The sequence below is a fragment of the Pseudoalteromonas sp. genome (assembly GCF_036960685.1).
Classification (GTDB): Bacteria; Pseudomonadota; Gammaproteobacteria; order Enterobacterales; family Alteromonadaceae; genus Pseudoalteromonas.
On the sequence record NZ_JBALXK010000002.1, the window covers coordinates 57,672 to 115,342 of the forward strand.

Below are 57,671 nucleotides of genomic sequence, written 5' to 3' on the forward strand. Positions count from 1 at the left end.
TCACCTAAAGGCATGGTATCGCGGCCAACGGCAAACGATCCCACGTTAAATTCACGGTCAAAATCAGCTTTAGATAATTCATGGTATTCAAGTTCTAAATCTCGAACACGTTCACGCTGCCAAATGCCTAATGGATCTAAGTTAGCATTTTGGTGACCACGGAAACGGAAAGCATTAATAAGCTGCAGTACTTTGACCTGTTTAGGATCGCCGCTACCACTGCCCTCTGCTACCACTACTTCTCTATGCTTGTTTTTCGCAAGCGCCGCAAACTGTGCACGAACTTCTGAATGCTTTACTTCAACATCCACACCATCTACTTTTGGTAATTGTTCGAACACTTCTCGCCATTCTTCTGGCACAGAAGTCGCATTGTCTAAATACGCTTCATAAAGCTCTTCTATATAAGCAACGTTTCCGCCGTTTAAATGTGAAGATTCTAGCCATGCCTTCATCACACCTTCGTGCATTTATAAGCCCTTTTCTTTAGCGCAGAAATTAATTGTTATAACAAGATGGCTAATTTACATTAGCCATCTTACATTTATCAATATTATTAAACTGAACGGTTTATTAACATTGATTTGATTTGTCCGATTGCCTTAGTTGGATTAAGACCTTTAGGACAAACGCTAACACAGTTCATGATACTGTGACAACGGAACACGCTGAATGCATCGTCTAAGTCAGCTAAACGCTCTTCTGTTGCTGTATCTCGGCTATCTGCCAAGAAACGGTAAGCATGAAGAAGACCAGCTGGACCGATGAACTTGTCTGGATTCCACCAGAACGAAGGACACGATGTTGAACAACATGCACATAGAATACACTCATACAAGCCATCTAACTTGTCACGTTCTTCAATTGATTGAAGACGCTCACCTGCAGCAGGTGTATCGTTAATTAGATAAGGCTTTACTTTTTCGTATTGAGTGTAGAACTGACTCATGTCAATAACAAGGTCACGTACCACTGGTAAACCTGGTAATGGACGAATTACGATTTTACCTTTGCCACCTTTTTGTAGCGTTGATAAAGGAGTAATACATGCTAAACCATTTTTACCATTCATGTTAACACCGTCAGAGCCACACACACCTTCACGGCATGAACGACGAAATGATAACGTTGGATCTTGCTCTTTTAATAATAAAAGTGCATCCAATACCATCATGTCGTGGCCTTCTTCCGTTTGCAAAGTATATTCTTGCATACGGGGGGCGTTATCAACATCTGGATTGTAACGATAAACAGAAAATTGTACTTGTGCCATCGTCTCGCTCCTAGTAGGTACGTGCTTTAGGTGGAAATGCTTCGCGCAGTTTCGGCGCATAGTTTACATCACGCTTGCTCATTTCATCCGTTACCGGATTGAATACTGAGTGACATAACCAGTTTTCGTCATCACGATCTGGGAAGTCAAAGCGAGAGTGTGCACCACGGCTTTCTGTACGGAAGTTTGCAGCAACTGCTGTTGAGTATGCTGTTTCCATCATGTTATCTAACTCTAGACATTCGATACGTGCAGTGTTGAAGTCTGATGATTTATCATCAAGACGCGCATGCTGCAGACGTTCACGAATTTCTTTAAGCTCTTTTAGACCGGCTGCCATTGACTCACCTTCACGGAATACCGAGAAGTTAAGTTGCATACACTGCTGTAGGTCTTTCTTGATTTGTACTGGATCTTCGCCTTGACCAACTGTTGAGTTCTCCCAACGATTGAAACGAGCGAGTGCAGCGTCTAAATCTGATTCTGAGGCATCTTTTGATACTTCAACGTCATTTAAGTAAGTGCCAAGGAAGTTACCTGCAGCACGCCCAAATACAACTAAATCAAGTAATGAGTTACCACCTAGGCGGTTTGCACCGTGTACAGATACACAGGCAATTTCACCAACAGCAAATAAACCTTCAACTACTTTTTCGTTGCCGTTAGCATCGATTTGTAGCGCTTGACCATTTACGTTAGTAGGAACACCACCCATCATATAGTGACAAGTAGGGATTACTGGAATTGGCTCTTTTGCAGGGTCAACGTGAGCAAATGTTTTAGCAAGATCACATACACCTGGAAGACGTAGGTTAAGCGTTTCTTCACCTAAGTGATCAAGTTTAAGCTTAATGTGTGGACCCCAAGGACCATCACAACCACGACCTTCACGAATTTCTGTCATCATTGAACGGGCAACAACATCGCGTGACGCTAAGTCTTTCGCATTCGGTGCATAACGTTCCATGAAGCGTTCGCCATCTTTATTTAAAAGATAACCACCTTCACCACGACAACCTTCCGTTACCAGTGTACCCGCACCAGCAATACCGGTTGGGTGAAACTGCCACATTTCCATGTCTTGCATAGAAATGCCAGCACGTGTCGCCATACCAACACCGTCACCGGTGTTAATGTGAGCATTAGTGGTTGAAGCGAAGATACGACCCGCACCACCTGTTGCTAGTACCACAGCTTTTGATTTGAAATAAACAACTTCGCCTGTTTCAATATCAATAGCAGTACAACCAACTACATTACCATCATCGTTTTTAACTAAATCTAATGCATACCACTCAGAGAATACATTGGTTTTGTTTTTAACGTTTTGTTGATAAAGAAGGTGCAATAACGCATGACCTGTACGGTCAGCCGCAGCAGCGGTACGTGCTGCTTGCTCGCCACCAAAGTTTTTCGATTGACCACCGAAAGGACGTTGGTAAACACGGCCATTTTCAAAACGAGAAAACGGTAGACCCATGTTTTCTAATTCAGTAATTGCTTCTGGGCCAGTTTTACACATATATTCGATAGCGTCTTGGTCACCGATGAAATCGGAACCTTTAACGGTATCGTACATGTGCCATTCCCAGTTATCTTCATGTGAGTTACCCAGCGCAACCGTAATACCACCTTGTGCAGACACAGTGTGTGAACGCGTTGGGAAAACTTTAGAGATAAGTGCACAGGTTTTACCTGATTCAGTGATTGCAAGTGCCGCGCGCATACCCGCACCACCTGCGCCAATCACGACGGCATCAAATTCACGAACAGAATATTTCACTTAAACACCCCATAGAACGATTAGACCAATTGCTACGTATGCAGCGGCCATTAGGTTCAAAACAAAACCTAAAACAGCACGCAATTTTGCGCATTTAACGTAGTCAGTCAGTACTTGCCAAAGGCCAATACGGGTATGAACCATAATGCAAACAAGGGTAATTAGTGTGAACCCTTTCATTGCTAGGTTTGAAAACAGGCCTTGCCATGCTTCGAAAGTGACTTCTGGTGTACATAAGAAGTAGCCAATAATAAAAATCGCATACGCGGTAATTACTAGTGCCGTGGTACGTAACGAGACATAATCTTGTATGCCGTCACGTTTTAGAGTTGCTTGATTTAAAACCATATCCACACCCCTGCTAATACAGAAGCCACAACGCCAAGTGCCATTGCAATTTTAGCGCTAAGGTTACCTGATTCAAGTTCTTCCCAATGTCCCATATCCATAATGATATGACGGATACCACCAATAAGGTGATACGCCAATACAGAAATGGTGCCCCAAGCTATAAATTTGGCAATGAATCCGCTAAACAGACCCTTGACGAATTCAAAACCTTCAGCTGAAGAAAGAGACTCTGACCAAGCCCAAATGACAAACGTTAAAGCAAAAAATAATGCAACACCGGTGACGCGGTGAAAAATTGATGCTTTAGCCGCTGCCGGCATAGATATAGTTGTTAGATCTAGATTTACAGGTCTTTGCTTTTTCACAGTTACTTGCCCATCTTGCCCACTAGGAGCTCATCTACTTGTTTTTCTTAACCCATCAAAAACGATTTTTCTGATGGAACTATCTAAGCAAAGCTCTTTTTAGCAACAAAGTTCACATTTATGCAAAAATTAGCTGCAAAAATTACATTTACCTACAGACAATACGGTATAAAACCTTCGATAGTATATATAGCCAAAGGTCTTTTTACAATTCTTGTTTAGTTAGAGACGTTTGCGAATTAGCCAATGGTATAATATTTAATCCTGTCAGAATATTTATTATACATTTGTGCATAATGTTTATAAAAATTGACTTTAACCCCCTCTTTCACGTTAAAATGAAAAGAATGTGCTTAAACAGATTCAGAACATAACAATCAGAGTTGTTATCTTAATAGGAGATAAATAGATGGCGGATAAGAAAGCCACGGTCCATATTGATGGTCTAGATCCAATCGAACTTCCAATTTACCAAGGCACTGCCGGTCAAGATGTTATTGACGTACGTACGTTAGGTGCTCACGGCCACTTTACCTATGATCCAGGTTTTATGTCGACTGGTTCTTGTGAATCTTCAATAACTTACATTGATGGTGGTAAAGGTATCCTACTGCATCGCGGTTACCCGATAGAGCAGTTAGCAGAAGACTCAGATTACGTTGAGCTATGCTATTTACTACTAAATGGTGAGTTACCAACTAAAGAGCAATACACTGATTTTGCATCAGAAATCACACATAGCACTATGCTAGATGAAAAGATTGCAAACTTTTTTCAAGGCTTCCGTTTTGATGCTCACCCAATGGCAATGCTATGTGGTGTAGTAGGTGCGTTATCGTCTTTCTATCATGAAGACCTTGATATTACCGATGCAACACAGCGTAAAACCAGTGCCATTAAATTAGTTGCTAAGTTACCAACTATCGCAGCTATGGCGTATAAATATAACGTAGGTCAACCGTTCGTTTACCCACGTAATGATTTAAGCTACGCAGAAAACTTCCTGCACATGATGTTCTCTGTTCCAGCTGAAGAATACAAAGTGAACCCGGTTACAGCTAAAGCAATGGATAAAATCTTTATGCTTCATGCTGACCACGAACAAAATGCATCAACGTCTACTGTACGTCTTGCTGGTTCTTCAGGCGCTAACCCATATGCATGTATTGCAGCGGGTATTGCATCACTTTGGGGCCCTGCTCACGGCGGCGCTAACGAAGCATGCCTTAACATGCTAGAAGAAATTGGTTCAGTTGACCGTATTGATGAATACGTTGCTAAAGCAAAAGATAAAGCGGACCCGTTCCGTCTTATGGGCTTTGGTCACCGTGTTTACAAAAACTTTGACCCACGCGCAACAGTGATGCGTCAAACGTGTCACGAAGTGTTAGCTGAGCTTAACATTCAAGATCCATTGCTTGATATTGCAATGAAGCTTGAACAAATCGCCCTTGAAGACCCATACTTTGTTGAGAAGAAACTTTACCCTAACGTAGATTTCTACTCTGGTATTATCTTAAAAGCAATCGGTATCCCTACTAGCATGTTCACTGTGATCTTCGCAATGGCGCGTACTGTAGGTTGGATCACTCACTGGGATGAGATGCTTTCTCAACCTGGTCATAAGATCAGCCGTCCACGTCAGCTTTATACTGGTCACACTCACCGTGATTACGTAGCAACTGACAAGCGTTAAGCATTATTTAATGCTAAAAAGGCCGCATTTGCGGCCTTTTTTGTGTGCAGCCCTTGAGAAAAATCATAAAGTGATTACAATTCTCGCTCACTTTTAAATTTGGCTTGTTATGTTAGATGTTGAAACGTTATGTTTGATGTAGAAAAAATCCGTGCGGACTTCCCTGCTCTGGCGCAACTTATCAACGAGCAACCTCTGGTCTACCTTGATTCTGCAGCAACCACACAAAAGCCATTAGCAGTAATAACGGCTACTGAGCAATTTTATGCTCGCACTAATGCCAATGTGCATCGCGGCCGCCATACCTTAAGCGAACAAGCCACTCACGCTTATGAACAGGCAAGAGCGACTACCGCTGATTTCTTTAATATTGCAATCAATGAGTTAGTTTGGACCAAAGGGGCTACAGAGGCGATAAATCTCGTTGCGAACGGCCTAACTGAGCAACTCAATTCAGACTCTACCATTGTGATTTCTGCCTTAGAACATCACGCCAATATCGTACCTTGGCAACAACTTGCAAAACGTACAGGGGCAACACTGCTGGCTTTGCCTGTGCAACCAAATGGCCGTTTTAACACTCGCCAATGTATTGAATTCATTAAGCAACACAAACCTAATGTGCTGGCAATAACGCACGCATCAAACGCACTGGGTAATATCACTCCACTTGAAGCTATTTTACACGCAGCAAAACAACAAAATACCATCACTCTAGTTGATGGCGCTCAGGCAGCCCTGCATCTACAACCTGATTTGCAACAACTGGATTGCGATTTTTATGTTTTTTCAGCACATAAAATGCTCGGTCCAACGGGTCTCGGCGGTTTATATGGACGTTATGAGCAATTAAATAATCTTAGTGTGTATCAAACCGGTGGAGAAATGATCGAATCAGTCACATTAACAGAAACAACTTTTCGCCAAGCACCGGCAAAATTTGAATCTGGTACGCCAAATATTGCTGCGGTGATTGCTTTTGCCCACGCCATTAAATATTTGAAAGCGTTAGATACGACTAATGTATATGCTCATGAACAAGCTATTTTTAATTATGCCGCAGAAAAACTGCAATCCATCGATGGGATCACCCTCTATAGCGACCTAAACAACAATATTGGCACGCTAAGTTTTACTTACAAAGACGAACATCCTTACGATATTGCCACTTTATTGGACGGATATGGCATTGCTGTGCGCAGTGGTCATCATTGTGCTCAACCCCTGATGCAACATTTAGGTATTAATGGCACTGTTCGAGCCAGTTTTGCATTTTATAATAACCATCAAGACGTTGATTTATTCATCGCTGCGCTGCAAGAATGCATCGCGTTATTAGACTAAATTCGGATAAGACATGATTAAAACGTTTAAAGAGATTGCGCTAACCTTAGAAAATGCGCCGCCATGGCAACAAAAATACCGCGAAATAATGCTGTTAGGCAAGCAATTACCCCCTATGCCTGAAGTCTTAAAAACAGATGATGCCCTCGTGCCGGGCTGCGAAAGTAAGGTGTGGATGTATTTAGATTTTGATCTAGAAGAGAATACTCTCGTCATTGTTGGCGACTCTGATACTCGGATAGTAAAAGGCTTACTGGCCATTGTGTTAGCCTTGTATAATGGCTTAACCCCAGAGCAAGTGATCCACACCAATGCCTTTGCTGAATTTGAACGATTGGGGCTAATACAGCATTTAAGTCCTTCTCGCGGTAATGGTATCAAGGCCATGGTCGAGCGAATTCAAACCATGGCTGCTGATAAATCGCTTTAAGCCTTTGCTAAACGTTGTTTTTTGTCTAGGTATTTTCGTACCGCTTTAGCGGCTACAAAAAAGCCAAAACTGCCCGTGATCATAGTCACAGAGCCAAAACCATTATTGCAATCCATATTCATTGAGCCATCAGCATTTTGCTTGGCATGACAGACACTGCCATCAGTACCAGGGTAAACTAATTGCTCAGTTGAGTAGACACAATCTATATTAAACTTACGTTTGGGATTGCTACTAAAATTGTACTGCTTACGAAGAATATAGCGCACTTTAGCAAGTAACGGATCTTGGGTAGATTTTGCCACATCGCCAAAAGTAATTTGGCTCGGATCGGTTTGCCCACCAGCGCCACCGGTGGTGATCACCGGTATTTTATTGCGCTTACAATGAGCGATGAGAGCCGCTTTTTCTTTTACTGCATCGATACAATCAATCACGTAATCAAAACCTTGGATATGCTCGCGAATATTATCCAAAGTAATAAAATCATCAATGATTTCAATTTCGCACTTAGGATTAATTAGCTCGCAGCGGGTTTTCATTGCCTCTACTTTTGCTTCACCCACAGTACCTGTTAAGGCATGTATTTGGCGGTTTACGTTAGTTGCACAAATATCATCAAGATCAATAAGCGTGAGTTTACCAACCCCCGTTCGTGCTAGTGCTTCAGCGGCCCAAGAGCCCACACCGCCAATGCCAATGACACAAAAATGTGCACTTTGCAGCCATGCAAATTGTTGTTGTCCATATAAGCGTTTTATCCCGCCAAAACGAATATCGGTTACCGAGTCTGTCATTTACCAATCCAATTGCCATGGCTGTTGCCAGGTGTGAAAATTTTCGTGTTCAGTTAATTGTCCAAACAGTGATGTACATTCAGGTTTACACACATACTGGTACTGCTGATTTTGCCAACTAAAACTAAGTGCATAAGCATGCAAATAGGTACGCTCTGCAGAAGTTCCACCATACAGTGAATCACCTAAAATAGGCGCCGCTAAACTTTTTAAAGCAACCCGTAATTGATGAGTTTTCCCTGAATACGGCTTTAAAATAAAAGCACGTAAATTAGCCGCAACACTGAGCGAATAAAAACGAGTAATTGCCGGGTTATCAATACTTTTTAACAGCTTGAAGCTACTACGGCGAGATTTAGCCATATCACCTTTCACCCAACCTTGTTTTTTCTTCGGTTTGTTATCTGATAATGCGAGATAAAATTTATCAATTTCATGCGCAGTAAATAAGCGGGTAAACTCAGCCGCTGAGGCACTGCTGCGCGCTAAGATAATCAAACCTGATGTCACTTTATCTAAACGATGAACCGCATAAAGCTTTTCATTTAGCTGTTGCTCAGCAAGTACCACAAAACCGGGGCCACCTTCGCTGTGAAAGTTAAGGCCCGCTGGTTTTTCTATAACATAAAAGTCTGCATGCTGCGCATGGATCATTAAATTAGGTTTATTCACTCGCAGCATTACTTTGTAAATAGCTTATCACACGCGCTAAATCTTCAGGCGTATCCACTCCTGCATGAGGCGCTATTTGCGCTTGCTCAATTTTTATCTGGTGACCGTGGTAAAGCACGCGTAATTGCTCTAATGATTCTAATTGCTCAAGAGGCGAAGGTGTCAGCTTAATGTATTGTTTGATAAACCCAGCTCTATACGCGTAAATTCCAACATGACGTTGATAGTTTGCGCAATTGAGCTGATGATTATTTGCAGCGTCCATCATGTTAGTACGATCAAAAGGGATGCTGGCACGGGAAAAATACAAGGCATTTTTATTAATATCACTGACCACTTTGACAGCATTAGGGTTGAGTACTTCTGCGATGTCATCAATGGCAACACTTAAAGTCGCCATCGGCGCAGACGAGTCTGCAAGCAATGCAGCAACTTGCGCTACATTTTCACAGGCAAGCAATGGTTCATCACCTTGTACATTAACAACAATTGTATCGTCAGCCAATGCGAGTAAATCCATCACTTGGGCAAGGCGTTCAGTGCCCGATTGATGATCTTCACTGGTCATTAATACATCTTTTGTAAATAAACTAACTGCGTCGAAAACTTTTTGGTGATCGGTTGCAATAACTACTTTGCTCGCACCTGCTGCCATGGCTTTTTCGTACACGTGTTGGATCATTGGCTTGCCACAAATATCCGCTAAAGGCTTACCCGGTAACCGACTAGACGCGTAACGCGCGGGAATAACAACTACGAATTCCACGTTTCAATCTCTTGTTGTGATAACTCACGCGCTTCATTTTCAAGCAATACAGGAATATCATCACGAATTGGATACGCAAGCTTTGCTGCTGTGCTGATCAATTCATTGTTTTCTTTGTCTAAACGTAATTTGCCTTTACATACTGGGCAGGCAATTATTTCAAGTAACTTTGTATCAAAGGCCATCGAGGATCCCTTTTTCTTTTAGTAATAAATTTAGTTTAGTAACCACCGCTGCAGAAGGCTCTGCATTAACAGGTAGAAAATACCACGTTGGCTTTGCAAATGGTTGACATTTTACCGCATCTTTTTCTGTCATAAACACTATTTCATCATTAAATTGCGTAAAATCAGCTGCGCTGTATGCATAGTGATCACGATAATGATGACAACTTAATAGAGATATCCCCTGCTCACGTAAACTATCCTCAAAGCGTTGTGGGTTGCCTATTGCACTCACAGCATGACCTTCAAGTAAGGGGGTTTGTGCTGCTGTTGCATTAGCAACGGTCAATAGTTCACCACTATTTAATTGATAGTTAAATGGGTTATCCCCGCCATTTTCAATCACTAAATCAACTGACTTTAAACGCGATTGGGTTTCTCTAAGTGGCCCTGCAGGCATAATAAAACCATTACCAAAACGACGTTGACTATCGACGATGCAGCACTCAATAGCTCTGGCCATTTTATAATGTTGCATACCATCATCTGAGACAATTACATCAAGTTGGTGCTCGGCAAGTAACTGCTTAATATTAGCTTCTCGGTTTGGACCTACCACTACAGGACACCCTAGTCTACGCTGTATTAACACCGGTTCATCACCAGCCTTAGCCGCGCTGGTGCTAGCAGTCACGATCAGCGGGTAATTATCACTGTTACCACCATAACCACGGCTGATCACCCCAACCTTTAAATTACGCTGTTGTAAGTGGCTAACCAGCCAAATCACAAAAGGTGTTTTACCATTGCCGCCAACACTAATATTGCCAACCACAATCACAGGCACTGGACTTATGTACGCTTTACATAACCCAAGTTTAAACGCCTCACGGCGTAACATGCTGAGCAGCCAGAAAAGTAAACTCAAAGGCAGTAACAATATGGTGATCAAGCTCGTTCCTTGATACCAACTTTGCTCTATTTTACTCACCCTTGCTCACCAAACTGCATTTTACACAAAGCGGAATAGGTGCCGTCTTTTTCGATTAAAGATTGATGGTCGCCGCTTTCAATCACTTGACCATTATCAATAACGTAAATTCGGTCACTGTTTTCAATCGTCGATAAACGGTGAGCAATGACAATCGACGTTTTATTCTTCATCAAATTTTCAAGCGCTTGCTGTATCAGTTTTTCAGACTCAGTGTCCAATGCCGATGTTGCTTCATCTAAAATCAAAATTGGCGCATCTTTTAAGATTGCCCGTGCAATCGCTATACGCTGACGTTGCCCGCCAGATAACATCACCCCATTTTCACCAACCATGGTATCTAAACCATCGGGTAAATCTTTAACAAACTCCCAAACGTGTGCTTGCTTGGCAACGTTGAATAACTCATCTTCAGTTAATTCACGACTTATTCCATAACCTATATTGTTAGCTATGGTGTCGTTAAACAGCACCACTTGTTGCGATACCAAGGCAAATTGCTTACGTAAATCAGTCAATTTATAATCACTGAGTGCGATGCCATCTAGCAATATTTCACTCGGTGCTTGTAAGTCATAATAACGGGGTAATAAATTAGAGATGGTTGATTTTCCAGACCCTGAACGCCCCACTAAAGCAATGCTCTCACCCGCTTTAATGGTCAGTGATAAATCCTTTAATACCGGCTCATCTTTAGTGGGATAGCTAAATGTGACGTGTTTAACTTCAATATGCCCTTGTACTTTATCAACACTGACTGTGCCAGTATCTTTTTCCACCTCTTCATCGAGTACTAAAAAGATACTTTGTGCTGCTGAAATACCGCGTTGTAAGTCACTATTAACATTAGCAAGTTGTTTAAGGGGGCGTAATAACATCATCATCGAAGAGATAAGTACCACAAAATCACCTGAACTAATGGTATCGATCATCGATGGCATTGCCACCACCCATAAAATAACCGCCATTGCACTGGCCGCTAATATTTGGATCACCGATACACTCAGGGCTTTCGTTGCATCCATTTTTATCCGCTGTTGACGGTTATGATTATTGATTTTCGCAAACTGAGTTTGTTCTTGCTGTTGACCGCCAAAGCCATGAATGACTTTGTGGCCACTGAGCATTTGCTCTGAGCTGCGAGTCACTTGACCCATCGCAGATTGAATATTTTTAGAAATATGACGAAATCGTTTTGAAACAACAGAAACAATCACTGCCACTAATGGAATGATAACTAGGAAAATTAATGACAACTTCCAGCTGGTGTAAAACATTACCGCCAATAAAAACACCACAAAAGCACCTTCACGCACAACAACTAGCATTGCTTTAGTGATAGCTTGTTGGACTTGTTCGGTATCGAAAGTAATTTTTGAAATTAAATCGCCCGTTGAATTTTGATCATGAAAGGCAACCGGTAAATGTAAGATATGTTCAAACAATTGTTGACGTAATGCGCGCACAACTTGTGAGCCAACATAACTTAAGCAATAAGACGACATATAATTAAAAATGCCACGGCCTATCACTAATGCTATGACGATTAATGGCGCATATTTTAACACATCGGCGTTGCGCTGATTTAAACCCTCATCTATAAATGGTTTCATTAATTGGATAAATAAAGCATCCATCGCTGAGTAACCAATCATGCCGACCACTGCTAAAATAGCAACGCTCTTATAATCACCCACATACGTCAATAAACGCTTATAAATTTGTGATGTAGTTTGATCCATAACACTCTCTTATTCATAGTCTGTGGCTATTGTAGCCTCCAGTAACACAAAACTAAACTCAATCTTTTAGAAACCAATAACTTTCATCATTGCGAGCAAGGTTAATTGTGTATTGATGTGGATAAAATGCTATTTTTACCTGACCGTGTGCGGCTGTTGCGTATTGCTTCACATTATGATCAGCGTAGCGTGCAACAACCTGTCTGTGAGGTAATTGCCACTGCCCTTTATAGGCCGTTGAATGAATAACGAGCTCAGGGGCAACTGCGCTGATAAACACCTCACTTGATGATGTATTACTGCCATGATGAGGGCTTAGCAGCACAGTACTGTTAAGTACGCTTTGTTGTGCAATTAACTGACTTTCTCTTGCTGCTGAAATATCTCCTGGTAATAAAACACTAAACTGACCATCACTAATATGCACAACGCAGGATTTATCGTTGTCTGTGGTTAAACCCTCAGCGGGCTTGCTAACCGTTATCGTTAAATCATAAAAATCATAACGGCCTGCTATACAGACCTGCTCAGGCCCATTAGGTTGAAGTAAACTAAAGGTATGCTGATAACCATGCTGCAACCAATGAGTAAGTCCGCCTACATGATCTGTGTCCATATGGCTTATTAAGGTCACTTCAACATCAACTCCATTACTAATTAAATAAGGAACTAAAGTGCTATTAACTCGCGTATATGTATTAAAATACACGGGGCCTAAATCATAAATAAAACCTTTGCCTTGGTTACTGACTAGCACCATAGTGCCGTGCCCTACGTCAAACACATCTAGTTGCCAAACTGGTTTTGGCAGTAAGTATTGATCGAGAAAGGCAATTATAATTGGTAAACAAGCCATTAGCCGCCACGGTAAAAAGCACGCGATTAAAAGCGCCGAGTAACAACTGATAAGCCAATGCATACTAAATTTTGCGGTATCCAACCAGCGATAATCAACGGGGATCAAGAGCAAGCTCTGATACGTGTGCTGCAATAAATAATCAAACACAGCAATTAAGCCACTCATATCAACGACTAGGCTCAACCCTGAAAGCAACACTAAGCTTGGCATGATTATAAAACCAAGTATTGGTATTGCCACTAAATTAACGACTAAGCCAATCACACTGAACCCGTTAAAATAATAAACAGATAAAGGTAATAAGCCTATAAATAGCGCTATTTGTAAGACAATAAGTGTTTTTATGAATGACAGCACACCTACCTTGGGTATAGATATAACACTGAATACCCAAAAAATAACTATCACCGCCGTAAATGAAAAATAAAGCCCAGGGTTAAGTAAGCTAAATGGGTCAATTAACAAAACAACCACTAATGCAAACAATATACTGCGCCAACGCAATGCTTGCTTAGCATAATAGTAAATAACCAAATAGCAGCCTAACATGAGTAAAGCCCGTGTAGCTGAAACGATAAAACCGCTTAAATAAACATAACTAAAAGCCAATAAAAAACCGCCAATACTATAGATAAGCGATAAATTTAACTGCTGACTCATTGGTTTAATCATAAAGCTCAGATAACTTATGAGACTGCGTGTTATGAAAAAACCAATACTAAACATTAAACCAATATGTAAGCCTGAGATTGCTAATAAGTGGCTAATACCAAATTGCTGCAATTCCTCCTTCTGTGAAAAGCTCATCATACTTCGATCACCGGTTAACAAGGGATAGTACAACCAACTTAAGGCACTACTTTCATAAGTATTTTTGATAAATAGCCGATATGATTGAATTAGGTCTGCGTTACTGTTTTTAGATATTTCAATATAACTGCCAATTTGTTTCCCCTTAAAAAAGATCCGTTCGCTAAATGCATAACGCTCTTTATCAAACACATCATAGTTTTTTTGGCTGCGATATTTAGTTAAATACAGCCAAATTGTAATATCGTCGCCAACCTCAAGTAATTGCTCGCTTTTTAACGTCAGCAGTGCCAATGGAGGTTTAATAATTGATTGAGGTTGTTGGTTTATCTTATTCAGCTGAGCTTTTAAATAATAATGATCGCGCTGAGAAATAATCTCAACAACGGTAATGTGACTGTAATGTGGTTGATTTTCATGCAAAACGGCCGGTGGAATTGTATAGAAGCTAGAGAAATGTCCCCATACACAGCAAATTCCACAAATAAAACCTAACATTACAATGGAAAACGGCTTAAAATAAGCGCTCGCGATTAATAGAGATATAGCGAAAACTGTAAATACAAGGGTCTGATAATAAAAAACGGTTATAATACAACCAACAACAAACCCAACGCTTAACCAAACAGATGTAAATGGTTGCTTTAAATGGCTAAGAAAACGATCCAACGGTTTTTACCCGATCACAATAAAGTTAAACATCATAAATCTTTAAAAATTTTTGGTCGTTTACTCCACGATGCCAATTTATGGCATTTAAATCGTCGTTCAGCTCGGGGAGCTTTTTCCGTCGGTTTATTTTTCGCTTTCATCCCTGTTCCTTTTCAAATGGTGCTTGCTGCAGCACTGGCTATACCATTAAGAGTTAATCTACCTATTTCAGTCGCCGTAGTGTGGATCACCAATCCCCTCACCATGCCACCAATTTTTTATTGCTGCTATCTGGTAGGTACAATTGCACTTGGCCAGCCAGAGCAACATTTTGCATTTGAACCAAGTTGGCAATGGTTTATAGAAAGTTTGACAACGATCGGCCCTGCATTTTTAGTTGGCTCACTGATCTGCGCGACTCTCGCCTCCGCAATTGGCTATTTTGGTGTTGATTTTTTATGGCGTCGTTCAGTACGTAAAGCCTGGTTAAATCGCCACAAATAGCAACCGTTCCTAATTTAGTTAAAGTATAGACAAAAAAAACCCTGCTGAGTAAAGCAGGGTTTTTTATTTATTTTATTAATTAGTTTACTTATTACGAAACGCGCGACGTAAGCCAAGTAACGGTAATAATAACAATGTATACCAAGGGAAACTAGCTGACTGACGTTCATAAGTATCTGTTTCAGGATCTGTACATCTCTCAACTTCGCCATCAATAGGCGTTAATTTTACTGGTACGGCGATACTTTCGTATTCGATTTCGCCGTTAATATCTCGTACTACACCACCTAAAGAATCCGTTTTTTCAACTGTTTTGGTCGCAACACCAAAGATTTCATTGTTGTTGTTGATTACTTTTGCTTCTGAGACGACATATTTATAGCGCGTTTCACCGTCAGCTTCGTAACAGGGTAATAAGTCATTAACGTTAGTGATTGAATCTTCACCAATCTGGTATAAAAAGCCTTCACGACGACGTGAGCCAACATTAAATACATCGGTTTCACCTTCACCTACGATATAACCATTATCATTAATATCATTGGCGATTGAAGCAGAACTATTAAAGAAATCAGTTGGGAATACTGTGCTGTTGCTTGCTATGTCATGATAGAAAAACTTAAGTCGGTTTGCACCTTCAATTGCTCTGATACCATAACCTACAATGACGTCATTTTCATTAATCGCTAATGCTTTGCCCCCTGTCCAGTCATCTTCTTGGTTAAGCATTTCAACAACTTTGCCGTCTTTATAATAAACAGGTAAAGTACGAATTAACGAAGAGCTATTGTTATCACGAATATCAGAAGCACCGGCCACAATACCATTACTATTAACAGCAAGTGCATTACTTGTAAACGCAAAGTCATCGTCATCTTCGGGTGTTAAACCTAGACCTAATATCTCAGTATTGGTAATATTTAAGTTGCTGTCTAAACTCCACTTAACAGCACGGGTATCAAATAAACGCGATGAAGTACTTCTTTGTAAACCTTCAATACACACAGATATGGGCTGGTCTTCACCATCGCAATTATCATCGATATTTTCTTGTCGATCAGCTGGGATACCCGTGGAAACTTGCCCTACCACCGTATAACCTGAGTTTGTTTTGACAATATCACTGGCGATACTGATACCACCATATTCATCAAACTCAGGGACTAATGGCACACTTAATAAACCGTCAGGTGAGACAATAATACCGCGAGAGATAAAATCACGAACAAAACGGGTTTCTTCTTCAGTTTCACCATCTGGGGTAAAAACTGTTTTATCGTAGGGCGCACTGCCCCAACCTACTGCGATACCGTCTTCTGCTACGGCATTATAAAAGTTGCTAACCGAGCGTGTTAAGCCATCATAATCAACCGATGCAATGTCAAACAGTACTTGCTCGTGAGCTTCACCATTTAAAACATTGTAACCAACAATATTCGCCAGTTTTTGATATTCAGGATTCGTTGCTTGTGCTGTTAGAAAACTCAGCATAAAACTGTGCGCGTCAGGATTGGTAGCCGCCGCATTATTGTTTTCAATATCATCTAGCGTAAAGGTAATTTGCTTATCAATTAACTCGAAATAGTCTTCTTGCTGATCGTAGGCTCGTTCGATTAAGCTATCTGTAAAATCGATATAACTTACATCAATAGGTAAATTGTAAATACCGTTAGCAAGACCAAGAATATGGCCGCTTTCACTGACATCTTTAACGTAGTTATGCTTAGCGCCATCCAATGTACTCAGCTCGGTTAACTGATACGTTGCGCTAAGTGCCGATGTACTCATAGTAGCTAAAATACTAGCAGCGAGTAATTTATATTTCATTTTAGTCCTTACTACTGATTCTTTAAATCTTCAAGTTCTTCCCAGCGCTCCAAAGCGGCTTCAAGGTCAGACTCAAGTTGTGCTAAATGGTTCAATTCTTTGCTGGTTACACTGGCATCTTGTTTAAAGAAATCAGCATCATTAACCACAACTTGTTGCGCTTCTAGCGCTTGTTCAAGTTGCTCCAGCTTACTGGGTAATTGTTCTAATTCAAGTTTTAATTTGTAAGAGAGTTTATTCGCTTTATTCTCTGTTTTAGCAACTGGCGTTGGGGCGACTGTAATTTCTTTTTTAGCGGGCGTGCTTAGCTGTTTTTTTTGCTCTTGCGCTAAATAATTAACATACGCTTCATAATCGCTATAACCACCCACAATATCAGTGATCACACCATTTCCTTCAAACGCCCAGACACTGGTACAGGTATTATCAATAAACTCTCGGTCATGGCTAACAATCAGCACAGTGCCTTGATATTGGTTAATAATATCTTCTAACAATTCTAGTGTCTCAATATCCAAATCATTGGTTGGCTCATCCAGCACTAAAATATTTGACGGTTTAAGGAATAGCTTTGCAAGTAGTAAACGGTTCTTTTCACCACCTGATAATGCTTTAACTGGTGTACGCGCTCTCGCAGGCGGGAATAAAAAGTCTTGCAAATAACCCAGCACATGACGTGAACGACCATTCATCATCACTTCTTGCTTACCTTCTGCTACGTTATCTTGCACTGTCGCTTCTTCGTCTAACTTTTGACGGTACTGATCAAAATAAGCAAATTCAAGGTTAACGCCTTGTTTAACAACACCAGCATCTGCTGCAATATCACCAAACAGTAATTTCAATAAGGTTGTTTTACCAATCCCATTTGGACCCACTAAACCGATGCGATCACCACGCATAACGATGGTTGAGAAATCCTGAGCAATCACTTTGTCTTTATTAAATGCATGATTTAAGTGCTTAGCTTCAAATACTAATTTGCCAGAACGATCGGCAGTTTCTATGTTGAAGTCAGTTTTACCCACTTGGTCAACACGTTGCTTGCGTTCATTACGTAACTGTTTTAGTTCACGTACACGACCTTCATTACGTGTTCTACGTGCTTTAACACCTTGACGTATCCACGCTTCTTCTTCAGCTAAACGCTTATCAAATAACGCATTTTGTGTTTCTTCAACTTTTAAATCATGGGCTTTTTGCTCTAAATAAGTAGCATAATCACCTGGGTATGAAATTAACTTACCGCGGTCTAAATCTAAAATACGGGTAGCCACAGCACGAATAAATGCACGGTCATGAGAAATAAAAACAATGCCGCCTTTAAATTCTTTTAAAAACTGCTCAAGCCACATGACACTTTCCATGTCTAAGTGGTTGGTTGGTTCATCAAGTAGTAGTAAGTCAGGTTCACTGACTAGTGCACGAGCAAGGGCTACTTTTCGTAACCAACCACCGGAAAGCGACTCTAATTTCGCTTCGGGGGTTAATTCTAATTGGGTTAATACCAATTGAATACGACTATCAAAACGCCAACCATCAGCCGCTTCGAGCTGATTTGATAAACGCTCTAACTTATTCAGCAGTTGATCTGTGCATTCAGTCTGTAACTGGGTACTAACATGATGAAAATCAATGAGTAAATTAGCTATCTCAGGCATACCTTGAGCAACATAATCGAACACCGAGCCGCTGGCACCTTTTGGTGGATCTTGCTCTAGGCGCGATATTTTAATGCTACCTAACTGATTAATTTCACCATCATCTAAAATAACTTGGCCATCGAGTACTTTTAATAAGGTTGATTTACCTGCACCGTTACGGCCAACCACACACACCCGTTCGCCGGTTTCAATGACTGCGTCGGCATTATCAAGTAACGGATGCGTGCCATAAGCCAGTTGCGCTTTAGAAATTCTAATTAAATCCATATTATCTATTTACTCTTATTCTGTTTGCGTAAAAAACTGACGCACATCTTGCGCAGTAAAAGGCCAAAATAATTGTAGGCCCTGTTCGCTTTTTAAAACCGGTATGCTGGTTTGATACTCTGCTATGAGCACTTCATCACTCATAATATCAACTAGCTGTAATGAATCATCACCTAACAATGGGGTGATCAAACACTGTGCTTGTTCACACAGATGGCAGCCATCAGTGTGATATAAAACCCAACTAGCCATGGGTTATCAACCAACTATTGTGTATTTTTTTGTTACGTTTAAAGTCTGGAGAAATTGTCTGCTCAGAAATATTAACGGCTTTCAAACCTAAACCAATTAAACCGACTTCATCCATGCTAAAGCCGCGCATATTATTTGAGAAAATCAATGTGCCTGATGGACTAAGGATTTTTTTCACCCAAGTGAGCAGCTTAATATGGTCATTTTGTACATCAAATGCGTCTTTCATACGTTTTGAGTTTGAAAACGTTGGGGGATCTAAAAAGATCAAATCGTACTGGCTGGTTGCATGCTCAAGCCATTTCAAACAATCCGCTTGCTCAAATCGGTAACGGGTATTACTGATGTTATTCAGTTCAAAATTATCTTGCCCCCACTTTAAGTAGGTTTTTGACAAGTCAACGGTGGTTATCGCTTTCGCGCCGCCTAAAGCTGCATGCACAGAGGCTGTGCCCGTATAAGCAAACAAGTTTAAGAACCGCTTATCTTTGGCGTTTTCTTGAATATAGCGACGCGCAAGGCGATGATCTAAAAACAAGCCGGTGTCTAAGTAATCAAATAAGTTTACTTTAAATTTTGCACCAAACTCTTCAACTACTTGGGTACGATTCTGTTTGGCCATTGGTGTATATTGCTCTTCACCTTTTTGCTTTTTGCGAACTTTTACAGCAATATTTCCCGGCGCAATATTAAGTTGTTGTGCTGTTAATGAAATCACGTCTTGTAAACGTTTATGAGCTGTTGTGTCGTCAATTTCTTTCGGCGCAGCGTATTCAAAAATAACCGCAGAATCGCCATAGACATCCACTGCAACATTGTATTCAGGAATATCGGCGTCATAAACACGATAAGCTTGAATATCATTTTGCTTAAGCCAATTTTTTAAGCCTTGTTTATTTTTCTTTACGCGATTGGCAAATGACATCGAGCCTTCAAAGTTCAAGGCAGGTTTATCTTCTGAGCTTTGGCTTACTTGTTTATCATCTAACTGATATAAGTTCAGCACGACATCAAGCGGACCATTTTTAAACTTATAGCGCTTGAGTTTCACCAGCTTTAATAATTTAAACAGGCTCTCATCCATGCCTAATAGCGCAAGCTTCCAGTTATTAAAATGCTTTTTAAAGCCAGTGCCTAGCGCACTGTGTAAACTGACCAACTCAGCCATAGAACCAATACGCTCACCATAAGGTAAGTTTGAAATAACCACGCCCGGCAGTTTTGCGACCGAGGTAAGCTTAGTTGCATCGCTTTGTTTAAACTTGATCACATCACCTAAGTCTGCCCTGCGAGCATTATCAACCGCTTTGCTTAATACATTGGCATCATTGTCATGACCGATAAGCCACAACTTTGGATCGGTGATTTGCGCCGTTAACTGCTCTTTTAATTCTTTATACTTGGCGACTCTGAAACTTGGTAAACGCTCAAATGCAAAACCCTCGCGAAATAAACCAGGAGCTTCATTACGTGCCATACCGGCGGCTTCAATTAAAATAGTACCTGCACCACAACATGGGTCGAATAATGGCTGCTGAACATTTTCAAGCCAACCACTGCGCTTGATAAGTGCCGCTGCTAAATGTTCTTTAATCGGTGCTTTACCTTGGCCTTCACGGTAGCCACGCTCAGATAAACGCGGGCCTGAATAATCAATATACATGGCAACGCCTTGACGCGATAAACGCGCAACAACACGTACATTGGCATCTTGTTTATCTACATTTGGGCGTTGTTCATATAAATCATTAAAGTAATCAACAATGGCATCTTTGATGACTAAACCAGAAAATTGCGTATTTTTAAGCGCATCATTGGTGCCATTAAAGTCAACCGCAAATGTTTGGCTCGGTCCAAACCATTCTTGCCAAGGTTGCAAGCGAGCAAATTTATATAGGCTGTCTTTATCATTTACGCCCTCTTTCTCTTCGATCAACATAAGTACACGAGTTGCAAAGCGGCTCATTAAACACACTTTTTGTGCTAATGTAGTGTCACCTTCAAAGCGTACTGAACCCACTGTTTGCTTGGTCACCGTGGCGCCAATGTCAGTAAGTTCTTCAACCAATAAATTTTCGATTCCGATAGAAGTAAGTGCGATAAAATGCAAAGTAATAACCCTTGATAGCTAATTGCGCAGGATTATAACATAGGTTGGCAGACAAACACGCGATAAAGGCAGGAACTACAAAAAATATGCTTAAGCTGTTTTACTGTTTTGAGCATGATTATAAATTGGGTGAACACGATTATTAAGGACGCGAATAGCCTCAAACTGATTCAAGCTTAAGTTTTCATCTAACTGGAAGTGTTCGGCTAAACTAATACACAAAGAGGCGTCTTTGCAGTGCTCGATTATCAAAAATTCACCTGCTTGCAGTCGACTTTGTAGTTTAATTACCGCTTCGACACTTGGCTCACTGCCAGTATAAGGGTCAAAGAACCAACTTTTTGCCAACATAGGTTTTAAGTAAAACTTTGCAGCAGTAGCATTGAGTGCTATTTGACACAGTTGCGCAGCTTTCCACACATTAAAACCATCAAGGTATTGATAAACTTGCTGATAAAAAGCAGCGTCTTCTAAACTAAAATTAGGGTCTGAAAGGACTGAATCGGTAAGTTGGCGGAGTTTATAAGGCGTGCACAGTTGCATATCTTGATCTAAATCGATCAACAAGCGGTTTCGTACTGGACAAGCAATCCATTTCCATTGTTTTGATGCTTGTAACATGCGCTGTCTATGCTCCCTATAAATTAATCTTATGAATAGCGAATTATAGCGGCTTTTGACCAATTAATAAACATTTCTTTAGAACATTTATTGAATGATCAAAAGCTTAAATAACTGATCCTTATAAGCCTTGGAGGATCGTTTTTACCAATTGTGGACCTTTGTATATAAATCCTGTGTATACCTGTACAAGATCAGCACCTGCTGAAAACTTTTCTTTAGCACTGGCCGCATCTTCAATACCGCCAACACCTATGATTGGTAATTTCCCTGCAGTTAGGCGCTTTAGCTCTTGTACTACGTGGGTTGAGCGCTCACGGACCGGTTGACCTGACAAACCACCTGCTTCATTTGCATACTGCTGACCTTGCACTGCTGCACGCTCTAATGTTGTGTTTGTTGCGATCACACCATCGATCTTATTGTTGATCAACGACTCACTAACTTGACCAATTTGTACTTCATCAAGATCAGGAGCGATCTTTACCAGCATAGGTACTTGCTTATTATGTTTAGCGATTAAATCTAATTGTTCATTTTTTAAGCTTTGCAATAAGTCATCTAATGCAGCACCATATTGCAGATCTCGAAGGCCTGGTGTATTTGGCGAGGAAATATTAACCGTGATGTAAGATGCATGCTCGAACACTTTGCGCATACAGTGGATATAATCGTCCTTACCCTGTTCATTCGGGGTATCTTTGTTTTTACCAATATTGATACCAAGAATACCCTCGTATTTAGCAGCTTTAACGTTATTGATTAAATTATCAACCCCTTTATTGTTAAAGCCCATACGATTAATAATCGCATTAGATTCTGGCAGGCGGAAAATACGCGGTTTATCATTGCCCACTTGTGGCCGTGGTGTCACTGTGCCCACTTCAATAAAGCCAAAACCCATTTTTGCAAACGCATCGATGCATTCAGCATTTTTATCAAGCCCAGCGGCTAATCCGACTGGATTTTTAAATTGTAAGCCTAGAAACTCTAAGGGGCGATCTGCCACTGATTGCGACCATGCAGCACTGAATGGCGTATTATTAAAACGGCGTAAGTTATGCAGTGCAAATTCATGGGCCCATTCCGCATCACGGGTGAACATAAAACGGCGAGCTAGATCGTAAAACATGAAATAATCCTCTATATAAAAAAATACCCCAGACTAGGCTGAGGTATTGTATAACAATTTTAGTGATTAACTCATTATTTTCAGTTGAGAAAATAGTGAGGCACTAGTAATCGTTTATTTTGTTGACGTATCACAGTTATGACTCAGTAACATCAGCTCACGAAGCGCGACTGAGAACTTAGCAAAATCATGGCTTTGTGATGTTTTAAATTCAGCCAGCATTTGCTTCCAACGTTGCAGTAATAAATCTTGGCTGTCCATCCACTGATCAATTTGACCGTCAACATCTTTGTCATCACCACTGAAGTTATTTAACACCACTTCTGATAACGTACGTTGTTGCCAATCAAGTTCTTCACGGTAAGAAGCGCGAGCCAATGCTTGCCAGTGGTTTGCAACAGGTTGGTTAGTAATTTGATCTAAGAACCAATGTAACCCCATACGCGCACCGAGTTTAAAGTACGTGTTTGATACCATATCAATACTATGACCTGAGCTTGCCGCGACTTCTGCAAGATCCATAACTGAAAATAAGCTAGAGAGTGACACGATACGTGTTGCTAATTCTGCTGGTACTGCACTAGCGATTAGCTTTTCTGCAGCGTTGTCTAAACGCTCACTTTCTTTTTCAACCATGTAGCTCGTTAAGTTAGCACTTAAGTCAGCAAACGTTGGCGCGAAGAAAGCAATTGTTTGCTCAATATTTTGTGATTTATTACGGTGACGTAAGAACCAACGCGTTGCACGGCGTACCGTACGACGTAACTGATACAGCATTTCAGTTTGTACTGCAGCTGGGATCTTATTATCCAGCGCGACAATCGCTGACCACGTATCACGCATTTGGAAAACTTCACTTGCAACCGAGTAACATAGTGCAACTTCAGCTTCATTAGCACCAGTTTCTTCATGCATACGTACCATGAAGTTAAGGCCCATATCGTTAACGATATTGTTAGCAAGTTTAGTTGCAATGATCTCTTTACGCAGTGGGTGATTATCCATCGCTGCATTAAATTTTTCACGCAGTGGTAATGGGAAAGATTTCACTAACAGCTGACGATAATACGGGTTTTCTGTAATCTCGTCTGTCACTAATGACTCTTTTAATACCATTTTCGCATAAGAAACAAGTACTGATAGCTCTGGACGAGTTAAATCTTTACCTGCTGCCGCGCGCTCGGCTAACTCTTCATCACTTGGAATAAATTCAATCGCACGGTTTAACTTGCCTTCTTTTTCAAGAGCATGAATAAAGCGTACTTTTTCTTTTAATGTTGATGAGCCTTTTGATTGTGTAATAGACAGTGTATGCGTTTGACGATAACAGTCTTTCAATACCAATTGCGCAACTTCATCAGTCATTGAGTACAGTAACTCATCACGTTGTTTACGCGTTAAATCACCCGCGGTTACTAAGCCGTTAAGTAAAATTTTGATATTTACTTCGTTATCAGAGCAGGCAACACCACCGACGTTATCGATAAAGTCGGTGTTTACACGACCGCCTTTAGCTGCAAATTCAATACGACCTAATTGCGTCGCACCTAAGTTACCACCTTCGCCAAATACTTTTGCACCTAGCTCGCGACCATTAATGCGCAGTGCATCATTGGCACGATCGCCTACATCTGCATCACTTTCTTTGCTGCTCTTAATATAAGTACCGATACCGCCATTCCAGAGTAAATCAAACTCCATCATCAAGCAGGCTTTGATCAATTCATTTGGTGTCATGCTGGCTTTTTTAGTGCCCAACATTTTTTTCATTTCTGGCGTTAAAGTGATTGATTTTGCCGCGCGTGAGAACACCCCACCACCGGTTGAAATCAAGTCTTTGTTATAGTCTTCCCACGATGAACGCGGTAAGTTAAACAAGCGCTCACGCTCTGGGTATGACGTTTGCGAATCAGGGGTCGGATCGATGAATATATGCAAGTGATTAAATGCCACTTGTAAGCGAATATGCTTAGATAACAACATGCCGTTACCAAATACATCACCTGCCATGTCACCAATTGCAACCACCGTAAAGTCTGTCGTTTGCGTATCAATATCCATTTCACGGAAATGACGTTTAACTGACTCCCAACCACCTTTAGCTGTAATACCCATTTTCTTATGGTCATAACCCACTGAACCACCTGATGCGAACGCATCACCTAGCCAGAAGTTATATTCATTCGCAATACCATTGGCGATATCTGAGAAAGTAGCAGTGCCCTTATCAGCAGCAACAACCAAGTATGCATCATCCTCATCATGACGAGTTACATCAACTGGCGGTACAATTTCACCTTGGATGATGTTATCCGTAATGTCTAATAAACCGCGGATAAAGATTTTGTAACACTCTTGGCCTTCTTTGAAGAACGCATCGCGATCTGTTGGCAATTGTTTACAAACAAAGCCACCTTTAGAGCCCACCGGTACGATTACTGTATTCTTAACTTGTTGTGCTTTAACTAAGCCCAATACTTCTGTGCGGAAATCTTCACGACGGTCAGACCAACGCAAACCACCACGCGCCACTTTACCACCGCGTAAGTGAACACCTTCAACACGTGGAGAATAAACAAATATTTCAAATGCCGGTAATGGCAATGGCATATCTGGAATTAGGCTAGGATTCACTTTAAATGACACATAGGATTTAAACTGCCCTGTGGCATCTTTTTGGAAGTAGTTTGTACGCAGTGTAGCAATGATCATATCAACGTATAAACGGATAATACGGTCATCATCTAAGTTCGCGACGTTTTCAAGTTCAACATAGATTTGAGCAATTAGCTTATCAAGTGTTTTAACACTCGCAGGGCTTTTTACTGAGAACTTTTTAGCAAATAAATTAACAATTTGCGTACCAATATGCGGATAATTTGCTAGCGTGCTCTCGATGTAACTTTGTGAGAACGTTACCCCAACTTGGCGCATATATTTAGCATATGCGCGTAGGATTGATGCTTCACGGCCAGTTAACCCACCCATTAACACTAAACGGTTAAAGCCATCATTTTCTAGACGGTTGCTCCAAACACTGGTCAATGCTGCACGAAAACGCGCCGATACTTTATCAAAGTCAGCAATGCCTTTGCTATCTAATAGCATAGAGAAATCCATGATCCAGTTAATGCCACCATCGCTGGTTTTCACTGAATAAGGCGTTTCACCAATTACACGTAAGCCAAAGTTTTCAAGCATTGGCATAACGTCAGATAAGTGAATTGGCTCATCTTTATGGAATAAACTCAAACGAACAATATTACTATTAGCTTCTTCTTGCGGACGGTAAAACAACATTTCCAGTTTGTTATCGTCATTAAGTAATTCAAGCTTTTCAATATCAACAACAGCGGCACTTGGTAACACTTCGTCTTTGTATGAACGAGCGAACGCACTGCAATACTTACGGTTAAGTTCATTACCGCGTGCTTCACCTGCTGATTCTAATAAGGCCGATTGTAATTTATCTTCCCAAGTACGAGCTGCTTCTACTAAATTATTTTCGATGTCTTTCACGTTATATTCTATATTGTTGTCAGTCACACGCACGGTATAGTGAGTACGCGCCAGTGTTGACTCAGAGAAGAAAGTGGTAAATTCGACCTTATCGTCAGAATTAAATGCGTTACCTAAAATAGACTGCGTTTCACGACGTAAGGCAGTGTTATAGCGCTCACGAGGTACATACACCATACAAGAGAAGAAACGGCCATAAGCATCTTTACGCACAAATAAACGGCACATGTCGCGCTCTTGTACTTGTAGTACACCCATCGCGACTTCAAGCAATTCACTTTCACGCGCTTGCACTAACTCGTCACGCGGATAAGTCTCAAGAATATTTAATACGGCTTTGTAAGCATGCGTCCCTTTGGCAAAATCACACATCTCCATAATGCGGTTAATTTTGCTTTTTAGCACAGGTACATCAGCGGCACTGTTATTGTAAAAACTTGATGAGAATAAACCAATAAAACGGTCTTCACCAATCACGTTACCTTCATCATCAAAACGTTTGATACCAACATAATCAATGTAGGCTGGACGATGAACGCGTGATAACGAATTGGTTTTAGTCAAGATCAGTAGATTACTGCTGCGTGCTTCTTGGCGAGCAAACTCAGGTAATTCAGATAACAGACGAGAATGCTCTTCGGTTGAATTTTTCATCAAACCTAAGCTGCCTTCGATTTTACCTTTAAGCTGGTAATCACCTTGTACTGGCGATAAATCGTATTGACGATAACCCATTAAGGTAAAGTTATCTTTCACTAACCAATCTAAAAATTCAACTGTTTCAGCCACTTCACTGGCATTGTTTTTGTGGTTACGTTTTGGTAATTCTTTACTAACCGCAATCAACTTTTTGCGAATTGGTTGCCAATCTTCTACCGCAGTAGACACATCACTGAGCACTGACTCAAGTTCTTTTTTGAACGAGTCGATGACTGAAGAATCAGTTTGACGATCAATTTCGATAAAAAACACCGTTTTTGTAGAGCTTGACTCTTGTTCCGCTTTTAAATTAGAAACGGCTGAGATTTTGGCGTTTTTATCGCGTTGAATTTTAAGTGGACTGTGTAGTAGCAAGTGAGAAGCGATGTTTTCACGGGTCATGGCCATGCGCACCGAATCAACTAGAAACGGCATATCTTTAGCGATAATTTCTACGATTGTGTGCGATGACTGCCAGCCATCTTTTGCTACTTCAGGATTGAAAACGCGGATCACCGCATCATCAGAGGTATTTTTTTCTAGCGAGTTCCATAGGCTAAGTGCAGCGCCATATAAGTCACTATCATTGCGATGTGCCAAATCTTCTTTAGACATATTGCTGTACAAGGATTTGGCGAATTTCTCAACGAGTAACACATTATCAGCGTGAACTTTTTTCTGGATCAGCTTACAGACATTATCTAAGATAACCGAGGCTTGCCCTTCATTTCGTGTCATTACATGTTCCTTAAATCTATACCACCTAATTAGATGGAAAATTTGTACAGCAATTTATTGTGTGGAGTCAGGCAAATTCTAACCCTTTTAAAATTAATAAACAGCCCTTTCGATGAAAACATTTTAAGCATTTCAGCTATTTGGTCATCTATTCACAAATTATAGATATAAATGGCCTATACAGGCCATTTAGGAGCAAAATTATTCACATTATTTTTTCTGGTCAGTCCAGAGCAAACTACCAATTGCCGGTAAAAGTAACACTGCACCGAGCATATTGACCAAGAACATGAAGGTTAACAATATTCCCATGTCAACTTGGAACTTCAGATCAGAGAATATCCAGGTACTGACACCGATAGCCAAAGTAATACCAGTAAATAATACGGCACTACCTCGCTCAATAAGCGCATTTCGATACGCCACCGGCAATGCAACACCTTGCTTTAATTGCCCCATCATAGATGACAAAATATAAATCCCGTAATCAACACCAATACCTACGCCTAATGCAATCACCGGCAGAGTTGATACGGTCAAACCTATTTCCAGTTGTACCATTAAAGCTTGCGCCAAGGTTGATACAACGTATAGAGGTAACACCACGGCAATGGTCGCTTTAACGCTCCTAAAGCTAATTAAACATAAGATGATCACCGCACCATAAACATAGAGCATCATTGGTAATTGTGCTGCGGAGACTGACTCATTGGTTGCAGCCATTACGCCCACAGGCCCTGATGCCAACTTAAATTGTAACGTGTCGGTTTGCTCTTCAATCGCAAATTGCTTAACACTGGCAATAATATGCTCAATGGTTTGCGCTTTATGATCCTCTAAAAAGATGATCACTGGCATGACTGAGCAATCACCATTGAGTAATCCGGTGCTTGTTTCAACTCTTGCCGTTGATTGCACTAAACTTGCAGTGTTACGGGGTAAACTTTGCCATTTCAAATTACCTTCGTTGTAGCCTGCATTAACCGATTGCGCAACAGAGCTCAATGTCACCGCAGACTGAACTCCAGCAAGGTTTTCAACCTTATACTGAAAACGGCTGATCCGCTCCATTACATCGTGCTCTGTACACGCTGCCGGATACGCTTCAACAATCACTTTAAGAATATCTGATGAAATGGTGTATTTGTCCGATATTAAAAACGTATCTTGGTTATAACGTGCATCTTGATGCAATGACGGAGCACCTGCATGTAAATCACCGATATGCATTTTACCTGCTTGCCAATAGCCCAAAGCAAATAGTACTAAGGTACTGCCTATAATGATTTTAGCCCATTTAGGATCGGTGGTTTTCACTAGTAAATCACGCATGGCATCAAGCATATTAGGCTTGCTACTATTACCTGATTGAATATGAACTGTGTTGTCAAAACGCATATAAGATGCCCACACAGGTAATAACACTAAGTTAGTGAAGATAATAACCGCGACACCTAAACTTGCCGTAATGGCCAGCTCACGGATAATGCCTATATCAATCGTCAATAAAGTTAAGAAGCCAACCGTATCAGATAGCAAAGCAATGCCACCGGGTATTAATAATGCTCTGAAACTTGCCTGACAACAAAGACGCGTATCACTGCCTTGCTCTGCAACTTTTTTACCGATTGCATTAATCATTTGTACGCCATGGCTGACACCTATCGCAAACACCAAAAACGGCACTAAAATTGACATTGGATCTAAGCCAAATCCTAAGCTTGATAATAAACCCAACTGCCAGACCACGGCGATAATAGAGCACGTAATAGGTAAGATAGTGAGCTTTAAACTGCCACAAAATAACCAAACCATGACGAAAGTAAAGGCAATTGCGATGGCAAAAAATAGTACAACGCCCTTCGCGCCTTCGGCAATATCGCCAGCCATTTTCGCAAAGCCAATAATATGAATACTGACTTTATCCGTACTTAATGGCTCTCTAATTTCGCTTTCTAGTTTTTCTGCAAATGCTAGGGTATCGAGTTTTTCTTGTGTTTGCGGATCCGTTTCCATTAACTGCGCTGTAACCATCGCACAAGAATAATCTGACGCTATCATGCGCCCTACAACTTTGGCCTTCTCAATATTTTCTTTAACAACAGCCAAACCACGTTTGTCTGCGGTAAAATTAGCTGGAATAATTGGCCCACCGGCAAAACCATCTTCAACAACTTCGACAAAACGTGCGCTTGGGGCAAAGATTGAATTCACTAAAGGACGGTTCACCCCTGGTATAAAGTACAACTGGTCGTGTACTGCTTTTAATTGCGTAAAAAACTCGGGATTGAAAATATCGCCGCTGTCATCACACACGGAGATTAAAATACTGTTTGCACCACCAAATTGTTTCTCATGCTTTAAATACACTTTCATATAATCATGATTAAGTGGAATATTTTTATTAAATGAAGCATCCAGTTGGATTTGAGTAGCCTTAAAGCCTAAAAAACACGTTATAACAATAAAACTCATCACCATTAGTAAACGATGGCGAAAAACAGCTTTTTCTAAAAACTCTACGATTGCATGCATTATTCAGCCATCCCCTTCACTTTAATGCCATTCTCAGATGCCATAACCAATTGCTTGTCAAAAATAACCGCATCCAAAATGGCTTTCCCATCTGCTAACTGCTCAACTGTTAATTGATTATTTATGTAATGAAAAATTACCCCACTGTTGGCAAGCAGCAGCCAATGGTTTTTAGCTGCTTTAATGATACTATTTACTGTGGCTGTTTTATTATTGTTTATTTGTTGCCACTGTTCATATCGTTGACGGCTAAAAATATTGCCGCGTAACCCTGCCACAATTTCCTCGCCATGTTCGTCACTGGCGTACGCAAAAAAAGATCCCATATAAATTTCTTCATCACGTTGCCAGCTTTTGCCGTTATCTGTACTGTGAGCAAGTAAGCCCATTTCACCAACCAGCATAAGTTTATTGCCCGTTGCAACAATACGATTAAAATGCGGCAGTATTGAGGCTGTTTCAGCTTCATAGGCATCTGGATCAGAGCCTTTTAAGTCATTTAAGTATTCTTGGTCTTCTGCAAACAACAATGAATCTAAAAAGCGTTTTTGCCAGTTTTCTCCACCATCTGTGGTTTCATAAAACATACCATAAGCGCCAACGGCAAAACCGTGTTGCTCAGTGGTAAATAAAATATCTAAACAAGGTTTATCTAGTTGTGTGTTTACTTGTTGTAATTGCCAGTTAGCACCACCGTCTGTCGTGTTGATGATAGTTGCATCATGACCACACGCCCAACCACGTTCAGTGCCATTAAACGTAACCGCAGTTAATAATACCTGGGTTGGCACACTTGCTTGTTGCCAGTCTTTTGCATCAACACTTGTAATAACAGTGCCGTGCTTCCCTACAGCGACCAATTGCTTTCCTGTGTACTCAATATCAGTCAACAGCGTTTTATCTGCTTTTATTGCAGTAATAGCCGCAAGTGGTTCAGACGCTAGTGATTGAGTTGAAAGGCTTGCAGCAACCGCAAGGCCTGCATAGAGCATGTACTTCATATATTTAAATCGCCTTGAAAGAGTGTGTTTGTCGGTAGATAACGAGCAATTGGGGGAACCCAGTACGTGTCAGAGTGACAAACGCGATTTGGAACAAAAAAGCACCTGGTTCATGCCAGGTGCTTGAGTATATTAACGACCTTCGCGGCGCAGTGCGCTTGAGGTAAATTCATTATCGTTAAACGATTGTGAGAAATCGTACATTTTCTCTTGGTTATCTAAACCAATAGCAAGATAACGACGTGAGTTCAAATCATGATACACATCGAGCGTGCTCCAGTTCGTAAGCGCATCATAGTAGTTAATTGTATGCGCCATAGCGACACGATACATTTGATCACGATTATCATAGATATCGGTTACTTGAACTTGCCAGCTATCTTCATCTATATAAAACACGCGTTTTTTGTAGATGTGGCGTGTATCAGCTTTAAGGTTTGCTTCTACCACCCAAACACGGTGTTTTTCATAACGCACATGCTCAGGGTTGATGTGACCCGCCATTAAAATATCATCATAAGCTAGCTTTTCGCTGTGTAGCTTATAGCTATTGTAAGGAATATAAAGTTCTTGCTTACCTTTAAGTGTCCACGTGTAGCGATTTGGTGAACCATTAAACATGTCAAAGTCATCGGTTGTGCGTAAGCTATCTGCCGCAGTTCCCGGCGCATCATATGCTACATTAGGTGCACGACGAACACGACGTTGCCCTGTATTGTAAGTCCATGCTTGACGAGGAGTTAAAATTTGGTCCATGGTTTCATGAACAAGTAATGCAGTCCCGGCTAAACGGGCAGGCTCTGTTACTTTTTGTTTAAATTTAAACAAAATGTTCGATTCTTGCAGCTCTGCTGGGGTTGCTTTTGGATCTGAGTATTTAACTAATAATTGTTCGTCAAAGCCAACCATATTGTAAGAACCTGATGCCGTAGGTGCCGCTTGGCCGCCAAAACGCTCAATAGACAATCCACGATAACGCAGTAGGTGATTCCAAATCGCTTCTAAACCAGTTTTAGGAATTGGAAACGGAATACCAATAGCGGTATTTTTGATGCCATTACCTTCTTCAATAAGTTCTGCTGTAGGCGCGTACTGTTTAGTTGCATCATAAACAAACTGCGGGTTTGAAGCACTGCGATGACTGGTATAAATATTCATTTTAAAGGTGTCAGGGTACGCTTCAAAAAGGGCGACTTGACCAGGGCTTAAGTTTGCTTTGTATTTTTCAACATTGGATTTATCAATGGTGAAAAGCACTTTGTCGCTGGCATATGGGTCTGGATGATGCATACCAGGCGAATAGCCTGCAGGTGGCGTGGTGATACCTCCAGTCCATGCTGGAATTGAGCCATCTGCATTGGCTGCTTTTTCAGCACCTACTGGTGTTAAATCGGCACCTAAACGTGCTACTTCTTCGCTAGTCATTTTAGCAACTACCGCCGTTGTAGAAAATAAACTACATAGCGTCAGTGCAATGAGGGTAGGTTTTCTTATCATGATGATACCCTTAAATTGAATATTTAATATTGAAAGAAACAAAATCGCGATCAGAGAATGTATTAGTTTGACCACCACCCCAAAATGAGTTGTAGCTGAAGTCAAACGACCACGCGTTTTGATAGTTAAAGTTTGCTGTTACACCTAATGATTTACGGTCTTCAATAAATAAGAACATTGGATCCGGTGTAATACCATTAACATCGTGAGAAAAAACAAATCTCGGTGAGAAGTTAACACCTTTAAAGAAGTTAAAATAATCTCCTTTGGCAATTAAGCGGTAACCCCATGCTGAGGCACTTGGGAAAGGATTTGTTTCAGGACCATTTGATAAACCCAAATGAAGCGTTGAATAATCATCAGTGCCAGGTCCTGTGATAACACCACTACGACCTGTTCCAGAAACGTTTAAGCGTAACTCATCATATTCCGGTAAGTCATTGATCCGCACACCACCTACTTCACCGACCACAGCCCAGCTATCAGCACCTAGCGAAGGTCCAAATAAATGCGTAGCGGTAAATTGTAGCTGTGCAGTGTTACGTTCAATATAACCTTGTGCAGTTTCACCAGGCCCTACAACGCTAATTGCATCGCCTTTGCTCATTTGCGAAATACCTGCAAAATCAGGGCGAATACCTGCAACAGCTAACTGCTCTGGCATACCTGCATACAACAATTCAACGTCATCAATCTGCAAAGGTTCATCTTCACGAAATGCAAATTCACCGGCAAACGCAGTCTCACCAATTGAAGTATTAAAACTAACGCCATATAACTTGATATCTTCAGGGTAAACTAGTTTACCTTGCGTAAATGCGTTTAGCTGAGTGATATTATCTTCTGTTATAGTTGTATCAGGCGATAGGATCATCGCCAAATCTTCCGCAATCGCATCAGAGGTAAAGTTAGAAACTTGACCTGAAATGAGTGGGCGACGACTGTGATAATTGATGTGATATAACGCCACTTCTGTATCATTTAATTCTGGTAAGAACATACCTAGACGTAAACCGTATTGGCCGCCATTTTTAGGCTCAGTCTTACCTGCACTGCCCTTACCTTTAAGCGCAACTTTGGTTGGGTAAGCTAGGTACATATTAGCAAGCAAGGCTTGACCTTCAGCACTGGTAGGATCAATACCTTGCGCGGCTGCTGCAGCGCCATATTTAGCTTGTAAATTGTTTAAGCTTTGCGTTAAAAATTCCAAATCAATATCTGGGTTTGAAGTAAAACCTAGCTGGATATTCTGTTGATAACCGTTTTCAGATGCAAAGTCATTGGTTGAAAAATAACTACCTGCTGCTGGTAGGCGTGTTTCATGCCAATCATATTGATAAAACGCTTCTAGATTGATGTTGTCTGTGATACCGAGTGATGCCCAAAGCATCCCAACCGGAATAAAGGCTTCTTTTAATTCTGCACCTGGGGCTTTTAAACGATCAATATCAACGGGGTTAACATTAATACCATGGGAAATAAGCGTACTTTCCCCCCAGTTCACTACTTGTTGACCTAAACGCACTGATAATGGATTCTTACCATCGTTTAGATCAAAATCGGCCCAGACAAAGGCATCAAGTAAACGGATATCCGCACACACTTGCTTTTTAGTGTCCGGGTCATCACATGGATCTACTCCGCCACCTGATACAGGGTTAACGTAAGCACGATCGCCATCCATTAACTCAAAATCATAAAAATACATAAAGCGGGTAAACAAACCGTAATTATCTTTATTAATAGATAAATCGTGAGTGCCTTTTAATAGTTTTGAAAACGATTCACCACTATCAAAATTTAAATCCCCTGCATCACCATTATTTGAGTACGCACCGGGTTGTGCCCACACGTCTTGCGCTGTGTAGATTGGGTTTAGCGCAGGATCATAGCCAGTCCAATTAAAAGCGGGGTTATTACTTTTACCAATCAAAGAAAAATCGCGGTCTTCAACGCGAATACTTTGACCATAGGAAAAGTTTGAATCAAACGTGACATCAAAATCGCCAACTTCGAAGTTAGCAGCCTGTGTTACGCCCGTTGATAAACCTAATGTTGCAGCAGCTAGGCCTAAAAATATTTTGTTTTTAACAAAAAGCGATCTTCTTATCATTGTGTGTTCCCCCTGTCGCGGGTAATTTTGTGATCAAGTTATTGTTTTTAGTGTAGTCGTAACGATAGAAGCGAAATAAAGAAATTACAAATAGAACGCGTTCAATCCGTCATAATTTTTCAGTTTAGTTGGCGTTTACGTAATGGTAAGACGTCCTACCAGATAATTTATACACGTAAATTAACAATAGGACAAATTGAATTAACAAAAAAAACAATATTGTAAGTAATTATTTTAAAATACTGTTTTAAGCTACGCGCTCCAAACGTAAGAATTTATGTTCAGGAGTCAGTAATAGTCGAAAGCGCCCCCTCACTCCTAACGAAGAAATAAAAGGGCGTAAATGACTTGCGGCAAAACGAACTTTTTTGCCGCCATCTTCTGTTACTTGTACTGAAGTGTACTTACCTTCGTAATAATCCATACACTGTTTGTAGGTAAGATTAAGTAGAAAATAATATTCAATCATAAATTATTGCAATGCTTTATCTACTTTTTCATATAAATCATCACTGAGGTTATCGAGATCGGCAAGACGCTGCAGCTGAGTTTTCATCGCTACAGACCGTACTTCATCATAGCGACGCCATGACATAAACGGCGTAAGCATACGTGATGCGTTTTGTGGATTAATAGCGTTTAACTTAATCAGTAAATCACCTAATAACTGATAACCTGCGCCGTCTTTACGGTGGAATTGTGCGGTATTAAAATGACTAAAGCTGCCTATTAACGCCCGAACACGGTTGGGGTTAGAGAAGTCAAAACACGGATGTTCATATAATTTTTTGATGTTGGAGATGGCGTTGTCACCACCTTGCATTGCTTGTAGCGCAAACCATTTATCCATCACTAGCACATCATGGCGCCATTGGCTGTCAAATTGATTTAAAAGCTCAGCAGCTAATGGACTATCAGCTTTTACTACAGCACTCAAGGCCGCTAAAACATTAGTCATATTCTGAGAGTTAGCGCCACTGACAAGCAACTGATTATTTGCAAGCTCATCGATTTTTGCCAAATAGTGTGAACACATGCCTTTTAAAGCACGCACTGCGACAGCTTCAGCACTGACAGAGCCATCATCGATTAAACTTTGATAACAAGTCGTGAATTCGTCTTGCAGTTGCTCGGCAATTTGTAGTTCAAACTGCTGGCTAATAGCAACAATTTCATCCACTGGGATCACTGCAAATTCTGCCGCTAAAGTATCAAAACTTGGTAATTTTAACAGCTCAGCTATCAGAGCCAAATCACCTTCTCTTTCAATAAGTAAACTGCGCAGCGCATTGATAATATTGTCATCAAGCAAGTTATTGCCAGGGTTTTCAATGGCAGTTTTAACAGCACTGATTAATAACTGTTGCTGGGCATCCCATCGCGAAAAATCGCTGCGGGCAAAACGCATTATATGTAATAAATCAGCCTGTGTAGTTTGTTGTTGAACTATGCATGGCGCTGAAAAATCTTCTAAAAGCACTGCTACGGGTTTTGCCGTTAAACCGTCAAAGATAAAACTTTGCTGTTTGTTTATCACATCCAGTACATGGTCAACGCGCTTTCCAGCAAAACTTAATGGCACAGAACGCCCTTGCGCATCAAGTAACTCTATAGCAAATGGAATATGTAAAGGCGCGTTATCGGGTTGATTGACAGGCGCGAGCTGCTCTATGTTGAGCGAAAAAACGCCTTGCTGGGCATCATAATTTTGCTCAACAATTAAGCGTGGTGTCCCAGCTTGGCTGTACCAACGTTTAAATTGGGTTAAATCAATCCCTGAGGCATCATTCATGGCCGCAACAAAATCATCACATGTAACAGCTTGTCCATCATGGCGCTGAAAATAAAGGGCCATACCCTGTTGAAACTTGTGCTCCCCCAAAAGCGTATGCATCATACGAATCACTTCAGCGCCTTTGTCGTACACAGTCACTGTATAGAAGTTATTCATCTCAATCACTTGTTCTGGACGAATTGGGTGCGCCATAGGGCCGGCATCTTCACTAAATTGGTGAGTACGCATTACTTTGACCGCATCAATACGATTGAGTGCTCGCGATCCTAAATCACTGCTAAATTCTTGATCACGAAAAACCGTTAAGCCTTCTTTTAACGACAGTTGAAACCAATCGCGGCAGGTAACACGGTTGCCCGTCCAATTGTGAAAATATTCATGTCCTACGATTGACTCTATCGTATGATAATCTTTATCTGTTGCAGTCTCTTGATTAGCCAACACACATTTCGAATTAAAGATATTTAGACCTTTATTTTCCATCGCTCCCATATTGAAAAAGTCAACGGCAACAATCATGTAAATATCTAAGTCATACTCGAGATCAAAGCGTTGCTCGTCCCACTGCATCGACTTTTTAAGTGAAGTCATTGCATGAGGTGTTTTAGCTAGGTTTCCTTTATCAACAAATAAGGCTAATTCAATACTGCGACCACTTTTGGTGACAAAGGTATCTTCAAGTACATCAAAATCACCGGCAACTAAGGCAAATAAATAACTTGGCTTTTTGAATGGGTCTTGCCATTTAGCAAAATGGCGACCATTATCTAGTTTACCCGCAGCTAACTTATTGCCATTTGACAGTAAATGAGTAAATTGCTGATCGGCTATAATGGTCACATCAAAACTGGCAAGCACATCCGGTCTATCAAGATAATAAGTTATTTTTCTAAAACCTTGTGCCTCACATTGCGTACAATACGCACCACCGGATAAATATAATCCTTCAAGGGAAGTATTCGTTTTTGGTGCAATATCATTAACGATAGTTATCTGACAATGTGCTGGTAAATTATGGATCACCAGCTGCTCATCAACAAGTGTATAATCGCTATAAGCTACGCCGTCTACAGCAATAGAAATTAATGTTAAATCAATGCCATCAAGCGCTAAATCAGCCGCGCCTGTAACCATTTTATTAATGGTCATCACACTTGTTACACGGGTGTTTAATGGGGCAAGATCAAAGGTTAAATCTACATGGTCAATAAAATACGGGGTAGCTTGGTAGTCTTTTAGATACTGGGCTTGAGGTTTTTTTGATGCAGTCATGGAAAACTCCAAAAAGGGCTCCCCTATCCGGGGAGCAACTAATTTATGCCTGTTGTTTAGGCTTAATACGTAAAATTTTAATACCTAGGTAAGCATACACAACAGCTAAGAATGGATTAATAAGATTAAAAAATGCATACAACGCATAATCAAAAGGGTTGATCAGCAACACACTTTGCATGTAAGCACCACAGGTGTTCCATGGGATAAGTGGACTGGTGATTGTGCCACCATCTTCTAAGGTTCTTGATAAGTTAACAGGCTTTAAGCCACGTTTTTCATATTCTTCTTTAAACATTCTCCCAGGCACCACGATAGCGATGTATTGGTCAGCTGCAATCACGTTTGTACCAATACAAGTCGCGATTGTCGCGGTGATCAACGAACCAGTGCTTTTAGCAATTTTAAGAATGCTTTTTACAAAAATATCAAGTAGCCCCGTTTTTTCCATAATGGCACCAAACATCAAGGCAGTCATGATAAGCCAAGTGGTTGTAAGCATACCTGACATACCCCCACCACTGAGTAATGAATTCATTTTTTCATCGCCTGTTGCGATAGTAAAACCATCAAAAAAAGTCGTCCAAACTAACTTAAAGTAACCAACAATTTCACCTTTAGAGCCATCTATTTGCGATGCAATTAAATCTGACTGAAATAGCATAGCCCAAACGGCACCAATCACCGCACCTATTGAAATCGCTGGAAATGCAGGCATTTTTTTAATCGCTAAAACGAGTAAAACTAATAATGGTACCAACATTTCAAATCCGATATTAAAGTTTTGCTGTAAAATGGCTGTTATTTCATCGATACGCCCTGCTTCACTGGATGCAGTGGCATTAAAGCCCATAAAAATAAAGATAATCAAAGCAATAACAAAGCTTGGCACCGTAGTCCACAGCATATGATGGATATGTTCGAATAAATCTGCGCCCACAACTGCTGGGGCTAAATTTGTTGTTTCAGACAATGGGCTGAGCTTGTCGCCAAAGTATGCACCGGAAATTACCGCCCCTGCGGTCACTGTTTGCTCTAAACCAAGTCCGGTGGCAACCCCTAGTAACGCAACACCAATTGTTGCCGCTGTAGTCCAAGAGCTACCAATACTCATTGCGACAATGCCACATATTAAGCAACTAGCAGCATAAAACCAACTAGGGTTGATGACTTGTAAGCCGTAATAAATCAACGTTGGCACAGTGCCTGAGAGTAACCAAGTACCGATCAGGGCGCCCACCATCAATAAAATCAATATCGCGCCCAATGATAACGTGATCCCTTCAATCATTGCTTGTTCAAGTTTTTTCCAGGTATAACCATTTTTGAGGCCAATCAATGCCGCTGTAAAGGTTGCAAACAATAAAGCTATTTGGTTTGGTCCTGATGATGAACTATCACCAAATAAGTAGACCGCAGCACCGAGTAAACAGATCAGTACAGTAATGGGGATCAGGGCATCAAAAAAGCTGGCCTGTTGGATAGGTTTTTCTTCTAATGACTTCAAAATAGAGGCTCCTACACGTATTTATATACGCGTTTAATTATTATTTTTAGCACGAACACGACATTGAGCGTAACTAATTATCTGCGTTTAATCGGTAATTATACCCAAATCAAGAGTTTTAGGCAGTAAAAAAGGCGCAACAGCGCCTTTTTAAATTAATCGGGAAAATCGCCCTATTTCTTAGCTACACGACCAAATTTAATATAATCTTGTGTAATTAATGCGGCTTCCTCTAAAAATGGGTCTAAATCGTCTAACACGTCAGGAACATCATCCAAGTTTTCAACAGGCTTTTCACCTAAACGTACGAGCCTTTCATTAGTACGTACTAATGCACGCGCTTCTCCTTCGTCTTTTTCTTTAATACGCTGGGCTTCAACTAATGAAATTGTTTTACGATCTTTTTCTTCTTTATAGCGGGTAATATCTTCAAACACATAGTTAAATTCAGGTTCTGACTTAATACGTTCATCATGTGCTTTGCTTAAGTACGCTATTGCCGCATGTAAGTCATCAACTGACGTATATTTTGCGCGTATAATACTGTCCCACGGTAAAGCATTATCTTCTTGGCTTTCTCCCCACTCTGCAGGATCTATTGCTGATGGAAATGAAATGTCTGGGATAACACCTTTATGCTGAGTACTGCCACCATTAATACGATAAAATTTTGCAATGGTGTACTGTACACTGCCAAGAGGATTATCATATAAATCGTAAGCACGGCCTAAGCCTTTATGCTGTTGCACTGTACCTTTACCAAAGGTTTGCTCACCGATAACAACTGCACGCCCATAGTCTTGCATAGCTGCGGCAAAAATCTCTGAAGCAGACGCACTATAACGGTCAACTAATACAGTTAATGGACCATCGTAAAATGTTACACCGTCACGGTCTTTTTGCTCTTCAATACGATTATTCAACGTGTGAATTTGTACCACAGGGCCTTGATCGAAGAACAAGCCAGATAATTGTGTTGCTTCATAAAGCGAGCCACCACCGTTTTGACGTAGGTCAATAATAATGCCATCAACCTTAGCTTCTTTTAGCTTAGCAAGTTCAACTTTTACATCTTTAGACAGATTATTGTAAAAACCTGGGATTTCAATGACCCCTATTTTACTGGTTAAATCAGAATATTGTGCCTCAAAGACTTCTGATTTTGCAGCGCGGTCTTCTAAACGAATTTTGTCGCGTACAATTTCAACGACTTTTGGTGCGCCATGGTCGTCAACACCTTTTAAATACTGCAAACGTACTTTAGTGCCTTTCGGGCCTTTAATTAAATCGACAACATCATCTAAACGCCAGCCAATTACATCAACAAATTCTTCTTGATCTTGAGCAACACCAATAATGCGGTCGTCCGCTTTAATTTGCTCAGATTTGTCAGCAGGGCCACCGGGAACTAAACTACGGATCACGGTATAGTCTTCGTCATAGCTAAGTACGGCACCAATACCTTCTAGTTCAAGATCCATGTCCATCTTAAACTGTTCAGCTCTGCGTGGTGATAAGTATGAAGTATGCGCTTCAATGCTACGCGCAAATGAGTTCATTACTATTTGAAATGCATCTTCACTGTTAGTTTGCACTAGACGGCGTTGTGCATTGTGGTAACGCTTTGTCAGTACTTTTTTAATACCGGCCCAATCTTTGCCGGTCATTTTTAAACGTAGTGCGTCATATTTAACACGTTCACGCCAAAGCTCATCAAGCTCATCTTGCGTTTTTGCCCAATCAGCATCTTCACGATCAAAGTAATATTCATCAGCCTCATCAAACGTCATTTCTTTTTCAAGTAAACTTAATGAATACTCATAACGTTCAAAACGGCGTTTCATACTTAGGTTGAAAATATCAAAGGTAAAATCAAGTTTGCCTGTTGTCAGCGCATTATCAAATTGGTTGCGGTATTGCTCAAATGAAGCAATATCCGCAGCCAAAAAGACGCTTTTATTAAAATCAAGGGATTCGATATAACGGTCATACACTTTACTTGAAAGTGCATCATCAAAACGAATTGGTTTGTAATGTGCACGAGTAAATAAGTTCGTCACCCGTTTGCTAGCCGTACTATGCTGACTTTCTTGTGTAAGGACTGGCAAATCTTTTGCCGTAACAACATCAGCGACATCAGCAACATCTGATGCAAATAATAAACCCGAATACAGGGCCGCAACTAACGGAATGAGTTTAAACTTCTTACTCATACACAACTCCTTAATTTATATACAGCTTTTAGATAATGTACAGGCTGTCTGCTTTAGTTTTAACTTGCATGCCCGTTACCAACTCAACGTGAACATCATCTTTGTTCACTTCAGTGATTACGGCATTAACAAGTGCTTGGCCAAGTTTAACTTTAACTTTGTTATTAACCTTGACCTCACTTGCAGGTAAAGGTTCAATTTTTCCTGAACGTTTAGCCGGTGCAGCTTTCGCTGGTGCAGTGTTAACTTTAGCGTTTTTATCAGCTGATTTGCCGAATTGGCCAGGTTTCTTTTTGAAAGATTTTGTGTCTGAGTCATTACGTGGGCGCTGAGCTTTTTTACGCTTAGCCATTTTCGCACGGCTTTCCTCAAGGGCTTTTTGAGCATGATCAATATGTTCTTGCTCGACTTTAGCCCCTTGGTTGCCATCTAAATCAATGCGAAACTCAGACTTAGTCACTGCTTCTAAATAACGCCAATTAGACGTGTATTTTCTAAGCGCTTGACGAACCTGCGTTTTACTTACCTTTTCAGACCCTTCAATTCGCTCAGCGATATCTTTAAAGATACCTACTTTCAGCGGCTTGATGCCGTCTTTTTGTTTAAAACATTGCGGGAATTCTTGATATAAAAATTCCAACACTTCATTAATATCTTTTAGCTTGTTTGTGGTTTCCATTTTAGAACCTATGTTTCACATCTTTTCATCAAGGGACGAATCGACGTAGTGTGTTACCCAGTCGACCAGCTCTTCAAAGTCGGCTTCAATTACAGCCATATCACCTCGAAGGTGTTCCCAAATACCATTAATTATTTCATCAATTAATTCACATTCCGTGTCATCAGGAAGACGATCCCAAGCAATATGAATTAAATCATTGAGCGTTTCCGCTACGTGTTCTTCATCCCCTTCCCAATCACCCACATCGGTGATGGCAAACAGATAATCCTGTACATTTACTAAGTCTTTCATGCAATTGTTGCCTCAAAACACGCTACGAGTGCTTCTAAACCTAGCTTATCATCCGCATCAAACCGAGCAATACTTGGACTGTCTATATCTAATACTGCAAATACTTCACCATTTTTATGGATCGGTATTACTATCTCAGAATTAGACGCTGCATCACAGGCAATATGTCCTGCAAATGCATGTACATCTTCAACAAGTTGAGTTTGTGCAGTTGCAGCAGCAGTCCCACAGACCCCTTTTCCTACTGGAATACGGATACATGCAGGGTTGCCTTGAAACGGACCAAGCACTAATTCAGTTGGTGAGTCAATTAAATAAAAACCAGCCCAATTAACATCATCAAGTGATGTAAATAACAGCGCGCTGATATTCGCCATATTGGCAATAATATTAGGCTCACCAGTAATTAGCGATTCAGTTTGTTTAACTAATGACTGGTAAAATTCTTGCTTTTGCATACCAAACTACTTCTTATCAAACATACAGTAGCTAAAGGTACTCTTTGTCGCCAATAATTGAAACCTTTTCAAGGCAAAAAAAAACAATTTGCCCTAAATTTCAGCAAGCTTGGTTAATAATTCTGCTATTGAGGAGATTGTTGTTTTACAGCACCTTGTCTTAAGCCATATAAAAATAGCCCAGCGGCAAGTGCAGACATTGCGGTGTTAATTAAAAATACCATACCGCCTGTGGCGCTAAGCAAATAACTAAATATTGCCCCACCGAGTAAACCCAATGTCAGCACACCTGAGTAATTTACTTTTGCGTACTTGTACATTAATAGGTAACCCGGGACGACAAATGCAGCCATGGTCAAGCCTACAATATGGGCATTGGCTATCGCACTCATCAATAAATTGAAAAAAGTCGTCATTGGTTCACCACTTAGCGTTAGTGCATAATAAATACCGAGCACAGTGCCAATGATCACCGGTGACAACAAAGATAAACCCACACTTTTCGCAAGCCGATGTTTCATAATACGTCCTTAAAATCAGGCTAAGAATAAGTACTAAGGATGCATGATGTTTTACAACAGCGAAATAGAGACTATGGTCGTAATTTTCAAACTACGAATTTTGGATACAAAAAAGCCCGCTTAGTAAGCGGGCTTTAATAAATGGTGGAGAGATAGGGATTTGAACCCTAGAGGGGCTACAAACCCCTGCCGGTTTTCAAGACCGGTGCATTCGGCCACTCTGCCATCTCTCCGAAACTTTATAAGTCACGAGTAAGAGTGTACTCATAACTATTGTAATTAGGTGGTGGAGAGATAGGGATTTGAACCCTAGAGGGGCTATAAACCCCTGCCGGTTTTCAAGACCGGTGCATTCGACCACTCTGCCATCTCTCCGCACGGCCTGCATAATAGAGAAGGCCGTGGTCTTTGTGAAGCTTTTTTTTCAAAAAAATGCTTAAGTGCTTAAAAAACAATTAATTTGTACACTCTTAACGCAGTGAAGTGTAAAAACCATACAAATTTGAACTTTTCTTTTTAATTATTGGTCTATTGAACTACAAAGGTTTGCCCAAATATAGAAGTCTTGGTAATCTAACTTCAGTTTAATTATCGGAACTTACAATAGGTTTCTAAAGGAGCTCTAAAATGGCATTTAATCAATCGTACAATACCGCTAGACCGGTTATGTCGACCATTGAAACAAACAAGGTATTAAAAAATACCTATTTCTTATTGGCTATGACATTAGCATTTAGTGCTGTGACGGCTGGTATTTCAATGGCATTACAACTTCCTTATTTTATGGGGTTAGTTTTCACACTTATTTCTTTCGGCCTATTATTTATTGTAAATAAAAAAGCTGACAGTGCATCAGGCGTTGCCTGGGTCTTTGCCTTCACTGGTCTAATGGGCGCAGGCCTTGGTCCACTACTAAACCATTACGCGGCTATGCCTAATGGCCCTATGCTTATTATGCAAGCGTTAGGTTCTACTGCACTAATATTTTTAGGCTTATCTGCTTACGCACTTAATACTAAAAAAGACTTCTCATTTATGGGCGGCTTTTTAACAGTTGGTCTTATCGTTGTGATCATCGCCAGTATCGTGAATATCTTTATTGGTAGTTCATTGATGTTTATGGTGCTCAATGCAGCGGTTGTATTAATTATGTCTGGTCTTATCTTATTTGATACTAGCCGTATCATTAATGGTGGCGAAACTAACTATATTCGTGCAACGGTTTCTCTATATTTAAGTGTTTATAACTTATTTACTTCATTACTTGCTCTTCTTGGCGCAAATAATGACTAATTAAATAGTTCTGTTAAAATAGCCCCTCTTTAGGGGCTTTTTTATTGGAAAAATTTTGGCACGATTTGTACTTTCTCTGCACAGCGCACCATCCGATCATGACGCCACACAGCGGTTAATTAAATTTGCTGATGCTTGCTTAAGCTTAGGTCATCAAATTGATGCACTTTTTTTGTATCAGCACGGTGTATTTCATGCCAGTGAACAATTAAGCCTCGCTTGCGATGAATTACCTATCAATTCTCTTTGGCAGCAATTATATAATCGAGGGGTTAATTTAATGCTCTGTGTTACTGCCGCCGAAAAACGCGGTTTAGATATAAATAATACTGGTGTTTTCACTGTTGCAGGTCTTGCTGAGTTTGCCATGCTCGCAAGTGATGCCGACAAATGGGTGCAATTTAAATGATTAATGTACTTGTTTTAAGCCAACATAGTCCTTTTGATGACTTACATATTCGTGATGCACTGGATATGACTTTGATCTTTGCGGCAGTGGAGCAAAATATCAGCTGGTTATTCACAGGCCCAGCGGTACTTGCCTTAAAAAAACAGCAACAACCAGAACATGCTGGCTTAAAAAACTATTTTAAAAGCATCAAAACATTGGAAATTTATGATGTTGAAAACATCTATGTTTGTGAAAAATCATTGCTTGAATATGGCCTTGATAAAAATAGCCTGCTAATACCAGTTAAAGCGCTTAATTATCAGCAACAACATACCCTTATTAGCCAACAACAACAAATAGTGACCCTATGAGCACTTTGCATATATTCTCTAAGCCACTTAGCTATTACAATACTGATCAACTGGTTAATCTTATTCAACCTAGTGATCAGGTGCTATTACTAAGCGACGCCTGCTTTGCAACGTCGCAATTTAGGCAACTTGCAACACAACTACTAATTCTTGCCGATGACGCAAAAGTACGCGATATAGCTATAAATAAACCTGACCTTGCGCTTAGTTATGATGACTTCGTCGCACTTACTTTATCGACTTCTCACTCAATCACGTGGTAACCCATGCTTGAATTTAACAATCAGCTTATTGACACAGATAAGCAAGGCTATTTACTCAATCACACTTTATGGTGTGAAGAATTAGCGCCCATTATTGCTGCCCAGGAAAATATAGAATTAACCAGCCAACATTGGGAAGTGATCCACTTTGTGCGTAATTTTTATTTAGAGTACAACACCAGTCCTGCAATAAGAATGTTAGTAAAAGCAATGGCAAAAGCGTTAGGTGAAGATAAAGGCAATAGTATTTACCTTTATAAATTGTTTCCGAAGGGCCCAGCAAAGCAAGCAACTAAAATCGCCGGTTTGCCAAAACCTGCACGGTGTATTTAACCATGACTGTTATTAAAAACAATGGTCCTAAAAGCAATGGACCTAAAAAAAGCACACCGAAAAGTAATACAACTAAACGTCGTAACAGTGGCCGTAGTTATAATCGCAGCGGCGTTATCACAAAAAAAATCAATAGCTCAGTAAAACGTGAAATAAAGCCAGCAATTGCCGCAAGTGAACGTAAAGTGGTGTTATTCAATAAGCCTTTTGATGTGCTGTGCCAGTTTACTGATGAGCAAGACCGACAAACCTTGGCTGACTTTATCACCATCAAAGATATCTACGCTGCTGGGCGGTTAGACCGAGACAGTGAAGGTCTATTACTACTGACTAATTGTGGCAAGTTGCAAAATACTCTAACTGCGCCAAATAAAAAAACCAGCAAGACTTATTGGGTGCAAGTTGAAGGAGAGCCTTCGGATGAAGCCATTAAACGCCTATGTCAGGGGGTTGAGCTTAAAGATGGTCTTACCCTACCCGCTGAGGTAAAGCGTATTGCTGAGCCAACTATATGGCCACGCAATCCTTGTGTAAGAGAGCGAAAAAGCATTCCTACCAGTTGGCTAAGTATCACTCTTACAGAGGGAAGAAATCGACAAGTAAGGCGTATGACCGCTCACATCAATCACCCAACTTTACGTTTGATCCGCTATCGAATTGGTGACTATACGTTAAAAGGGATAGCCAGCGGTGAGTATAGAGTCATAGATGGCGAACAATAAGCTGAGGAAATAACGTTGATTGTATACGGCCAGTTGTTGATTAATCGTGGTATAAATCTTTACTAACGACAATAGCATTTCGGCCTTTTCTTTTTGCTTGGTACAAGGCCTTATCAGCAGCATCAACAAAATAAAGGTCCCCTTCATCGCTGAGATTATCGAGCGTTTTAATACCCATACTTAAGCTAATATAACCCAATTCAGCATATTCATGTTTAATAGCTAATTGAGCAATTGCTTGTTGGATCTGTAATGCGGTATTGAGCGCCTGCTTTGCGTTGCTGTTTGGCATTAACACAACAAATTCCTCGCCCCCAAAACGCGCTACAAAATCCTGTTCGTTGGTTAATAAAGACGCAATGCATTGAGCAATTTGGTATAAACATTGATCGCCTTTAACATGGCCGTAGTTATCGTTATATTGCTTAAAATAATCTATATCAAGCAAAATCATCGACAGAGGTTTTAATTGTTTAGGCATTAATTCAAGTTGTTTGTTTAAAGTATCATCAAAGCAGCGGCGGTTTGCAATCTGGGTTAATGAATCTAAAAATGCCATATCACGAAGAATATCTTCAGCCGCTAAGCGCTGCGTAGCATCTTTAAAAATGGCTAAAAACTCATGCCCTATGATGGTCCCTGATATTTCCATGGTAATTTGCTCACCATTTTTACAACTAACTTGGTAATCTTGTGGCTCTATATCGGTATTGTTAATACGCGCGTCGATCATCGCCTGTTGCCATTGTTGTTGCACCTGCGCGCGATACTGAGGATCTGGATAAGCGTTTAACCACCACGCAGCTAACGTGGGGGTATCGTCAAGGTCATAGCCAAAAGCATCTATAAAACGCTGATTCACGCTAATTATATTACCCGTAAGCGTACATACATTACACAATGGAATAGGCACCTGAGCGAACAAGTTAGCATATTTACTTATATCTAATGATGTGGATTCTGTTGCTCTATGCACATTATTTTTAATGTCAGCTTGCCCGTGCTTTTTTGTTGCCATAGACAAAGCAAATGACCATTCTCTGCACCATTGCCTTAGCAGGTGTAACAACAAACATTGATCCACGTTTGCTATTTGATTACTGTTGGTAAGTTTTAAAAGCAGCTCATCAAAATCCTGATAGAGCGTGTCTTGTTGCAAAAGGCTTTGCTGAATAGTTTCAAATAGACAGTATGCATCCAACCGTAAAGTACTTGTCATTTCAGAGCTCATGACCTCTAACTGCTCATCATTGTATACTGCGTAACGCTGCAAAAAATCAACGAAAAGTTGGCTGTGTGATGAATGAACGGTGACTAATTTAACCATTTAATTGATGCCCGAGGAAATGATATAAAGATAATTCACGTGAAGGATTTTTACATGCCAAAGTGTCAGAAATCAACAGCGTGAAAAATTAACAAAAAACAACGTTTACAATGAGCGTTAATGTGAGGTGTAAACAAAATACAACTTTAAAATACTTTTTTTAAACGGTTAAATCCAGCTATTTATGTTATTACATATAGTTTTCCTGAGGCAACTGATCACACAACAGATCACACAACAGTAAAAAGTTTAATAACTCATAATGATGCCTTACTAATAACGTAGTCATATTAAATTATTAAAGAATTATGTAAACTTGCCGTTATCTGTACTGTGAGACTATTAATTTTCATACACATTAATAGTTAACTATCGTAATGGGTTGTTTTGAACAGGGCCAAAGCTCGGCATTAAACTTGCTTAGTTTATAAAAAAATTACCGCTTTAATGGATTGAGGTGTTACATGAATATTTCGAAGGAAGAACTAAATTATATATTGGACTTATATCAAACTGATGGTCCGACACAATTAAACCCTACGCATACCCTGACTTTGCAAAGTGAGATCCCGATGGGTATAGCCCATTTATTTAATCATGCTAAGTTAACCCTGCTCGCTGAAATTGCCCACTATCAACTGTGGTTTCCACTTGAACTAAAAGTGGATGAAACGGGCACTATAACACCCTATTTAAGTGCCCCAGAAGTGATCGATACCCAAGGCGTAAAACGTTGTTGGCGCTGGGACAATCTCGAAATCCAAAACCAAGATTTTAAAATAGAATCAATCTCAAGCACTGGACTATTTTTAAAGCCACTGTCAAAAAAGCAGCTAAGAAAAACTCCCCAGCAGTTAAAGTTTATTTTACCAAATAAGAAAAAAATTAGCATAGAGATTGAACCTGTTCGGGTCAGTGAACAGGGTATTGCAGCAAAAATTACGCAGATATATCATGGCCGAGAACAACTAAGAGCCTATTTATTTGCAGCCCATAAGCGCAAACATGCCAATTTATACGAATACATTTAAAATTAAAGTGGCTATGAAAAACGATGTTCTTCTACTGAGTGGTTGCAGCTAAGTTAGCACAGCGATAAGCTTAAGCCTTTATGAAAAAATATGAAGGTTCTATGAGCGAAAGTAACTACCCTATTGGCACTCAAGGCAGCCCTTGGAATGCTGAAAATAAACAACAATGGCTTGATAAACAAAAAATTAAACGGTGCTATCAATCTCAAGTAGTCACCTTAGTTAACGAGCTTAGTGGGCAGTTTGATGTTGAGCAATATGGCGCGCTTGATGTTGATCCACAACGTTACCCTCTTTATGTTATCAAATCTAAACATTGGCAAGAAACTAAGCCCACAGTCTTAGTAACTGGTGGCGTTCATGGTTATGAAACCAGTGGTGTTCATGGCGCATTACGTTTTGCAAAAACAAAAGCCGCACATTATGCGGACCATTTTAACGTGATCGTTGTGCCTTGTATTAGTCCATGGGGTTATGAAACGATTAATCGCTGGGATCCAGCTGCTATAGATCCAAATCGCTCTTTTCATGCTGACAGCTCTGCCCCGGAATCTGCAGCGCTGATTCAGTATATGAACGACCATGATATAAAACCACATGTTCATATTGACTTGCATGAGACAACCGATTCCGATAACAGTGAGTTTCGTCCAGCTTTAGCTGCCCGTGATGGTAAAACCAATACAAACTGGAATATTCCTGATGGTTTTTACCTTGTAGCTGATAGCACTAAACCAATGCCTGAGTTTCAAAAAGCTATCATTGATAGCGTTGCTAAAGTAACGCACATTGCCCCAAGCGATGAGAATAACCAATTAATCGGTGTGCCACTCGAGCAATTTGGCGTGATCAATTACCCAGCAAGAGAGCTTGGTTTATGCATGGGCTTTACTGATGCACCGTATGTCACCACAACGGAAGTATACCCTGATAGCCCAACAGCAACTGATGAAGAATGTATTTTAGCGCAAGTTGCAGCCATTACAGGAGCCTTAGATCATTTACTAGCATAGCCATTAGTGAGTCATAAACGTTTGGGCCTGTGCATGAAACAGGCCCAGAACAGCATATTCAAATCAACAAAATCTCTCAAAATGATTATTCAATGCAAATTTATAAAACTTTGATAAAAAACTAGACTTTACGCTTTAATTGTATAAAATTCGCGCTCTTAAATTTTCTCACAAGGAAGCACGTTGAAATTTATCAATAAATATGGCCAAGTTAGTTTACATTCTGAACAAAATATCATCATCGCTGATTTCTGCGGTAATCTGAATGCCAGTTTAGTGACTGCATTTGCTAATGGTTTATCTACGCAAGTAGCACAGTTTGCAAATAAACCATGGGGATACATTAGTCATTCTCAGAAACTTTTAGCAGCAACCCCACAGGCAGAACAACAACTGACGTTATTAACATCCACCATGGCTCGCAAAGGCTGTGTTGCCAGTGCCTATATTTTTGATTCATCGATCGTAATCAATCAAATGCAACGCATTCTCGATAATGCGGGGCTAGATATGGATATTCGCCCGTGTCTTTTTAACAACTTAGCCCAAGCTAAAGCATTTGTTAGTAAAACGATGACCGAGAAAGCGATGCAATTACTCGTTTAATTACGATAAAAGACACTACTGATTGTGCTTGAAATTCGACTGTCTTCTTGTGCAGTTATAACAAAGTCTAACTGATTAACCTTATTAGGCAAATCATAGCCATCTGCAACGACCGTTACAGGAATGCGCTTCATTTGCCCTGCAGCAACGGGGGTTAATTCAGGACTTTGTAGCGTAGCCACTGCAAGTCCATTTATTGCAACTCGATAATGTACTAATTGTTGAGTTTTGTTGATAATCGTCAAAGTATAAGGGTTCTCTACTAATCCTTCAAAATTTACCCGATATAACGCGTTACGGTCACGCAACACTGATACCTCAATTGGTGTTCTTTGTAATAACCAGGTCAACATTGAAACCATTAAAAGGACGGTCAGCGAACCGTAGCCTATCAGTTTTAATCTAAACGGATTCGTTTTTCCTCCCGCCATTTGGTTTTCGCTGGCGTACTTAATAAGGCCCTTTTGGTAACCAAATTTTTCCATTGTATCGTCGCAAGCATCAATACATAAACCACAGTTAATACATTCATATTGCATGCCGTTGCGTATATCAATCCCCGCAGGACACACTTCAACACATAAATTACAATCGACGCAATCGCCAAGCCCTAATGCTTGATGATCTGCTTTGCGCTTGCGTGGGCCGCGCTGTTCACCTCTGGTAGCTTCATAGGTCACGAGTAAAGTATCTTTATCAAACATCACCGCCTGAAAGCGAGAGTATGGACAAGCAACCGTACACATTTTTTCTCTTAGAAACCCTGCATTTCCATACGTACAAAAGGCAAAAAGAAAGACCCAAAAACTGGTTACCCCCGACCACTGCAGCGTAAGCATATCTGTGTACAAGGATTTTGCTGGTATAAAGTACGCCATAAATGATGTGGCAGTGAATAATGAAATAAGTAACCAAGCGCTATGCTTGATTATTTTCTTCTGCCATTTTGATAATGTCCAGCCAGATTTATCTAACTTGATACGCTGATTACGTGTACCTTCTACTCGTTGCTCCACCCACGAAAACATCAGCATCCAAATAGTTTGCGGGCAAGTATATCCGCACCATACTCGGCCAAGCCAGTTCGTCACAAAAAACAATGCAAAGGCGCCTAACATAAATAGCAATGCCAAGATCATGAAATCCTGTGGCAACAAGGTCAGCCCAAAAATTGTAAACTGTTGACTTGCAACATCCAGTAGCACCGCTTGTTTGCCATGGTATGGGATCCAGGGAATAGCGATAAATGTAAGCATCAGTATCCAGCCAAGATTGCGCCGAATACGTTGAAAAAACCCTTTTTGCTCACGAATATAAATTGGCCCTTCGTGGTTATAGGGCTTAATGATCATGTCTTCTTCTTTAATATCAAATTTCATAATTACGAGTACTTAATGTGACGGTTAAATACTCTTTTGCAACTTTCAGACCAAACTGAAAGATAAAATAACCATATGAATATTAAGGAATTAAAACAAAATACTGAAATCGACTACGCGATATATCACGACCTTTTATTGATTGCTAGTTTACGCATTTTTGAACGCAATGTACTCTCTGGCATTCCTAGCTTAACCGCTGCTCCTTGGCTGCCTGAAATTTGCCAATTGGAAAGCTCTAACACCGCCAAAATATGTAACCGTTGTACGGCATCTAAATTCAAATCCGTATTATTACTCAAGACTGCCCCCTTATTTAGGGCTTGACTCAACTGCAATACAGACTGCTGAGATAAAATCGCTTCACGCTCTAACACATTCTGTAATTCGCGAATATTGCCCGGCCAGTCATAGGCTTGTAACTGTGTAATGGCTTTTTTGCTCAGTCCTTTTAGCTGCTTACCGAGGCGTTTATTTAGCTGTGCAATTAAGTTACTGCATAATAAAGGGATATCTTCTTTACGTTGTTTTAGCGAGGGAACTGTTATTGGAAAAACATTTAACCGATAATATAAGTCTATTCTAAAGCGACCTGATTGCACCATCTCCCACAAGTCACGATTAGTGGCTGCAATCACCCGAATATTAACTTTACGAGTCACGCTACTGCCTACTCGTTCAAATTCATGTTCTTGCAGTACCCGCAGTAACTTACTTTGTGACTCAAGTGGCAGTTCGCCAATTTCATCTAAAAACAGCGTGCCATTATCGGCTAACTCAAATCGTCCTTTACGATGCTCATTAGCCCCCGTGAACGCGCCTTTCTCATGGCCAAATAACTCCGACTCCAATAAACTAGCGGTAAAGGCGGCGCAATTTACCTTAATAAACGAGTGTTTACTTCGTGCGCTTAAACGGTGTAAGTTGCGAGCGACAAGCTCTTTACCCGTTCCATTCTCACCTAATATCAATACAGTGCTATCGGTCGGGCTAACCAATTTAATTTGCTCTAGCATGGTTTGAAAAATATGACTTTTGCCTACTAAACCAGACTCTTGCCAATCTTCATTAAGTTCAGCAATAAGGTAGTTATTTTGCTCTTGCAACTGATCACTTAGATGCTTTACTCGTGCTAAAGCATCTCGCAAAGCCTGCTCTGTTTGCTGCTGCTTTGACACGTCGCGAAATATCGCGACAGCACCAATCAATTGCTGATCTTTGTATACTGGAGTTGATGTGTATTCCACCGCAAAGCGACTTCCATCTTTACGCCAAAATACTTCGCCTTTAACTTCACGATGTTTGCCATCAAACATAGTGCAATATATTTGGCATTCGTCTGCTGGGTATGGGCGACCATCCGCATGACTATGATGGTGGTATTGATGAATTTTTTTACCCAGTAACTCATCTGCACGCCAGCCAGTCATCCGCTCTGCCGCCGGGTTTACAAACACTGCATTACCGCTTAAATCAAAGCCATAAATGCCCTCACCCACAGCGTTTAACAATAGACTTGGATCATTTAAAAATTGTTTTATCATTACATCACACCAGATTCGCGAAATATCACGAACATTATGCCTTGATATTGAGCCGCTGTGAAACGCTGAATTTACTATCTAGGGCTCGCATTGGTATATACATCTTTACTTACAATATAAGTGGTTACATAAATAGCTTTTAACTATTAAGATAAGCAAAAACAATGTAGGGAACACATGTCTTTAATCATTAACAATCTTGTGAAACGCCACCAACACGTTGTGGCCGTGAATAAACTCTCTTTTGAGGTGCAAGCGGGAGAAGTTTTTGCTCTGCTTGGCCCCAATGGTGCAGGTAAATCATCGTTAGTCAAAATGCTAGTTGGCTTTTCCAGCCCAAACAGTGGCTCCATTGAACTGACTGATGATGGACACACATATACGTCAATCCCAGCTCACTTACTTGGATATTTACCAGAGGATCGTGGCCTCTATCCAGAAAAAACACTAAAACAAAATCTACAATTTTTTGCTGCATTACACGGTGTAAAAGATAGCGAATTTACGCAGCGGTGCGCCTATTGGTTAGGTAAGTTTAATTTAACTGAGCGCTTGAACGATCCTTTAAAATCACTATCAAAAGGGAATCAGCAGAAAATCCAATTGATCACGGCTATTTTACATAAACCAAAGTGGGTAATTTTAGATGAGCCTTTTTCTGGCCTAGATCCAATTAACCAAGAGTTAGTTGTTGAGTTTTTAGCACAATTAAAACAACAAGGTATGACCGTTATTTTAAGCGCTCATCAGATGGCCATGGTAGAAAAACTCGCTGATCGGGTATTGCTGTTAAACCAAGGTGAAAGTGTACTATATGGCAAACTTAGTGATGTCCTGAAAAACGCACAAAATAACGTTATTCACATCACTTTTAAAAATGTCATTACACCGCAGTCCATTTGCCAGTTGAGTGAAACGTATTGTATAGAGCACATGCACGCTCATCAATTAGCCATCACTGTGACAGAGCAGCAATCCCTGAATCAATTGCTATCTCAGTTACTAACGATTGGTGAAGTGTGTGAGTTTAAAAATCATACCCAGTCTTTGCATGCAATTTATTTACAAGCAGTTGCAGAGCATAACGCGAAACAAGTGCAAGGAATTACACAATGAGCAGACCATCATTAACTCAACAACAGTTATGGACTGTGGCTAAATGGGAGTTTTTACACTTTTTTAAACTTAAACAAGAGATCATTTCAAAGTTGATCATGCTCGCCATTGCAGGGGTTATTTATCTTTTTGCCACTACGAGTAGTCAACTCGAAACAAGCTATCATTTAGCAAGTAATCAGCCAATTAGCGTAAAGACAGAGCCTTCTACAACTCAATTTAAATTTACTAAACACGATGACTTGACCGCCATCATTGCAAATTTAACCCAAGACTCTGAGTTCGATGGCGTGCTTAAGTTTGACCAAGCGAGTAACGCGTATACTTTAATTACCGCTACGAAATCAGCATGGCAAACGTCATTGCAATCACTACTCACAGCCCAGTTGCAACAGGCTCAATTTGATAGTTTAGGCTTAAGTGAACAGCAACAGCTAGAGTTAACACAAGGTATTGCAATTGAACATAAAGTCCTAGATGAACTTTTGAAAAATCAAGCTGATCGTAGTCAAACATACACCGCATTTGGGGTATTGATATTACTCTTTGTCGCAATGTTCGGGGTCTTTGGTCAGCTGTTTGTAAGTATAACTGGCGAAAAACAAAACCGGGTAACCGAACAGTTACTGGCAGCTATGACCCCACAAACATGGATCGATGGCAAATTACTTGGGCAAATTTTGCTCGCCATTAAGACTATGTTTGGTACGCTATTATCGATTGTGTTATCAATGTTGTTTTTTACTGTGGTAATTAAACAACAAGCGCTTAATCTACATTTTGTAAATTGGTCATTACTGCCTTGGTTTTTTGCGTTTGCAATTGCTGGACTTGGCATTTGTGCCGCATTTATGGCCGCAGTTGCAGCTGGAATTGATGACCCTAACCACAGCAGTAAAAGCGCTTTAATGATGCTTCCGCTAGCCCCGATTGCTATTGCTTTTTTTGTTATAGAATCGCCAAATAGTATTTTAACTATTGCACTTAGCTACTTACCTATTACTGCATTTGCCGTAATGCCGGTACGCATGTCGGTAGTTGAACTTTCATTTTGGCAACCGCTGCTATCACTATTACTGAGTATCATTTGCTTTTATTTCTTGCGTATTTTTGCCGCGCGCACCTTTAAAATGGGTATGAATATGTATGCAAAAGAGCCGAGCCTAAAAGTGATGTGGCAAAGTATATTTAATTCTAAAGCCGGATAATTAATCGGCTCAGCTATGTTTTAACAATTTAAACAAGCAGCGAGCCTTTGTCTCGCTGCCTTTTTAATGATTGTGCGTTTTACTATTAATAAAATCAGTGAGTGCAAACAGTACACCTGATATTACAAAGGTAACGTGAATGATCACCTTCCACATTAACTCGTCACTGGTTTGACTCGGTGAACTAATAAATACTTTTAACAGTTCTACCGCAGAAATGGCGACAATAGCGCTGATCAATTTCATTTTTAAGCCCGAAAACCCCACTTTCCCCATCCAGGCAGGACGATCTTCATGATTACCAATATTGAGTTTAGAAACAAAATTCTCATAACCACTAAAAATTATGATCAACAATAAACCAGCGAGGAGAGCGGTATCAACCAAGGTTAAAATCCCTACTAATAACTGCTCATTGGTGGCACTGAATGTATTAACAGCCATGTGATACAAGTATTTAAAAAATTTTAGCAGCAACAGTACGATTGCAACTAGCAACCCTATAAAAAAAGGCGCCAGTAACCAGCGGGCACTAAAAATGAAGTTTTCAACAAATTTTTCTAATTTAGATGCGACCCGTGGCGTCACTTCTGGTGGTTGGCTATGAGACATATTAGTTCCTAAAATGGTTTATTGTCTAAGATACCATTTTATAAAATGCCTGCTCTATTTAAATTACATTATATTTGTCTTTACGATAAAAATATTTCGTTATCTTTTATTGTCATTTCGTTTAAAAATCCACTTACCAACAGCGTATTGCTTGATTGGATCACTCTTGTTTTTAATTATCAAAAACAATTGTCACTACTTTTTTAGGAATGAACGAATGAAAAAAGCATTGCTAACACTTATCGTCGCACCTCTGTTTGCTGTTTATACAACATTTGCAGTTGCAGATGATGCTGTTGACGCTTCAGCCGAAACAATTAAAGAATACACAGAAATGTGTTTAAACTGGGCTAAAGACGACGACATCAGCAATGAAGCGCTTAAGCCATACGTTTTAAAATGCGTTAATGATGAGCTTGAGTCTGAAGGCTACAAAAAAGTCACTGACGTACAAATTTAATTTCAAAATTGCCATTGCGAAATTTTGACATAAAAAAAACCGGACTGTCACAAGGGTGTGCGTTCCGGTTTTTTTGTTATCCGTTGTGCA

The 57,671-nt window shown here is 40.4% G+C and carries 51 protein-coding genes and 2 tRNA genes (1 of these 53 only partly in view); 16 read left to right on the top strand and 37 right to left on the bottom strand.

The window, feature by feature from the left end:
- From V7783_RS02415 to sdhC, 5 genes are all read right to left on the bottom strand, one after another.
- Nucleotides 1–470, bottom strand: partial view of a 2-oxoglutarate dehydrogenase E1 component gene (locus tag V7783_RS02415; protein WP_335677377.1) — the beginning only. 2,353 nt of this gene lie to the left of the window's left edge; only the first 470 of its 2,823 coding nucleotides appear in the window; the start codon lies at nucleotides 468–470; its stop codon lies beyond the left edge, outside the window.
- 86 nt (nucleotides 471–556) lie between these two features.
- Nucleotides 557–1,273, bottom strand: coding sequence for a succinate dehydrogenase iron-sulfur subunit (locus tag V7783_RS02420; RefSeq protein ID WP_064666153.1), 717 nt, complete (start codon nucleotides 1,271–1,273; stop codon nucleotides 557–559).
- 10 nt (nucleotides 1,274–1,283) lie between these two features.
- Complete coding sequence (gene sdhA, locus V7783_RS02425; RefSeq protein ID WP_182717863.1) at nucleotides 1,284–3,056, bottom strand: succinate dehydrogenase flavoprotein subunit; 1,773 nt, start codon at nucleotides 3,054–3,056, stop codon at nucleotides 1,284–1,286.
- A complete protein-coding gene (gene sdhD / locus V7783_RS02430) occupies nucleotides 3,057–3,404 on the bottom strand; it encodes a succinate dehydrogenase, hydrophobic membrane anchor protein (protein WP_169017830.1) in 348 nt (115 codons plus the stop codon).
- On the bottom strand, nucleotides 3,395–3,772 hold the full coding sequence (gene sdhC, locus V7783_RS02435; RefSeq protein ID WP_084448108.1) for a succinate dehydrogenase, cytochrome b556 subunit: 378 nt from the start codon (nucleotides 3,770–3,772) through the stop codon (nucleotides 3,395–3,397). Before sdhC ends, sdhD begins: the two co-directional genes overlap by 10 nt.
- Before the next feature lie 409 nt (nucleotides 3,773–4,181).
- On the opposite strand from sdhC, the gene V7783_RS02440 reads away from it, so the two are divergent.
- The 3 genes from V7783_RS02440 (at nucleotide 4,182) to V7783_RS02450 (ending at nucleotide 7,242) form a co-directional block, all read left to right on the top strand.
- Nucleotides 4,182–5,468 carry a citrate synthase gene (locus V7783_RS02440; RefSeq protein ID WP_335677378.1) on the top strand — a complete coding sequence of 429 codons (1,287 nt, stop codon included), beginning with the start codon at nucleotides 4,182–4,184 and terminating at the stop codon, nucleotides 5,466–5,468.
- Between the two features lie 129 nt (nucleotides 5,469–5,597).
- Nucleotides 5,598–6,812: an aminotransferase class V-fold PLP-dependent enzyme gene (locus V7783_RS02445; protein ID WP_335677379.1), complete on the top strand. Its 1,215-nt coding sequence runs from the start codon at nucleotides 5,598–5,600 to the stop codon at nucleotides 6,810–6,812.
- Between the two features lie 13 nt (nucleotides 6,813–6,825).
- A complete protein-coding gene (locus tag V7783_RS02450) occupies nucleotides 6,826–7,242 on the top strand; it encodes a SufE family protein (protein ID WP_335677380.1) in 417 nt (138 codons plus the stop codon).
- On the opposite strand, the gene tcdA is transcribed toward V7783_RS02450, so the two are convergent.
- Genes tcdA through V7783_RS02485 form a run of 7 tightly spaced genes read right to left on the bottom strand, consistent with a single transcriptional unit; the run spans nucleotide 7,239 to nucleotide 14,712 of the window.
- Nucleotides 7,239–8,039 carry a tRNA cyclic N6-threonylcarbamoyladenosine(37) synthase TcdA gene (gene tcdA / locus V7783_RS02455; protein WP_335677381.1) on the bottom strand — a complete coding sequence of 267 codons (801 nt, stop codon included), beginning with the start codon at nucleotides 8,037–8,039 and terminating at the stop codon, nucleotides 7,239–7,241. The genes V7783_RS02450 and tcdA overlap by 4 nt on opposite strands.
- A complete protein-coding gene (locus V7783_RS02460; RefSeq protein WP_335677382.1) occupies nucleotides 8,040–8,720 on the bottom strand; it encodes a TIGR01621 family pseudouridine synthase in 681 nt (226 codons plus the stop codon). It lies immediately after the preceding gene.
- Nucleotides 8,704–9,477: a 3-deoxy-manno-octulosonate cytidylyltransferase gene (gene kdsB / locus V7783_RS02465; protein WP_335677383.1), complete on the bottom strand. Its 774-nt coding sequence runs from the start codon at nucleotides 9,475–9,477 to the stop codon at nucleotides 8,704–8,706. The genes V7783_RS02460 and kdsB overlap by 17 nt, the downstream gene beginning before the upstream one ends.
- A complete protein-coding gene (locus V7783_RS02470; protein WP_064666143.1) occupies nucleotides 9,465–9,662 on the bottom strand; it encodes a Trm112 family protein in 198 nt (65 codons plus the stop codon). Before V7783_RS02470 ends, kdsB begins: the two co-directional genes overlap by 13 nt.
- Nucleotides 9,652–10,632: a tetraacyldisaccharide 4'-kinase gene (lpxK, locus tag V7783_RS02475; protein WP_335677384.1), complete on the bottom strand. Its 981-nt coding sequence runs from the start codon at nucleotides 10,630–10,632 to the stop codon at nucleotides 9,652–9,654. The genes V7783_RS02470 and lpxK overlap by 11 nt, the downstream gene beginning before the upstream one ends.
- Nucleotides 10,629–12,374 (bottom strand): lipid A export permease/ATP-binding protein MsbA, encoded by a 1,746-nt coding sequence (gene msbA / locus V7783_RS02480; RefSeq protein WP_335677385.1) that lies wholly within the window; start codon nucleotides 12,372–12,374, stop codon nucleotides 10,629–10,631. Before msbA ends, lpxK begins: the two co-directional genes overlap by 4 nt.
- A 58-nt stretch (nucleotides 12,375–12,432) precedes the next feature.
- Nucleotides 12,433–14,712 carry a DNA internalization-related competence protein ComEC/Rec2 gene (locus V7783_RS02485; protein WP_335677386.1) on the bottom strand — a complete coding sequence of 760 codons (2,280 nt, stop codon included), beginning with the start codon at nucleotides 14,710–14,712 and terminating at the stop codon, nucleotides 12,433–12,435.
- Between V7783_RS02485 and V7783_RS02490 the strand changes: the two genes are divergently transcribed.
- The gene (locus V7783_RS02490; protein WP_335677387.1) at nucleotides 14,692–15,198 is read left to right on the top strand and encodes a DUF2062 domain-containing protein; all 507 of its coding nucleotides are present in this window, start codon (nucleotides 14,692–14,694) and stop codon (nucleotides 15,196–15,198) included. The genes V7783_RS02485 and V7783_RS02490 overlap by 21 nt on opposite strands.
- Before the next feature lie 84 nt (nucleotides 15,199–15,282).
- Here V7783_RS02490 and V7783_RS02495 read toward each other — a convergent pair whose 3' ends face one another.
- From V7783_RS02495 to V7783_RS02595, 21 genes are all read right to left on the bottom strand, one after another.
- Nucleotides 15,283–17,025 carry a DUF3466 family protein gene (locus V7783_RS02495; protein ID WP_335677388.1) on the bottom strand — a complete coding sequence of 581 codons (1,743 nt, stop codon included), beginning with the start codon at nucleotides 17,023–17,025 and terminating at the stop codon, nucleotides 15,283–15,285.
- Nucleotides 17,026–17,036: 11 nt separating this feature from the next.
- Nucleotides 17,037–18,956, bottom strand: a complete 1,920-nt coding sequence (gene uup / locus V7783_RS02500) for an ATP-binding cassette ATPase Uup (protein WP_335677389.1) — start codon at nucleotides 18,954–18,956, stop codon at nucleotides 17,037–17,039.
- A gap of 15 nt (nucleotides 18,957–18,971) precedes the next feature.
- Nucleotides 18,972–19,208 carry a glutaredoxin family protein gene (locus tag V7783_RS02505; protein ID WP_335677390.1) on the bottom strand — a complete coding sequence of 79 codons (237 nt, stop codon included), beginning with the start codon at nucleotides 19,206–19,208 and terminating at the stop codon, nucleotides 18,972–18,974.
- Nucleotides 19,201–21,318 (bottom strand): bifunctional 23S rRNA (guanine(2069)-N(7))-methyltransferase RlmK/23S rRNA (guanine(2445)-N(2))-methyltransferase RlmL, encoded by a 2,118-nt coding sequence (rlmKL, locus tag V7783_RS02510; RefSeq protein WP_335677391.1) that lies wholly within the window; start codon nucleotides 21,316–21,318, stop codon nucleotides 19,201–19,203. Before rlmKL ends, V7783_RS02505 begins: the two co-directional genes overlap by 8 nt.
- Before the next feature lie 90 nt (nucleotides 21,319–21,408).
- Nucleotides 21,409–21,939: a cell division protein ZapC domain-containing protein gene (locus tag V7783_RS02515; RefSeq protein ID WP_335677392.1), complete on the bottom strand. Its 531-nt coding sequence runs from the start codon at nucleotides 21,937–21,939 to the stop codon at nucleotides 21,409–21,411.
- A gap of 121 nt (nucleotides 21,940–22,060) precedes the next feature.
- On the bottom strand, nucleotides 22,061–23,071 hold the full coding sequence (gene pyrD, locus V7783_RS02520; protein ID WP_335677393.1) for a quinone-dependent dihydroorotate dehydrogenase: 1,011 nt from the start codon (nucleotides 23,069–23,071) through the stop codon (nucleotides 22,061–22,063).
- Nucleotides 23,072–23,185: 114 nt separating this feature from the next.
- Complete coding sequence (locus tag V7783_RS02525; RefSeq protein WP_335677394.1) at nucleotides 23,186–28,027, bottom strand: NAD-glutamate dehydrogenase; 4,842 nt, start codon at nucleotides 28,025–28,027, stop codon at nucleotides 23,186–23,188.
- 210 nt (nucleotides 28,028–28,237) lie between these two features.
- The gene (locus V7783_RS02530; RefSeq protein ID WP_335677395.1) at nucleotides 28,238–30,562 is read right to left on the bottom strand and encodes an efflux RND transporter permease subunit; all 2,325 of its coding nucleotides are present in this window, start codon (nucleotides 30,560–30,562) and stop codon (nucleotides 28,238–28,240) included.
- Nucleotides 30,562–31,563 (bottom strand): WD40/YVTN/BNR-like repeat-containing protein, encoded by a 1,002-nt coding sequence (locus V7783_RS02535; RefSeq protein ID WP_335677396.1) that lies wholly within the window; start codon nucleotides 31,561–31,563, stop codon nucleotides 30,562–30,564. The genes V7783_RS02530 and V7783_RS02535 overlap by 1 nt, the downstream gene beginning before the upstream one ends.
- A 132-nt stretch (nucleotides 31,564–31,695) precedes the next feature.
- Entirely contained in the window at nucleotides 31,696–33,060 is a 1,365-nt protein-coding gene (locus tag V7783_RS02540) for a DUF1329 domain-containing protein (RefSeq protein ID WP_335677397.1), read from the bottom strand.
- 10 nt (nucleotides 33,061–33,070) lie between these two features.
- Nucleotides 33,071–35,173 carry a DUF1302 domain-containing protein gene (locus tag V7783_RS02545; RefSeq protein WP_335677398.1) on the bottom strand — a complete coding sequence of 701 codons (2,103 nt, stop codon included), beginning with the start codon at nucleotides 35,171–35,173 and terminating at the stop codon, nucleotides 33,071–33,073.
- Nucleotides 35,174–35,420: 247 nt separating this feature from the next.
- Complete coding sequence (locus V7783_RS02550) at nucleotides 35,421–35,642, bottom strand: DUF2835 domain-containing protein (RefSeq protein WP_335677399.1); 222 nt, start codon at nucleotides 35,640–35,642, stop codon at nucleotides 35,421–35,423.
- Nucleotides 35,643–35,645: 3 nt separating this feature from the next.
- On the bottom strand, nucleotides 35,646–38,240 hold the full coding sequence (gene pepN, locus V7783_RS02555; RefSeq protein ID WP_335677400.1) for an aminopeptidase N: 2,595 nt from the start codon (nucleotides 38,238–38,240) through the stop codon (nucleotides 35,646–35,648).
- A 43-nt stretch (nucleotides 38,241–38,283) separates the two neighbouring features.
- Nucleotides 38,284–39,747: a Na+/H+ antiporter NhaC gene (gene nhaC, locus V7783_RS02560; RefSeq protein ID WP_335677401.1), complete on the bottom strand. Its 1,464-nt coding sequence runs from the start codon at nucleotides 39,745–39,747 to the stop codon at nucleotides 38,284–38,286.
- A gap of 173 nt (nucleotides 39,748–39,920) precedes the next feature.
- Nucleotides 39,921–41,960: a carboxy terminal-processing peptidase gene (gene prc, locus V7783_RS02565; RefSeq protein WP_335677402.1), complete on the bottom strand. Its 2,040-nt coding sequence runs from the start codon at nucleotides 41,958–41,960 to the stop codon at nucleotides 39,921–39,923.
- 28 nt (nucleotides 41,961–41,988) lie between these two features.
- Nucleotides 41,989–42,639: an RNA chaperone ProQ gene (proQ, locus tag V7783_RS02570; protein WP_335677403.1), complete on the bottom strand. Its 651-nt coding sequence runs from the start codon at nucleotides 42,637–42,639 to the stop codon at nucleotides 41,989–41,991.
- Nucleotides 42,640–42,654: 15 nt separating this feature from the next.
- Entirely contained in the window at nucleotides 42,655–42,933 is a 279-nt protein-coding gene (locus V7783_RS02575; RefSeq protein ID WP_064666123.1) for a hypothetical protein, read from the bottom strand.
- A complete protein-coding gene (locus V7783_RS02580; protein ID WP_335677404.1) occupies nucleotides 42,930–43,391 on the bottom strand; it encodes a GAF domain-containing protein in 462 nt (153 codons plus the stop codon). Before V7783_RS02580 ends, V7783_RS02575 begins: the two co-directional genes overlap by 4 nt.
- A 125-nt stretch (nucleotides 43,392–43,516) precedes the next feature.
- Nucleotides 43,517–43,912: a hypothetical protein gene (locus V7783_RS02585; protein WP_335677405.1), complete on the bottom strand. Its 396-nt coding sequence runs from the start codon at nucleotides 43,910–43,912 to the stop codon at nucleotides 43,517–43,519.
- 142 nt (nucleotides 43,913–44,054) lie between these two features.
- Nucleotides 44,055–44,145 (bottom strand) — tRNA-Ser (locus V7783_RS02590).
- Nucleotides 44,146–44,196: 51 nt separating this feature from the next.
- Nucleotides 44,197–44,287 (bottom strand) — tRNA-Ser (locus V7783_RS02595).
- 252 nt (nucleotides 44,288–44,539) lie between these two features.
- Between V7783_RS02595 and V7783_RS02600 the strand changes: the two genes are divergently transcribed.
- From V7783_RS02600 to V7783_RS02625, 6 genes are read left to right on the top strand one after another with little or no spacing between them, the layout of a single operon-like run.
- A complete protein-coding gene (locus tag V7783_RS02600; RefSeq protein WP_335677406.1) occupies nucleotides 44,540–45,205 on the top strand; it encodes a Bax inhibitor-1/YccA family protein in 666 nt (221 codons plus the stop codon).
- Nucleotides 45,206–45,260: 55 nt separating this feature from the next.
- Nucleotides 45,261–45,614, top strand: coding sequence for a sulfurtransferase complex subunit TusD (gene tusD, locus V7783_RS02605; RefSeq protein WP_335677407.1), 354 nt, complete (start codon nucleotides 45,261–45,263; stop codon nucleotides 45,612–45,614).
- Nucleotides 45,611–45,967, top strand: a complete 357-nt coding sequence (gene tusC / locus V7783_RS02610) for a sulfurtransferase complex subunit TusC (protein WP_335677408.1) — start codon at nucleotides 45,611–45,613, stop codon at nucleotides 45,965–45,967. Before tusD ends, tusC begins: the two co-directional genes overlap by 4 nt.
- Nucleotides 45,964–46,230: a DsrH/TusB family sulfur metabolism protein gene (locus V7783_RS02615; protein ID WP_335677409.1), complete on the top strand. Its 267-nt coding sequence runs from the start codon at nucleotides 45,964–45,966 to the stop codon at nucleotides 46,228–46,230. Before tusC ends, V7783_RS02615 begins: the two co-directional genes overlap by 4 nt.
- A 3-nt stretch (nucleotides 46,231–46,233) precedes the next feature.
- A complete protein-coding gene (locus V7783_RS02620; RefSeq protein ID WP_335677410.1) occupies nucleotides 46,234–46,563 on the top strand; it encodes a TusE/DsrC/DsvC family sulfur relay protein in 330 nt (109 codons plus the stop codon).
- Nucleotides 46,564–46,565: 2 nt separating this feature from the next.
- Nucleotides 46,566–47,285, top strand: a complete 720-nt coding sequence (locus V7783_RS02625; RefSeq protein WP_335677411.1) for a pseudouridine synthase — start codon at nucleotides 46,566–46,568, stop codon at nucleotides 47,283–47,285.
- Between the two features lie 40 nt (nucleotides 47,286–47,325).
- Here V7783_RS02625 and V7783_RS02630 read toward each other — a convergent pair whose 3' ends face one another.
- Nucleotides 47,326–48,612 (bottom strand): sensor domain-containing diguanylate cyclase, encoded by a 1,287-nt coding sequence (locus V7783_RS02630; RefSeq protein ID WP_335677412.1) that lies wholly within the window; start codon nucleotides 48,610–48,612, stop codon nucleotides 47,326–47,328.
- Nucleotides 48,613–49,076: 464 nt separating this feature from the next.
- Here V7783_RS02630 and V7783_RS02635 point away from each other — a divergent pair, with 464 nt between their 5' ends.
- The 3 genes from V7783_RS02635 to V7783_RS02645 all read left to right on the top strand — a co-directional run bounded on the left by V7783_RS02635 (nucleotide 49,077) and on the right by V7783_RS02645 (nucleotide 51,262).
- Nucleotides 49,077–49,643: a hypothetical protein gene (locus V7783_RS02635; protein ID WP_335677413.1), complete on the top strand. Its 567-nt coding sequence runs from the start codon at nucleotides 49,077–49,079 to the stop codon at nucleotides 49,641–49,643.
- A gap of 101 nt (nucleotides 49,644–49,744) precedes the next feature.
- The gene (locus V7783_RS02640) at nucleotides 49,745–50,656 is read left to right on the top strand and encodes a M14 family metallopeptidase (RefSeq protein ID WP_335677583.1); all 912 of its coding nucleotides are present in this window, start codon (nucleotides 49,745–49,747) and stop codon (nucleotides 50,654–50,656) included.
- Between the two features lie 183 nt (nucleotides 50,657–50,839).
- Complete coding sequence (locus tag V7783_RS02645; RefSeq protein ID WP_335677414.1) at nucleotides 50,840–51,262, top strand: hypothetical protein; 423 nt, start codon at nucleotides 50,840–50,842, stop codon at nucleotides 51,260–51,262.
- On the opposite strand, the gene ccoG is transcribed toward V7783_RS02645, so the two are convergent.
- The gene (gene ccoG / locus V7783_RS02650; RefSeq protein ID WP_335677415.1) at nucleotides 51,259–52,641 is read right to left on the bottom strand and encodes a cytochrome c oxidase accessory protein CcoG; all 1,383 of its coding nucleotides are present in this window, start codon (nucleotides 52,639–52,641) and stop codon (nucleotides 51,259–51,261) included. The genes V7783_RS02645 and ccoG overlap by 4 nt on opposite strands.
- 125 nt (nucleotides 52,642–52,766) lie before the next feature.
- Nucleotides 52,767–54,185, bottom strand: coding sequence for a sigma-54 interaction domain-containing protein (locus tag V7783_RS02655; protein WP_335677416.1), 1,419 nt, complete (start codon nucleotides 54,183–54,185; stop codon nucleotides 52,767–52,769).
- 177 nt (nucleotides 54,186–54,362) lie between these two features.
- Between V7783_RS02655 and V7783_RS02660 the strand changes: the two genes are divergently transcribed.
- The gene (locus tag V7783_RS02660; protein ID WP_335677417.1) at nucleotides 54,363–55,301 is read left to right on the top strand and encodes an ABC transporter ATP-binding protein; all 939 of its coding nucleotides are present in this window, start codon (nucleotides 54,363–54,365) and stop codon (nucleotides 55,299–55,301) included.
- Nucleotides 55,298–56,509, top strand: coding sequence for an ABC transporter permease (locus V7783_RS02665; RefSeq protein WP_335677418.1), 1,212 nt, complete (start codon nucleotides 55,298–55,300; stop codon nucleotides 56,507–56,509). The genes V7783_RS02660 and V7783_RS02665 overlap by 4 nt, the downstream gene beginning before the upstream one ends.
- A 63-nt stretch (nucleotides 56,510–56,572) precedes the next feature.
- Here V7783_RS02665 and V7783_RS02670 read toward each other — a convergent pair whose 3' ends face one another.
- Complete coding sequence (locus V7783_RS02670; RefSeq protein ID WP_335677419.1) at nucleotides 56,573–57,121, bottom strand: TIGR00645 family protein; 549 nt, start codon at nucleotides 57,119–57,121, stop codon at nucleotides 56,573–56,575.
- A gap of 217 nt (nucleotides 57,122–57,338) precedes the next feature.
- On the opposite strand from V7783_RS02670, the gene V7783_RS02675 reads away from it, so the two are divergent.
- Nucleotides 57,339–57,581 (top strand): hypothetical protein, encoded by a 243-nt coding sequence (locus V7783_RS02675; protein ID WP_335677420.1) that lies wholly within the window; start codon nucleotides 57,339–57,341, stop codon nucleotides 57,579–57,581.
- Nucleotides 57,582–57,671 lie beyond the last annotated feature (90 nt).

Coding starts and splice junctions, on each gene's coding strand:
- V7783_RS02420 (WP_064666153.1), bottom strand. CDS start 1,273: ATGGCACAAGTACAATTTTCTGTTTATCGTTACAATCCAGATGTTGAT.
- sdhD (WP_169017830.1), bottom strand. CDS start 3,404: ATGGTTTTAAATCAAGCAACTCTAAAACGTGACGGCATACAAGATTAT.
- V7783_RS02440 (WP_335677378.1), top strand. CDS start 4,182: ATGGCGGATAAGAAAGCCACGGTCCATATTGATGGTCTAGATCCAATC.
- V7783_RS02445 (WP_335677379.1), top strand. CDS start 5,598: ATGTTTGATGTAGAAAAAATCCGTGCGGACTTCCCTGCTCTGGCGCAA.
- V7783_RS02450 (WP_335677380.1), top strand. CDS start 6,826: ATGATTAAAACGTTTAAAGAGATTGCGCTAACCTTAGAAAATGCGCCG.
- tcdA (WP_335677381.1), bottom strand. CDS start 8,039: ATGACAGACTCGGTAACCGATATTCGTTTTGGCGGGATAAAACGCTTA.
- V7783_RS02460 (WP_335677382.1), bottom strand. CDS start 8,720: ATGCTGCGAGTGAATAAACCTAATTTAATGATCCATGCGCAGCATGCA.
- V7783_RS02470 (WP_064666143.1), bottom strand. CDS start 9,662: ATGGCCTTTGATACAAAGTTACTTGAAATAATTGCCTGCCCAGTATGT.
- msbA (WP_335677385.1), bottom strand. CDS start 12,374: ATGGATCAAACTACATCACAAATTTATAAGCGTTTATTGACGTATGTG.
- V7783_RS02490 (WP_335677387.1), top strand. CDS start 14,692: ATGGCTAAGAAAACGATCCAACGGTTTTTACCCGATCACAATAAAGTT.
- V7783_RS02495 (WP_335677388.1), bottom strand. CDS start 17,025: ATGAAATATAAATTACTCGCTGCTAGTATTTTAGCTACTATGAGTACA.
- uup (WP_335677389.1), bottom strand. CDS start 18,956: ATGGATTTAATTAGAATTTCTAAAGCGCAACTGGCTTATGGCACGCAT.
- V7783_RS02505 (WP_335677390.1), bottom strand. CDS start 19,208: ATGGCTAGTTGGGTTTTATATCACACTGATGGCTGCCATCTGTGTGAA.
- V7783_RS02515 (WP_335677392.1), bottom strand. CDS start 21,939: ATGTTACAAGCATCAAAACAATGGAAATGGATTGCTTGTCCAGTACGA.
- pyrD (WP_335677393.1), bottom strand. CDS start 23,071: ATGTTTTACGATCTAGCTCGCCGTTTTATGTTCACCCGTGATGCGGAA.
- V7783_RS02525 (WP_335677394.1), bottom strand. CDS start 28,027: ATGACACGAAATGAAGGGCAAGCCTCGGTTATCTTAGATAATGTCTGT.
- V7783_RS02530 (WP_335677395.1), bottom strand. CDS start 30,562: ATGCATGCAATCGTAGAGTTTTTAGAAAAAGCTGTTTTTCGCCATCGT.
- V7783_RS02535 (WP_335677396.1), bottom strand. CDS start 31,563: ATGAAGTACATGCTCTATGCAGGCCTTGCGGTTGCTGCAAGCCTTTCA.
- V7783_RS02540 (WP_335677397.1), bottom strand. CDS start 33,060: ATGATAAGAAAACCTACCCTCATTGCACTGACGCTATGTAGTTTATTT.
- V7783_RS02545 (WP_335677398.1), bottom strand. CDS start 35,173: ATGATAAGAAGATCGCTTTTTGTTAAAAACAAAATATTTTTAGGCCTA.
- V7783_RS02550 (WP_335677399.1), bottom strand. CDS start 35,642: ATGATTGAATATTATTTTCTACTTAATCTTACCTACAAACAGTGTATG.
- pepN (WP_335677400.1), bottom strand. CDS start 38,240: ATGACTGCATCAAAAAAACCTCAAGCCCAGTATCTAAAAGACTACCAA.
- prc (WP_335677402.1), bottom strand. CDS start 41,960: ATGAGTAAGAAGTTTAAACTCATTCCGTTAGTTGCGGCCCTGTATTCG.
- proQ (WP_335677403.1), bottom strand. CDS start 42,639: ATGGAAACCACAAACAAGCTAAAAGATATTAATGAAGTGTTGGAATTT.
- V7783_RS02575 (WP_064666123.1), bottom strand. CDS start 42,933: ATGAAAGACTTAGTAAATGTACAGGATTATCTGTTTGCCATCACCGAT.
- V7783_RS02580 (WP_335677404.1), bottom strand. CDS start 43,391: ATGCAAAAGCAAGAATTTTACCAGTCATTAGTTAAACAAACTGAATCG.
- V7783_RS02585 (WP_335677405.1), bottom strand. CDS start 43,912: ATGAAACATCGGCTTGCGAAAAGTGTGGGTTTATCTTTGTTGTCACCG.
- V7783_RS02600 (WP_335677406.1), top strand. CDS start 44,540: ATGGCATTTAATCAATCGTACAATACCGCTAGACCGGTTATGTCGACC.
- tusC (WP_335677408.1), top strand. CDS start 45,611: ATGATTAATGTACTTGTTTTAAGCCAACATAGTCCTTTTGATGACTTA.
- V7783_RS02615 (WP_335677409.1), top strand. CDS start 45,964: ATGAGCACTTTGCATATATTCTCTAAGCCACTTAGCTATTACAATACT.
- V7783_RS02620 (WP_335677410.1), top strand. CDS start 46,234: ATGCTTGAATTTAACAATCAGCTTATTGACACAGATAAGCAAGGCTAT.
- V7783_RS02625 (WP_335677411.1), top strand. CDS start 46,566: ATGACTGTTATTAAAAACAATGGTCCTAAAAGCAATGGACCTAAAAAA.
- V7783_RS02630 (WP_335677412.1), bottom strand. CDS start 48,612: ATGGTTAAATTAGTCACCGTTCATTCATCACACAGCCAACTTTTCGTT.
- V7783_RS02635 (WP_335677413.1), top strand. CDS start 49,077: ATGAATATTTCGAAGGAAGAACTAAATTATATATTGGACTTATATCAA.
- V7783_RS02640 (WP_335677583.1), top strand. CDS start 49,745: ATGAGCGAAAGTAACTACCCTATTGGCACTCAAGGCAGCCCTTGGAAT.
- ccoG (WP_335677415.1), bottom strand. CDS start 52,641: ATGAAATTTGATATTAAAGAAGAAGACATGATCATTAAGCCCTATAAC.
- V7783_RS02655 (WP_335677416.1), bottom strand. CDS start 54,185: ATGATAAAACAATTTTTAAATGATCCAAGTCTATTGTTAAACGCTGTG.
- V7783_RS02660 (WP_335677417.1), top strand. CDS start 54,363: ATGTCTTTAATCATTAACAATCTTGTGAAACGCCACCAACACGTTGTG.
- V7783_RS02665 (WP_335677418.1), top strand. CDS start 55,298: ATGAGCAGACCATCATTAACTCAACAACAGTTATGGACTGTGGCTAAA.
- V7783_RS02670 (WP_335677419.1), bottom strand. CDS start 57,121: ATGTCTCATAGCCAACCACCAGAAGTGACGCCACGGGTCGCATCTAAA.
- V7783_RS02675 (WP_335677420.1), top strand. CDS start 57,339: ATGAAAAAAGCATTGCTAACACTTATCGTCGCACCTCTGTTTGCTGTT.